Origin of the sequence: Pedobacter sp. JY14-1 (assembly GCF_029269825.1) — a bacterium.
GTDB lineage: Bacteria > Bacteroidota > Bacteroidia > Sphingobacteriales > Sphingobacteriaceae > Pedobacter.
Genome location: NZ_JARJHU010000005.1, coordinates 230,686 through 288,356 on the forward strand (window position 1 = coordinate 230,686; position 57,671 = coordinate 288,356).

Sequence of the window (57,671 nt, forward strand, 5' to 3'; positions counted from 1 at the left end):
TCAGGACTGGAAAGGTCGAGAAAATGAAATTTGATGCCATACCGTTCATAGACCTTAGTGAAGATCCGGTAAGAACCCCCATAAAGATCATTTCCGGTAATGACCTCATCACCCGGCTTCAGCAACCTGAGTACGGCATCGGTTGCGCCCATGCCACTCGAAAAACACAGTCCATATTTTGCATTTTCCAATGCTGCCAGACAGTCTTCCAGTGCCTGGCGCGTAGGGTTAGTACCCCTGGAATACTCATAACCCTTGTTGTCTCCCGGAGACTTCTGCCAGTAAGTAGAAGTCTGGTATATCGGGGTCATTACGGCTCCGGTAGTTGGATCTGGCTCCTGGCCGGCATGGATGGCTTTTGTAGCAAATTTCATAATTAAAGATCTTAATAAGCCCTTGCAAACAGCACGCGTTGCGTGGAAGGTTTACCCGAGTAGATACAAACCCCATCTTCCAGCGGATTGTTCAACGGGATACAACGGATCGTAGCCTTCGTCTCTTCCTTGATTTTTTGCTCTGTCTCAGGCGTTCCGTCCCAGTGCGCCGAGATAAAGCCTGCCTTTTCGTCAAGCAGGGTCTTAAACTCGTCATAAGAGTCAGCTTTGGTAATATTCGCTTCCCGGAAGGCAAGGGCCTTCTGAAAGATGCTGTTCTGAATGTCTTCCAGCAATTGCGGAATAAAGATCTCCAGCCCTTCCTGCGTAACCGTCTGCTTTTCGCGCGTATCACGGCGGGCGATCTCTACAGTGCCGTTCTCCATATCACGTGCGCCAATGGCAATGCGCACCGGCACTCCCTTAAGTTCATATTCGGCAAATTTAAAGCCCGGACGCTGGGTATCACGGTCGTCGTACTTCACGGAAATGCCCAGACGCTTCAGTTTTGCATAAAGGATATCGACAAAAGCCGTGATGTTCTGCAGTTCCGCTTCCGTTTTATGGATCGGTACGATCACGACCTGGATCGGCGCCAGCCTGGGCGGCAGTACCAGCCCTGCATCATCGCTGTGCGCCATGATCAGCGCGCCCATCAAACGGGTAGATACGCCCCAGGAAGTGGCCCATACATGGTCAAGCTTGCCTTCCCTGCTGGTAAACTTCACGTCAAATGCCTTGGCGAAATTCTGGCCGAGGAAGTGAGAAGTACCGGCTTGCAACGCCTTACCATCCTGCATCAGGGCCTCAATGCAATAGGTGTCCAGGGCACCTGCAAAACGCTCGTTAGGTGTCTTTACACCCTTTACTACGGGCACGCCCATCCAGTTCTCGGCAAAATCTGCATAAACATCCAGCATTTTACGCGTCTCCTCGATGGCTTCATCAGCAGTAGCATGTGCAGTATGTCCTTCCTGCCACAGAAACTCAGTAGTCCGAAGAAACAAGCGGGTACGCATTTCCCAGCGTACCACATTAGCCCATTGGTTAACCAGGATCGGCAGGTCGCGGTAAGATTGTATCCAGCCCTTATAAGTGTTCCAGATAATCGTTTCAGAGGTCGGCCTCACGATCAGTTCTTCTTCCAGCTTTGCAGTCTCATCTACGACAATATTGCCATTGCCATCATTTTTCAGACGATAATGTGTCACAACGGCACATTCTGTCGCAAAACCTTCTACGTGAGCAGCTTCCTTAGAGAAAAATGACTTTGGGATGAACAAGGGAAAATAGGCATTGCTATGTCCGGTATCCTTGAATTTTTGGTCGAGAATGGATTGCATTTTCTCCCAGATCGAGTATCCGTAGGGCTTTATGACCATACATCCCTTCACGGAGGAATGTTCAGCCAGGTCTGCCTTTATAACAATGTCGTTATACCACTGGGAGTAGTCTTCATTTTTGCTGGTAATGCCTTTGCTCATGTCTTATATGGAACGTTTTTTGTGTTAAACAGATGTTAAATAGCTTGTACTATAAGGGGCAAATTTATAAATTTATACCTACAAAAAAATCCGAGACACACAAACATCACATAGTTATGAAACCTAACCAATTATTCAAAGGAATGCTGGCCCTGGCTACGGTCTTTCTGGCATCCTGCGCTGCACCGAGGATGGCCGGGCAGGGCAATACTGATGATGACGTTTATAACTCTACCGCTAAGGCGAAGATATACACGCCTGCACCGGTAAGGTCATCTGAAAGTACACCGAGTGCGACATCTCGGTCGGGCGACTATACTGACGAGCAATACCAGGAAAGTGACTATTACGGAACAAGCGACCCGTATTACGACATGGACTATGCGTCCAGGATCAACAGGTTCTATTACGCAAGCCCCTGGAGGACTTATTACGACCCTTACTTCTACAGTGGCTGGTATCCTTACAGCAGCGGCTGGTCAGTAGGGATCGGTTTCGGGTCCTTTTATAACAATTACTGGAACTATCCTTATTCCGGATGGGGTTATCTGTACAATCCTTTCTGGGGATTCAATAACTGGGGCTGGAACAGCTGGGGTTGGAACAACTACTACGGTGGCTATTTCGGGGGCGGCTGGGGATATCCCGGTTATTATGGGGGCGGCTTTTATACCGGCAGAACAACCAACGTGCCTGATTACAGGCCGAGACCAGGGCTGGGCAGGGAAAACGGCATCGGCACCTACCGTGACGGACTGGGCAGACCCGCATCCGGACGTGGTGCGGTAAGGACAGACCAGAATGGTGTGGTCACCCGCCGGAGCAGAGCCGAGATGTATGACGCCAACGAGAATGCCGGTACGAATGGCCGCGTCAGCAACCGCAGGACCCAGGAAACCACACAGCCGGCCCAGAACAGCAGACCGACCAGGACCGAAAGCTACACGCCTCCTGCACGTCAGCCGGAGAGCAGGCCAAGCTATACTCCGCCACCTGCTTCCAGGGGCAGCAGTTCAGGAAGCGGTAGTTCAGGCGGCGGTGGCGGCACCAGGTCAGGAAGAGCCGGAAGAGGCTAATCAAGGTTTTACATTCAATCTGTAATCAATGAAGAAAATCATATTTTCCCTGGCAGCTATAGTAGCTGCCGCAGGGACCACATACGCACAGAGTTATACACCTGATGCTTTAAAGTTCTCGCAGAACAACTATGGCAGCACGGCAAGGTTTAAGGGCCTTGGCGGCGCACAGATCGGCGTCGGCGGGGACATGAGCTCCCTGGGCGGCAACCCTGCCGGTCTGGGACTTTTTACCAAATCGGAATTCAGCTTTACGCCGGAATTTAACGGGATGACCGGCAAGGCAAGCTACCTCGGCCAGAATACCAATTCTTCAAAGGACCAGCTGAACCTGAACAATATTGGCGTTGTGCTCTATAGCCCAACTTATCGCGCGCAGGGCCAGGACGCCCGTAGCGGGCTGATCAGCACGGTATTCGGTATCGGATATGTAAGGAACAGCGATTTGCATGCTAATTTCAGTTATACAGGCAAGAACGCAGACAACTCTATCGCTGATTTTTTCAGGGATGAGGCCAACAGGTTGAGGGTAGCACCAGACAAACTGCCTTCGGGAGAGCTCGGCACCATGGCTTATGAAGGCTTTATGATCGATTATGATGATTTCACCAATCCATCCAGTCCTTTTTACCGTTCCTCTACCCGGAATAACAACGATGTGCAGTCCGAACAGAACACACAGACCCAAAGTGAAATGAGAAGCGGCTCAACATCCGAACTGACCGTAGGTGGCGCACTGAACATTTCCAACCAGGTATACCTGGGCGCAAGTGTGGCTATTGTCAATTCACGTTACACAAATGACAGCAAGTTTTCTGAAGCGGGCTATAACTTTACAGAGGATTCGAGATACGACCTCGCCTTCAATAAGTCTCAGGAGACTAAGGGATCGGGCTTCAATGCACGCCTGGGCGTACTCTTCCGCCCGGTAGAAAATTTCAGGATCGGTGCTACCCTGCAGACCCCTACCTGGATGCTGGTAGAAGACAACACCACCTATAAACTGAATACACGCATTTATAGTGGTCCGAATGCAAACAGCTATGCTAACGACCCCGCGAACTACTACTTCTCTTACCGGCTGAAAACCCCGTTAAAGGGTTCATTAGGTGCAAGCTATGTCATTGGTGGCAGAGCGCTGATCGCTGCAGATGTGGACTATGTAGATTATTCATCCATTCGTTTCTCTACCGACCAGGGCAATAACCCTGAGGTGATCATGGCAGAAAACGCGACTGTGAAGGACTATTACAAATCTGCAGTAAACTACCGGCTGGGCGCCGAAATCAAACTGGACAATGCCTTCAGTCTGCGCGGTGGTTATGGATTGAACGGCAGCCCGGTAAAGGATGACAAAGGCAAGTTCGAGACTAAGTATTACAGTGGTGGCCTGGGCTACAGGGTAAACAACTATTTTGTTGACCTGACTTATCAACGTGCGGAAACGAACACCGAGCTTTCTCCTTATGTTATTGGAACAGCTGACCATCCTGAAGAACCTGTAGCGGATATCAAAACCGTACGCAACAATGTATTCCTGACATTCGGGATCAGATTTTAAAAGAACTATTCATTAAAGGATTTCTATTTCTTAATTCTGTAAAGGGCTGGCAAGATTTGTCAGCCCTTTTTAATGGTATTCGGCAGCCGATCGAAAGCAATATCCGCTCAGATGATCCCGTACAGAGATGCTCCTGCCCTGCCTAAGCGGTCAACCCGCTGTTCAACCTCAGGGACCCTGATCAGCTCGGGCGCATGATGCGGCTTTTTGCGGGCATCAATAATCACCGGTCCGGTGCAGCCCCAGTGTTTATCTTTGATGAATGCCCCGATGCCGTGAATATCTGCAGCCGGATTACTGCGGGTAAAGGTCACCCAAACCAGGTTATTGACGTTGTTAGCCGTAAAATCCGCATCATCACAAATGACGATCAGCGCGATTTCCTTCAGCAATTCAGGGTCTGCAGCTGCATTGAGCTGGCTGATCTCATTTGCCGCAGCAGCGGCATCATGGTAAGCAGGAGCCTGGATGACCATCACCCCCGGTATCGCAGTTTTGACCTTACCGAAAGCTTCAGGCAGTTTCAGGCCTGCCGGAACAACGGCTGACAATTGTCGTTTCGGCTCTCCCGCCGCCGCAAATACTACCTTGGAACCGCTGTTGAGACCATCGCCACTGTAATCCAGGGTGTCTATGGTCGTCCGGGTATGAAAATGCAGATCCCGTCTGAAATCCATACGGGTAAGCACATGCTGTAAAAACGCGGAAAGATCATGAGTATGGAGCTGCTCATTGTCTTCCTGTGCAGCTATAAAAAGGTATTTGGCCAGGCTGAGCTGGTTTTTCCCGAGTATATGGTTGGCTATGGTCAATATCTCCTGGGGCCTGCGCTCGCTGAGGTACGGTGTGTATCGTTCGCTGCCAATCGCAAAAAGCAGCGGATGCACACCCGCCGCATCTACTGCATTGACTTCCTTGAGGCCGTGAATTTCGCGGGGCAAGGCTGAACCTGCGATCTCATGGATCAGGGCCCCAAAGCTAGTATCTTCCTGCGGTGGTCTGCCGACCACAGTAAACGACCAGATCGCATCTTTCCTGTGGTATACGTTATGTACCTTCATTAATGGGAAGGGGTGCGTGAGGCTGTAATATCCAAGGTGGTCTCCGAAAGGCCCTTCTGGTTTGTTCTCCCCCGGACAAACTGTACCCGTAATGACAAAATCAGCATCGGCAGAAATGCAAAATCCTTCGTCATCGTAAAAATAACGGAACCTGCGGTTGCCCAGTGCGCCGGCAAAGGTCATTTCCGACAAGCCTTCCGGAAGCGGCATAACCGCTGCAAGGGGATGTGAAGGCGGACCACCCACGAATATGCTCACCTTTAAAGGCTGGCCCTTGGCATTGGCCCTGGACTGGTGCACGCCAATACCCCGGTGTATCTGGTAATGCAGACCGATCTCCTTGTCCTGCTGGTAGTCATTGCCTGCAAGCTGGATGCGGTACATGCCAAGATTCGCATGGAGGATACCGGGTCTGTCAACATCCTCAGTATAAACCTGGGGCATAGTGATGAAAGGTCCTCCATCCATAGGCCAGTTGACGATCTGCGGCAGGGCACTGATGGTGGTCTTTGAAAAAGCATTTTTAAAAGCACGTTGACGGAGCGGAAGTGCAGTTAGTGCAGTAAAGGCCGTCGCCGGAAGCTGAAAGGGCTTTTTCAACGCACTGGCCGGATCGGAACGCAAGCCTACCAGTTGCTCTACCCTGGGAAGGGTATCCCGGAACATAAACCTGGAACGTTCCAGTGTACCGAAAAGATTGGAAACTGCGGGAAACCGACTGCCCCGGATGTTCTCAAACAACAGGGCCGGACCCTGCTTTTCATACACCCGGAGGTGAATGGCGGCCATTTCGAGATAAGGGTCAACTTCTTCTCTGATACGGACAAGATGTCCGTGTTTTTCAAGGTCATTGACGCAGGCGGCTAAACTTTGATATCCCATAAGGCCAAAGATATCAATTAAATCAAAGCAACCGGGCCAGTATCTGGCCCGGCAGTGCTATTTCTTCCCGGCGAAGGAACGCAGCATCCACGTCGTCTTTTCCTTAAACTGCATAAAGCGGTTTACCATATCGTTGGTACCATCATCTCCCGCCTGCTCAGTAGCCTCCAGCAGTTCGCGTTCCATCTGGATCAGCTGGGCCATATCGGCCAGGATCGCATCTACCATATCCAGGTCCTTCATACCTATGGTATCAATTTCCTTTATAGATGACTCCTTAATGTAGTCTGCAAAACGGCTGTGCGGCGGTTTCCCCAGCGTAAGCACACGTTCCGCAATTTCATCAATGGTCAGTTGGGCATTGGTATAGAGCTCTTCAAACTTGATATGCAGGGTAAAGAAGTTCTGTCCCTTCACATTCCAGTGACAGCCTCTTAATTTCTGATAGTGCACATGATAATTGGCCAGGTAGTCGTTGAGCAGATCTACTACGGGTCTCACCTCTTTTTCATTTAAACTGATTTCTTTTGCGTCCATAACGTTATTTTATTTATTTTGCCACTGTTGGTGGATTTAGATGTGACAACAAATATAACCTAAAAATGGTTTCAGTAAATCCCCCTACAGTACAATAGCGAGGATTAAAAGACGTTATAATTACAATTCTGAAAAGGGGCTTGAACAGTACTAATTTTATTAAGGAGATTGATGTATAAATACTATATAATTGTCATCGCAGCTGTTTTAACAGGAAACACTGCAATGGCTGTTACAAGGGATTCTATCGGCGTAGAAAATAATAAGGGCAAGAAACTGATCCTGCACAAGGTCGTACCTAAAGATACTTACTATTCCATTGGCAGGAGGTATAACGTAAACCCGAAAGATATCCTGAACTTCAATGACAGCAAGTACCTGTCTATCGGTATCGTTATCAAGGTACCTACCAATGTTTCCTTCACAGCTGACCAACCGGAGAAACCCGTAGCGCAGACTCCTGCAGGTACGACAAGTACAGGCAATAATGCTGCAATCACCGAAGGAGGACTGATCGAACATACGGTCCAGAAAAAGGAAAACCTGAACATGCTGGCCGAAAGGTACGGGACTACCGTAAACGAGATCAAAAAGGCAAACAACATGCGGTCTATCAATCTGCAGATCGGACAGGTATTGAAAATACCCGCTACCAAACGGCCCGATGAGGAGCCACAACCTGAACCGGTAGCCGCACAGATCGTACAAAAACCTGCAGATACTCCCGCAGCAAAGCCAGTAAAAACCGGGAGTGACAACAACCAGAATGCACTGAACAAGAATATCGACCTGAACAAGCCTTCGGGTAACAATGCTGGTGCTGAGGAGCTCCTTGTACATACCGTCGCCTCCAATGAGACGATTTACTCGATTGCGACAAAATACCACATGACCATCGACCAGCTTAAGGCAAAGAACAATCTGGACAACAGCGGCCTCAGTGTCGGTCAGAAGCTACTCATCAGGGGGCAGTACCCTGCAAAACCGGCATTTACGCCTCCTGCAAATACTTCGGATGCAAACCCCGATTCCATCAATTCGATCACAAACCCGGCCCTGCGTTATCCCGCCAGCCGTTACGGACTGAACCAGATCGAGGAAAAGGGCGCCGCTGTATGGATATCAGACCCGGACCTGGACCCTTCCAAAATGCTGGTACTGCACCGCACGGCACCCATTGGCGCGATCATCAAGATCACGAACCCCATGACCAACAGGACCACATTCGCAAAGGTAGTAGGCAAGTTTACGGAGAACGAGTCAACGAAGGATGTGCTCATCGTCATGACCAAGGCCGTTGCCGATGCGCTGGGTGCGCTCGACAAGCGTTTTTACTGCAACCTGACTTATGGTGGCCCGGACAATGACGAAGAACAATAAGCCTTTCATTATCGGTATTGCCGGTGGCAGCGGCTCCGGAAAGACCTTTTTCCTGAATTCCTTCCTTCATCACTTCAAACACGATGAGGTTACGCTGGTCTCTCAGGACGATTATTATTTCCCTGTGGGCGACATGACTCAGGAAGAAAACAAGCTTTATAATTTTGACCTGCCGGCTACTATCGACAACGAACAGTTCCTGCTCGACATCAGGAAGCTGGTAAAGGGCGAAGTAGTCTATAAAAAGGAATACAGCTTCAACAATCCCCTTGCAGTCGGGAAGATACTGGAAGTCAGGCCGGCACCCATCATTATTGTAGAGGGACTGTTCATCCTGCATTTCAAAGACATCGCAGAAGTACTGGACTACCGTATCTTTGTAGAGGCAGACGAATCTGTCGCCCTGCAAAGGCGGATCAGAAGAGACGGGCTGGAGCGCGGCTATCCTGAAGAAGATGTACTGTACAAATGGCACAACCATGTTGTGCCTGCCTACAAGGAGTTTTTACTTCCCTACAGGGAACAGGCCAACAAGATTGTGGTCAATAACCTGGACATCCCCGACGAAATCCTGAAAATCACCGAAGAGATCTCCTACGAGCTTAAGCCCAGGTATTGTTCAGAATAATTTCAGTCCAGCTGCATTTCAGGCACGTTCTCATCAGCATACAGCTTGCCCAGCGTTGACTGATGGATCAGTTCCACACTCACTCCCGGAGCACGTTCGATCAGTTTGAAGCCTCCTTCAGGCAGCACATCCAGCACAGCCATTTCAGTAACGATCTTTTTGATGCACCTGACACCCGTAAGTGGCAAAGTACAGGCTGGCAGTAACTTGCTCTCCCCTGCTTTGTTGACATGCTGCATGGCCACAATGATATTTTTGGCCGAAGCCACCAGGTCCATCGCCCCGCCCATGCCCTTAACCATTTTTCCCGGTATCTTCCAGTTGGCGATATCGCCGTTCTCCGAAACCTCCATGGCACCCAGGATGGTCAGGTCTATCTTCTGGCTTCGGATCATCCCGAAACTCATGGCAGAATCGAATATAGATGAACCAGGCAACGTCGTAATGGTCTGCTTACCCGCATTGATAAGGTCGGCGTCCTCTTCTCCCTCAAAAGGGAAAGGACCCATGCCCAGCAAGCCGTTTTCCGACTGCAATACGACTTCTATATGATCCGGTATATAATTGGCCACTAGGGTCGGGATGCCAATGCCCAGATTGACATAATATCCGTTCCTGATTTCTTTTGCGATACGTTTCGCAATTCCGTTCTTATCGAGCATGGCTTAGTTCTTTGGTCTGACAGTTCTTTGTTCGATTCGCTTTTCATAACCTGAGCCCTGGAAAATGCGGTGCACATACACCCCGGGCGTATGCACCTGGTCCGGATCCAGCGCCCCCGCAGGCACCAGCTCTTCTACTTCGGCAATAGTGATCCGGCCGGCCATCGCCATCACCGGATTGAAGTTACGGCTGGTCGAGCGATAGATCAGGTTCCCAGCAGTATCACCCTTCCAGGCTTTTACGATGGCAAAATCGGCATCAAAGGCATATTCCATAAGGTAGTCCTTGCCATTGAAGTTCCTGACCTCCTTGCCTTCGGCTACTTCCGTACCCACCCCGGCCGGTGTAAAGATAGCGGGCATACCATAACCTGCAGCCAGACAGCGTGTCGCCAGCGTACCCTGGGGGATCAGCTCCACTTCCAGTTCTCCGCTGAGCAGCTGCCGCTCAAATTCGGCATTCTCGCCCACATAGGAGGCGATCATTTTCTTTACCTGGTGACGGTGCAGCATCAGGCCGATGCCGAAATCATCTACACCGGCATTGTTGGAAATACAGGTCAGGTCCTTTACGCCCTTGCTCACAAGGGCAGAAATACAGTTTTCCGGGATACCACAGAGCCCAAAACCGCCAAGCATGACTGTACTGCCGTCGGCAATGTCCCTGATCGCCTCAGCGGCTCCGGAAACGACTTTATTGATCATAATAAGTAAGTTTTCTACTAAATTAACGGAAAACCTGCCTCAGACCCAAATGTTCGCCCAGGTTTTTCAGCCCATTGCGGAAAGATGACAGCCGGATCAGCCCGCTTAATTAAAGTAAACGTAAGTAATACCGTCCCCGCCCCTGTCTGCATGCTCATCTTCCATCCGGTTGACCTGCGTGTATTTGCGAAGATACTCGCGGATCAGCTTCCGCAGGATACCATCTCCCTTGCCATGAATAAGCTTGATATAGGGAAAACCAAGCATCAGCGACTTGTCCAGGTATTTTTCCAGCTCATGAAGCGCATCTTCGCCACGCATGCCACGCAGATCAAGTTCAGCACTGAAACTACTGATGGCCTCTGTAATGCTTCCGGTGAAGGAGCCACTTTGCACCGCCGCTTTCTTTGCCTGCTTGTTGCTGATCTTATAGACCCGGTTTTTCTTCACCACCGAACGCAGGTCGCCCAGGGCGATCACCAGGTTGTCCCGGTTGATCTCTAGCACCTGTCCTGTAGTGTCACTGTTGTTGAGCTGTACCCAGTCTCCTACTTCAATAGGTGTATTCAATGGCTTAACCGGTTCCGGCTTTACCTCTTCCCGTACCTGGTTGGCAGAAAGCTGCTGCTGCAGATGCTGACGGAGCTGCCGGGTAACGGTCTTATCTGCTTTCTGCTCTTTGATCTCGGCAATCGTATTCTCTATCAGTTTATTGGCATTCTTAATGATGTTCTGGGCCTCCAGTTTGGCCTCCCGGATAAGCGTCTTTTTATTCTCCTCCAGGAAAGCCTTCAGCTTTTCGTTTTCAGCGACGAGGTTCTTCACCTTATTCTGCTGGTTGGCCAGGCTCACCTTCGCGTCATGTACCTGCTTCTTTTCCCGCTCCAGATCCACCAGCATGGTATCCATACGGTTCTGGCCGGAACCCGTCTTGGCCTTGGCCAGTTCAAGCACCTCCTTTTGCAGCCCGATGTTCTGGGCGATCTCAAAAGCATAGGAACTGCCCGGCTTACCAATTTCCAGCACGTACAGCGGCTTCATCTTTGTATTGTCAAACAGCATAGAGGCGTTCTCCAATCCAGGCGTATTCCCGGCAAACAGCTTCAGGTTGGAATAATGCGTTGTGATTACCCCCCTGGTCTTCTTGTTGTTCAGTACTTCCAGCACCGCTTCTGCCATCGGGCCACCAAACTGCGGATCGGTACCCGTACCGAACTCGTCGATGAGGACAAGCGATTTCGGAGTAGCATGCGCAACAAAATACTTCATTTTAGTCAGGTGTGCGCTGTAGGTGCTCAGATCACTTTCAATAGACTGGTCATCACCGATATCGGCGAAGACCTGGTCGAAAATGCCCACCTCACTGGATTCATTTGCCGGGATGAGCAGACCAGACTGTACCATGATCTGTAACAAGCCCACCGTCTTCATGCAGACAGATTTGCCACCGGCGTTCGGTCCGGAGACCAGCAAGATCCGCAGGCCTTCATCGAGCCGGGCATTGAGCGGCACCACCGTCTTGCCCTCACCCTTAAAAGACAGATGTAGCAGCGGGTGCCGGGCATTGACCAGTTTCACACGCGCTTCCCGGATCAATACGGGCATATCTGCCTCAATATCCAGCGCAAACAGGGCCTTGGCCCGTACGAAGTCGAGTTTGGTGAGGAAACCGTGATAAGACAAGAGCAGTTGTGTATAAGGTCTCAGGTCATTGGTCAGCGCGATCAGGATCCGGATGATCTCTCTGCGTTTGTCAAACTCCAGGTCACGCAGTTTGTTGTTCAGGGTAAAAACTTCCTCAGGTTCTATGTAAACAGTCTGTCCGCTGGCCGACTCATCATGTACAAAGCCACGGAGTTTCCTTTTGTTCTCCGCCAGGATAGGGATACACATCCGGCCATCGCGGATGGTAAGACTGCCATCTGCCACCCAGTTGCTGGCCATAGCCTGTTTATAGATAGCGTCCATGCGTTTACGGACATCGTGTTCCGTACCCGCAATGTCACCAATGATCTGCTGGAGCAGCGGCGAAGCATTGGGTTTGATCTTTCCTTTGGCGTCAAGCACGGTCTCTATCTTCCTCAGGATGCCTTTTTCAGCAGGAAGGTGCTCGAACAGGGCCTCCAGGTTGGGATACACTTCCTTGCGCTCGTCAAAAAACCGCAGCACAGAAAATACGGTCTGTAGCGAGGTGTACATCTGGTAGAACTCATCCTCAGACAGATAGGTCCCCTCTACCCTCACCTTTTCCACCAGGCTCCGGATATCAAAAAACGTACTGATCTGTAAAGGCTCCTGGTTCTGCAGGATGCTCTTGAATTCCTGCGTCTGCCTGAGGAACTTGTTGATTTGGTCATACCTGCTCATCATCTGCATCTTGCGGACCATATCCTGGCCCATCGTGCTCAGACAGTGTGCATGGATCAGTTGTTTTATCTCATTGAAACCCAACCGCTCTAAACAATTCTCGGGATATAACATCGTGGTTATCTTTTAACGCTTTCCGGACTGGCCGTTTTCTGTCTTTGTTGCTTACGCTTCAAAGCTTCCTTTTTTTTCAGGGAAAGCTGCTTTTTCACCGAATCTGCCTTCTTCAGGGAATCCAGCTTTAAAGACTTCTTTTTGCTGATCACTTTCAGGGAATCGGCATGCCTGATGGAATCTCTCCGCGCCTTGGCGCGCAGCATTTTGGCGCGTTTTACACCTTCCAGGGAATCGGCCCGGATATACTGCTTCTTTTCCTTTTTAAGTCTTTCGACTACATCCTTATAGATCTGCTCCATAATCCGTGGATGATTGTTATAATAGGTCAGGCTCTGGTTATAGAGGGCTGAATCTATACCGTATTTCTGGTAAATACCCTTGTAATAACCTGCGGCAATCATCCTTGCCGTATCAGTATGGGTCACCGAATTGATATAGCCATCGAAGATATGGATATCGTGCAGCACCAGTGCCATTTTATCGGGCTGGATCAGTTCTTTGGGAATACCTGGTTTACAGCCCGATGCGATCAGGAGCAAGACTGTCAAACCTTTAAAATATTTCATCAGGGTCAAAACGTCATTATTTCTTGGCCAAAGTTCGCCAAGGTTATTAATTTTACCAAAAATACGGATAAATGAGTATAGCCGATAACTTATCGAAATATAAAACTGAACTGGAGGCAAGCGGTGTCCAGCTGGTAGCAGTGTCCAAGTTCCAGCAGGCGGATGCAGTACTTGAGGCCTACAATGCCGGTCAGCGTGTGTTCGGAGAAAACATTGTGCAGGAACTGGTAGAAAAACAGGCGCAGCTGCCCGGAGACATCCGGTGGCACCTGATCGGACATTTGCAGACCAATAAGGTAAAATACATCGCGCCTTTCATCAGCATGATCGAATCTGTCGACAGCCTGAAGCTGCTGACCGAGATCAATAAGCAGGCTGCCAAAAACAACCGGGTGATCGATTGCCTGCTGCAGATCTATATTGCGGATGAAGACAGCAAATTCGGCCTTGGCTTCGACGAGGCTGTAGAACTGCTGAGGTCTGAGGAGTTCCAGGCTATGAAGCATGTGCGCATCAGGGGCCTGATGGGCATTGCCACCAACAATGCCTCTGAGCGGCAGACCAGCGAAGAGTTTAAGGAGCTGAAGGTACTTTTTGACGGGATCAAAGTAAGCTATTTCAGGAAGGACGAGTACTTCAACGAGATTTCCATGGGGATGTCTGCGGATTACAAGCTGGCAGTTACGGCCGGAAGCACCATGGTACGGATCGGCAGCAGTATTTTTGGTAAAAGAACCACTAAAGCCAGCACTGCCCAATGAGCATTGAACTAAGGACTGCCAGGCGTGAGGACTGTCCCAGGTTGCTGGAACTGGTCCGCGAACTGGCTTTGTACGAGCGCGCACCTGAAGAAGTAACTGTAACCCAGGAAGAATTTGAAGCCGCGGGATTTGGCGAAAAACCAGTGTGGAAGGCCTTTGTTGCCGAAGAAAACCAAACGATTGTAGGCTTTGCGCTGTTCTATACCCGGTACAGTACCTGGAAAGGTTGCAGGCTTTACCTCGAAGACTTCCTGGTGACCGAAAGCCATCGTGGCAGGGGCATCGGAAAGCTCCTGTTTGAAAGGGTAATTAGGGAAGCCAGCGAAGGCAGATACAACGGCATGAACTGGCAGGTACTGGACTGGAATGCACCCGGCATCAATTTTTACAATAAATATGGCGCAGGGCTGGATCCCGAATGGCTGAATGCCTCTTTTTCAAAAGAACAGCTGGAGCAACTGCATCAGCAAATTTTACAGGAGACCTGAACATTATTCACCTAATACACATACCTATGAGAAAAATCAGCGTATTCATTCTGGCAGCAATCGGCCTTGCGTCCTGCCAGAGTGAGAACAGGGCCACCGGCGGAGCAGACAGCACGGCCCTGGTCACAGCCGCAGATACCCTGCCCTATACCTATGATTCAGTAAAGGTGTACAGTAAGGCACCGGTATCGCCCAGCCCGAACGTAACAGACACTTCAAAAGCAGTGATCTCATTTCCGCGTTTCAAAGACGAAGCGGTCAACCAGTTCGTGCTACTGAAGACCATGGCCACTTCCGGCCCGGATAAACACTATAAGGATTATCAGGAATATGCCAATGGCTTCATCAGCGGTTTTGAATCCTTTAAGGCCCAGGAAAAGGAATACGGACAGACCTGGTTCCTCGACATCAGCAATAAAGTAGTGGCCCAACGCCCCGGATATCTATCCTTACTGAATACTTTTGTGAGCTATGAAGGCGGCGCCCATCCGAATACCGTATTTTCCTACCTGAACTATGACCCGGCCAGACAGCGGGAAATCCTGCTGGATTCACTGCTGGTCCCCGGAGGGAAAAAGCAGCTGACTGCAATTGCAGAAAAGATCTTCAGGGCGCAGGAGAAGCTGGCACCAAAGGCAAGCCTGGCGGACGGCTACTTCTTCAAGGACAATGTCTTTGCACTGAATGATAATTTTACCATAACGGACAAAGGCCTGATGTTCCTTTACAATCCGTATGAGATCAAGGCCTATGTTTTTGGCAAGACAGAACTGACCATTCCTTTTGCTGAACTGAAAGACATTGCCAGACCCAATTCACTATTAACAAACTATTAATGCTGGTATATAAATTTGGAGGGGCATCCGTAAAGGATGCAGAAGGTGTAAAGAACCTTGCAGGTATCGTTTTAAGGCACAAAGACAATGGCTTGCTGGTCGTAGTTTCAGCCATGGGAAAGATAACCAACAAACTGGAGGAACTGTACAGGGCCTATCTGGAAGGCCGGGACGATGTACAGACAGTGTTTGATGAGGTAAAGGCTTTCCACTACCAGATACTGGAACAGTTGTTCAGTGCCGGGCACCCCGTTTTTGACGACATCGCCAATACCTTTGTAGAAATTGACTGGATACTGGAAGAAGAGCCCGACGAAGATGCCCCGGATTATATTTATGACCAGATCGTATCTGTCGGCGAGATCCTGTCCACCAAGATCGTCGCCGCTTATTTAAAGGAAGCGGGCTGCAATGTGGAATGGACAGATGCGCGCAACTATATCCACACGGACAACACCTACCGGGAAGGCAAGGTAAACTGGGAGAAAACCGAAAACGACATCCGCAAAAAGCTCCTGCCGCTGCTCGAGCGGAGTATCGCCGTCACCCAGGGCTTTATCGGCAGCACCAGCGAGAACTTTACGACGACGCTGGGGAGGGACGGTTCCGATTATTCGGCGGCGATCTTCGCCTCCTGCCTGGACGCCAAGTCCGTGACCATCTGGAAAGACGTACCTGGGGTGCTGAACGCCGACCCCAAATGGTTCGACGAAACGCAGCGCATTCCGCAACTTTCATATCATGACGCGATAGAACTGGCGTATTACGGCGCTACGATCATCCATCCCAAGACCATAAAACCGATTCAGAATAAGAACATCCCGCTGCTGGTACGCTCCTTTTTGCATCCCGATGCGGAAGGAACGGACATTACCAGTGCGAATAATCACCTGCCGGTACCTTCCTTTATCTTTAAGATCAACCAGGCGCTGATCTCGATCTTTCCGAAGGACTTCTCGTTCATCATCGAGGAAAACCTAAGCGATATCTTCAGCCTGTTCCACAAGCACAAGATCAAAATCACGACGATGCTGAACTCGGCGATCAGTTTTTCGGTGAGCTTCGACCATGATGCCGCCAAACTGCAGGCGCTGATCGCCGATCTTTCGGTACATTATAAAGTAAAGTACAATACCGGACTGGAACTGGTCACGATCCGCTACTACAACCAGGAGACGATTGACCGTGTAACTGCCGGCAAGAACATATTACTGGAGGTGAAGAGCAGGTATACCTGCCAGATCGTGATGCGGGACAAAACGGTACCGGCATGAACCGGCACCTGCTGGACGGACCCGTTCAGGAATACATCCGCAGCAGAACAGCAGCAGATGTTCACCTGGCAGCTATGTCCAAAAGCCCCTTCCCGGAAATCAGCAGCAGGGAACTTGCGGAACAGATGGCATCCAGACAGAAAGCAAAAAAAAAGCTGCCTTTGTGGTACAATACTCCCGGCATTTATTTTCCACCCTCAATTTCTATAGAACAGAGCTCTTCCGAAGTGACCGCAGCCTATAAAGCCGAACTGGCCAGGGGCAACAGCCTGATCGATCTTACCGGTGGTTTCGGTGTAGACAGCTATTATTTTTCGTTAAAGGTCGCCTCGGTGACACACTGTGAACTCAACCCGGAACTTTCTGAGATCGCGGCACACAATGCAGTTGTACTCGGACGCGACAACGTCCGGTTTGTTGCAGGCGATGGCCTGACCTATTTAGCGTCTGTACCAGGAGACTTTGCTACTTTGTATCTTGATCCTGCAAGGCGGGGCGAAACAGGTAAGGTATTCCGGCTGTCAGATTGTACGCCTGACGTTACCACCCATCTGGACCTGCTGTTGAAAAGATCCTCCCGCCTGATCATCAAGACTTCGCCCCTGCTGGATATTGCCGCAGGACTCAAGGAACTCCGCAAGGTATCGGAGATCCATATAGTGAGCGTCAGGAATGAATGCAGGGAATTGCTGTGGGTGATCGACAAAGACACCGGGGCTGACAATACGCCTGAGCTCATTGCAGTGACGCTGAATGCGCAGCGGAAAGTTTTCCGTGTGGTTGCAAACTCCGCTCCTGCTGTTTCTGCTTCCGGAAACCCATATGCTACGGAAATCGGTCCTTTCCTGTATGAACCCGATGCCGGGCTGCTCAAAAGCGGTGCATTCGATGAGATCGGGACGCGATACAGTCTGAGAAAGCTGCATCCGCAAACACAGCTCTATACCGGTGATACCGCAAACACTGCATTTCCGGGCAGGATATTCAAGGTGGTTCGACTGCTCAGCTCCGGTGAATTAAAAGAATCAAAAAGGGAAGAACAGCGGAAAGGGAACGTTCTGGTCAGAAATTATCCTGACCGGGCAGAACTGCTCGTCAAAAAATACCGCATCAGCCCGGACCAGGAACGTTTCTTCATCTTTACGAAAAGCACTGCCGAAGGCCTGCTGATCATTGAAGCAGAGATTTTACAACATTACTGACCTGATTCAGTTACGGCCGTTTTCTGATCTCCGACGCTTTCAGGTAAACCTTCGCACCTTTCTTGTTGACGTAGTATTTTCTGTTCTTGCCATCAATGTAAACATTGCTGCCGTCGGGCGCCATCATGCCTTTGTAAGTCTGGTCTGCTACCTTCGCACCCCCTTTCACGGCGACTTCAGCAGCCTTGTCCCCTACCTTTTCCGCAGTCTTTTCAATAGTTTTTCCTACAGATTTTTTCTTTTCCTGCCCAAAGCCGCTAATGGAAATGAATGTTCCCAATACGACGGCCAGTCCTGTTTTTACATACCTGGTTTTCATACCGATGATTTTATGATATCCGTTTAATCCCATAACAATCCGGAAAAGGATTTGTTGATCACCGCTATAAGTCTCAGCTAAAGAGGCTCGGCACTGAATCATGAAATGTGAATAAATGTTAAATTTTACTGCCGGATTTGATAAATGGTTAGCTTTAACTACCTAAAACCAAAACCGATGAACAATAACCTTTACCAAAAGATCAACAACTTAACAGGATTTGCGCTTTTCGCAATATCCGGACTGGTTTTCTGGCTTACCATGGAGCCTACGCTGAGTTTCTGGGATTGCGGCGAATTCATAGCCGCTTCGTATAAGCTTCAGGTCGGACACCAGCCCGGCGCACCTCTTTTCCTGATGATCGGTAAACTGTTTTCCCTGCTTGCCGGCGGAAACACGGCGAAGGTGGCTTATTTTATGAACCTCAGTTCCGCACTGTTCAGCGCGGCAACCGTGATGTTCCTGTACTGGAGTATTACCCTGCTCGCTGCCCGGCTGTTTCCAAAGGAGAAGTCACCTGTTGATGCGCTTTCTGTCATAGGTGCCGGAGTCATCGGCGCACTGGCCTTTACATTTTCAGATACTTTCTGGTTTTCCGCAGTTGAAGCCGAAGTGTATTCACTATCGATCTTATCCACGGCAATTGTATTCTGGGCGGTATTGAAATGGGAACAGAACGGCAACGACCGCTGGCTGGTGCTCATCTCCTTTATCGTAGGACTTTCCATCGGCGTCCACCTGCTGAGCCTGCTGGCCATTCCAGCAGTAGTCCTGGTTTATTATTTCCGCAAAAACCCGCAGGCCAGCTGGCCGGGCATCTTAAAGGCGATTGCCTTTTCAGGGCTGATCTGGGTGGTCGTACAGGTCGGCATCATCCAGTATTCCGTAATGGCCGCTGCCAGGCTGGACATCTTCTTTGTCAACACCCTTGGTCTGGGTTTTGGTTCCGGGGCCTTGTTTTTCCTGTTCCTGCTGGCGGTTTTGCTTACGCTGGGCATCCGCTACAGCATCAGGCATCACAAATATCAGCTCAATCTCGGCCTGATCTGCTTTACCTTCGTATTCTTTGGCTTCTGTTCGTATTTCATGATCATCATCAGGGCCAATGCCGGTACAGAGCTCAATTTATCCACTCCGGACAATGCCTATTCGCTGAACAATTACCTGGGCCGGATCAATTACGGACAGGTCCCCCTGCTGTATGGACAGACCTTTGACGCACAGGATATCGACGGGAAGGAAACCTCAACACTATACCGGAGGGGAAAGGATAAATATGAGGTAGCCGGAAAGGATTTTGAGCTGAAATACGATAAGAATATGCTCTTTCCGCGTACCTACAGCAACAAACCGCACCATATTCAATTCTATAAACAATGGATGCACCTGGCTGACGGCGAAACACCTACCTTCCTCAAAAATCTGGAATTTTTCTTTTCCTATCAATCAGGCTTTATGTACTGGCGGTATTTTATGTGGAATTTTGCAGGCAGGCAGAACGATGTCCAGGGCCAGGGTTCGCGTGACGCGGGCAACTGGATCACAGGCATAAAGCCACTGGACGGCCTGAGACTGGACCGTCAGGATAAGCTTCCTCCCTCCATCACCGAAAACGAAGGTTATAACCGCTTCTTCGGACTACCGCTGATATTGGGTATTGCGGGCCTGCTGTTCCTGTACCGCCGTAACCGCCATCAAATGATCGTGATCAGTACCCTGTTCTTCTTTACGGGGATGGCCATTATCGTGTACCTGAACCAGGACCCGCTGCAGGTGCGCGAACGTGACTATGCCTATGTCGGCTCATTTTACGCCTTTGCTATATTTATCGGCTTCGGGCTGCTTGCACTGAAGGAACTGCTTGCACGGTTCGCCGCAGAACGGCTTAGCCTGGCCATCGCAGGCCTTACCTGTATGCTTGCAGCCCCCGTACTGATGGGCTGGCAAGGCTGGGACGACCACGACCGTTCGGGAAAAACGACTGCTTTGGAATGGGCTTCCAACTACCTCAATTCCTGTGCACCCAATGCGATCCTGTTTACCAATGCCGACAACGATACCTTCCCGCTCTGGTATGCGCAGCAGGTAGAGGGCATCCGTACCGATGTCCGGGTCGTCAACATGCAATACCTGAGTGACGACGGCTATATCAACCAGATGAAGCAACAGGCCGGGAAATCGGCGCCCCTGCCCATCAGTCTGCCCGAAAGCAAGTATGTAAAGGGTGTGAGGGACTATGTCCGTTATTTTGACTACGGCATTATGGACAGTGTCGAACTGAAAGACCTGCTCGCCGTAATGACTTCGGACAACAAGGAAGACAAGATGCCCCTCAGCGACGGCAATTATTACAACTTCATGCCTTCCAGGAACCTGAAACTGACGGTAAATGCCGGAGAGGTGATCAGGACAGGTACTTTAGCTGCTAAAGACCACAGCAGGATCACCCCGGAAATGAAATGGACCTTCAGGGAGAACATCGCCAGAAAGGCAGACATGATCCTGTTCGATATCCTGGTGAACAACCATTGGAAAAGACCGGTATATTTTGGCTCATCGGTTTCTGATGACACCTATGCGGGCCTGGAAAGATACCTCTACCTGGAAGGTTATGCGCACAGGCTGCTGCCACTGGAAAGGGATACCGCGGACAAACGTGACAAGGAAAGGGTAACCAATTCTGAGGTGATGTACAGCAATATCATGCAGAAGTTTAAGCTGAAAGGCTTCAAAACCGCAAAATATCTTGACCCGGAAAGCAGGCGGATTGCCAGGACCACCTGGCAGTTTAACAATACCCTGGCCGCCAACCTGATCGATGAGGGGAAACCTGAAAAGGCGGCTACCATACTGATCAGGAACGTACATGAACTGCCGCTCAAAAATTACTCAATTGAAGATACCCTGAGTAAAATGCCGACCATTGAAGGGCTTTACCAGACCGGGCATGATGAAATGGCGGGCGCGCTGCTAAAAGCCAACCTGGATTATGTGACTAAGGAGATCAGTTATATCGCCTCACTGCCTGCCAGCCGCTACGACGATTACGGCTATGACCTGAGACAGGGCTTCGTGGTACTGCATAATATGAAAAGGATTACGGAAACCTACAGGCAGCCAGAACTAAGCAAAGCAGTGAATGACCGGATCGAAAGCCTCCAGAGCAATTTCATGTAATTGCTCTGGGGCAACCCTTTTCCGTAAAGTATTTATCCGTTTCAAAATGATTTGCAGGATAGCTGAAGAGTAGCTATGTTTGCAAAACATACCAACTAGTATTTTATGTCCAAGGCGGCCGCAACAAGAGAAACGATCCTGAAGAAAGCTTTTGATCTGGTTTACCGTCAAAGTTACCAGGCAACCAGTATTGACGACATCATTTCGCAACTGCAGGTAACCAAGGGTGCCTTTTTTTATCATTTCAGGAACAAGGACATGATGGGACTTGCCATGATCAGAGAAGTGATGGCCCCCAATATGGAACCCTATATGATCCATGTACTGGGCAGCACCCCGGATGCACTTGAAGATATATATCAGATGGTTAAAGGCCTGTTGCTGCTGAACCCGACGCTGGACAGCCGCTATGGCTGCCCTGCAGTGAACCTGATCGAAGAAATGGCACCGGTAAACGAAGAATTCAGAAAGGCGCTGATGCAACTGATGCTGAAATGGCAGGATGCATTGGAAAAGCATTTACGCGAAGCACAAATAATCGGTCAGGTAGGCAAGGAACACGATGCAAAGCAAATTGCGATGTACATTACCGCAGGCTACAGCGGTATCCGCAACATCGGAAAAATCTTCGGGAACCAGGCTTATGTCAATTATTTACAACAATTCAAGATCTACCTTGAAAGCCTCAGATAATTTTTTTGACCAAAAACATACCAATTAGTATTTTATGTATTCAACATTGCTCATTCTTCATTCCCTGTTCAGATGGCTGGTAGCTGCATCACTTACCGGAAGCATTTTGTTTTCGTGGCGGGGGATTAAGCACCACCTGCCGTTCAGTACCGGAATGGACCAGTTGCGGCACTGGACAGCGACCATTGCGCACCTGCAGCTGATGATCGGCCTCACACTTTATTTCAAAAGTCCGCTGACCCGGCTGTCCATACCGGCCTCCGGAAACATGAGACAAGAACTGATGTTCTTCAAATATGCACATATCCTGATGATGATCATCTCGATCATTTTGCTGACCATAGGTTCCGCAAAAGCCAAAAGGGCCGAGGGCGCTGCGTTGAAGTACAAGACTGTACTGATCTGGTATAGCATCGCATTGCTGATCATCCTGGCGGCAATTCCCTGGCCGTTTTCACCCCTTGCCGCGCGTCCCTATATGCGGTTTTAAATGATTACCTGTTTAATTATCAAACACTTTATTCTCATAAAATATGAAAGACTTATTTACCTCTTCCCTGGGACGGCTAAGAATAGCCGGATTCTTAGAAGGCGCCTCACTCCTGCTCCTGCTCTTTGTAGCAGTACCATTCAAATACCTGGCCGGTCAACCGCAACCGGTGCAGATGCTCGGCCCGATACACGGCGCACTGTTCACCTGGTTTGTCATCAATACGCTTTATGTAGCAGTGGAACAAGGCTGGCGTTTTAAAACTACCACTTGGAAAGTCCTCCTGGCTTGCATGATACCATTCGGTACTTTCTACATAGATTGGTACCTGCTTCGTCATACCAGCGCAAAAAAAGAATAGATCACAACAATCTCTACGGTGTTGTATTTTTTTATTATATTTATAATCAACAGATTAACCCCTATGAAAAAACTCTTTACACCGTTAGTCCTGGTGCTTGCCACAATTTCTGCAAACGCCCAGTCTTCCGAAAAGAAAAATGCTTACCCTGATACGGCTGCCGTTAAGAAACCAGGCACAGTAACCGGGTCTGTTCATATCGTAAGGCCGAAACAGGATACCGGAGATGCATTTGTACTCAAAGTCCCTTCAGATTCGCTCCGGAATAGACAGGTGCCGATGCCAAATGCCTATCACAGATCAACTATCGAAAATGCGCCGATGCCAATCTATCAGATCGGAAAAGTTAGGAGCATCAATATCCAGAATGTTAAAAAGCCGAAAAAGTCGGATTGAGAAATATAAGCGTATTGACAACAGGGGAATTAAAAAAATATAACTTTGTATATGAAAATCATTGATCCGGAACGCGAACGCAACCAGAACTTCCTGAAGTTTGTAAGAATGGTTGCACTGATACAACTCGTGGGAAGCATTGTATACCTCGCAATTTTTGGTTAACAGTATTTAAGGAAGAATCTTTTACCAGTTACCTGCCTTCTCCCAAAGACTTCAGCAATTCTGCAGCTTTCAAATGATGCAGATCGGCAGCGCGTTTCAACAGAGAAACACCCTTGGCCTTATCCTTAGCGGTGCCAAGCCCATCGATGTACATCATGCCAGCCTTGTACAAACCTTCCGCATAGGAGTGCTCCCCGGCTTGCTCATAATACTTCAATGCCATCGGGTAATTTCTGGCTACCGGGCCGCTGCCATCAAAATAAAGATTGGCAAGGTAAAGACTACAGTAGTGGTTACCGACCGCAATCCCCTTATCGAGCCAAGCCAGACCTTTAGCTACATCTTTAGTCGTACCGGTTGCCCTCAGGTAAGCCTCACTTAACATGATAAACTCATCATAAAAGATATCCAGCAAGGCTTCCTCCATATCTGCATCTTCTGCCTGTCCCAGATAAGCATCTAAGCTATCGGGATTAGCCAGCAGCTCATTCATTGCTTTTTCAGCCATCAGCAACCCTGCCCTCTCATCCTTAGGAAACCCGTACCAGCCAAATAGGTAAATGTTACCCAGATCTATGGCGCAGAATTGATCCTGATGCTTGTCCATTCCCTTTTTCAACCAGGCAATGCCCTGTTTCACCGATGCCTGATTCAATGAATCCCTGAGGTAGGCATGCGCCACTTCATTGGCAGCATAGCCACTGGGGTTCACATTATACCTGCTTATCGTCAAACCTACATCGGAGGTATCCGCCTGTGCAAGCAGTCCAAAACGTACAGAGTCCCCCCTGGTTAAATAATTCTGCTTTATCTTATTAAACGTACGCTTTTTCTTCCCATCAGAATAAGTTTGGTTCACTGCAGATACTACGCCACGGGATACGCTGCCGTCATTGAACTCGTATGCAGTTACCTTTGCTTCGCCCCGGTCATCAAATAAACCAACCTCGTTAAAATAAGTAGGCAGAACGATCTGCCCTGAGCGATGAATAGCGCCGTAATCCTTTCCGTTAAAGGAAAACCAGGTATACTGGGCGTTGCCAAAAAATGTCCAGATATCCGTAAATTTTGGATAAAGAAAATACCGTCCCGTTCCGTCAATCATCCCCCACTTACCCTGAAACTTCACTTTGGCAAGTCCGGCAGTAGTTCGCATGGAATAGCCACCCGCCGTTTTCAAAATACTGGTTCCATCATCAAAGGGCTCACAGGCATCGTAGATCATGTCGATCACCTTCTTACCTGCCGGGTCGATGAAACCAAACCGCTGCCCATCCTCACTGGCAATGATGAGTGCTCCCCCATCAGATAAACTGGCGTATGTGCAAGGAATCACCGGCAAACCCTGTTCATCAACGGTTCCCCATTTGCCATTCATTTTTACAAACCTCCCGTTGGCTTCCTCGTATTGAAACGGAAGCACCATTTTGCCTTTGGAATTGACATAACCCCATTTCCCGTCCTTCTTCACGGCGCAGATGTCCCTGTACCATTGTTTGGCTACCTGCTCAAACTGTGCTTTGATTCGCACAGGGTATTTCGATTTTCCACCGTAAGAGAAGTCGAGTTTGATCTCCTGAAACCCGTATAGCCCGTTCTTGTCCTGGTAAGATTGATACGTTCTGCCCACTTGGGCAACGACTGAGGCGCTCCAAATACTGAAGAGGCAGCACAGCAGAACAACAAATGATCTTTTTTTCATCGCTAAAATTGCAGTTAGGCTATTGTTTCAATTTGATCACCTCCATGTGGAAATGCGGGTCGGTAAGCTTGTAATGATATTCACCCGTCGGATAGGCCAGTGCGTAGTAGGCACCGTCGAAATAGCGGCAAGTCGAAATCGTCAGGCTCTTCTGAACCGTCTGTGCTTCGGAGATACCCGACAAAAGTTTAATCCCAGAGCCGTTGACTTCCCAAAGCTTAATAGCTGTGTGCGCGGAAGATGAGGCCAATGCGGTGCCGGAACTCATCAGGTAAAAAGTACCATCTGCCCGGAGACGCCATTCGTTGAGCATATTCTTGTTGACGAAAACCCGGATTGAGTTCCTGAGATCCACATCCTGATCCAGCGACTGCTGCCAGAGCTTAGAAAGCTGTCCCTGCTTCCAGCGGAAACAGTAAAGATTTTTACGGTCATCGCTGCCCATTGCTCCCGAAGCATAGTCAGCAGCGACAAAAGTGAGTTCAGCGCTTGCAGAATTATAATCATAAGTAATCAGTTCCATGAAATTCGCATCGTAACCACCGGCAGGCAGCCCTGATATCTCGCCGCGATCGGTGATGTCGTAGTTCGGCGGGTTGGCACCGTAGGTCCTGTCCTCCCGGCAGCGGATCACCATAAACCCGGACTTTCCATCCTTCGCGGTCATCGAGAATTCATAATAACTGCCGTCGGAACCCTTTATTGGAATGTTGAACAGTCTGCGGTGCCCATCAATGATGCCAGGACGGTACGTAGAACTGAAGTCGCCTTTTGGATTAGGCGGGTTCTTATAGTGCCACAGGAAGGATTCGTGTCCTGTCCATATGGACGCGGCGAGAAATTCGCCGTCCGGAAGATACTTAAAGATCGGATAATTGGTCGCCTGGGCTCCCGCATAAGTATCGCCTTCCGCGTCGCGCAGCTCGATATAGTTGTTGGTGTAATCCATACCCGTAAAGACCGGATCGTAACTCCCGGGAAGGAATTGGCCGTAATAGGTAAAGGGACTGTTGACCCCGGCATTTTTTGAAGTTCCAAAGCTGATAGATACCGGCTCGGGGTTGGTCTGTCCCGGCGCAACAAGCACATTGTAAAAATGATCCGCCTCCGACCGTGTAAGGGGCTCAAAACCATGCTGTGTGTACAAAACGGCAAACTTGTCTCCGACCTTCTCCAGGTCAAAAGCATTCATGGCATTGTAGGGTGAAGAACCGGTTCCCAGCCCGGTAAAAGGGATAACAGCCACGCGCTTCCAGCCGGTCGCCGGATCGGTCAGCAGGTTCTCCGCCGAATCGATGCCGGGTTCCTTTGCTGGTCCGCCCTTCTTACAGCTGGCCAGACTAAAAATCACTAGTGAGGTCACCAGAGTGATAAGCTTGTTTTTCATAGGTACAGGTTAATTTAGTTATCTGTTTGTTGAGCAACGAAGCTAGCGGAAAGCGGGAGCACTTGACCAGAGAAATAGTCCTTGACTTGTCTCAACGCCGGGATCCGGATGTCTCAAAAGTAAGTAAGGCCCTTTTTATCAGCTTTTTATAGATTTATATCTCCGAACACAGAAGCATTGGAATTTTTTGACAAGTATTCGGAGGGCGTCATCGAAGTACACTTTTTAAATGCCCTATAAAATGAAGCGCGGCTGTTGAAGCCCGCCTCATAGGCAATCGCCTCAATCTTCATTTGCTGAATTTTTGTGACCAAAAGCGTTTTGGATTTTTCGACCCTTTTCTCATTGATCAGGTCAAAGAAGTTCTGCTTCATCTCCTTGTTGATGGCCGCGGAAATTTTGTCTACCGGGCAGCGCATTCCCCTGGCCAGCATACTGATGCTCAGGTCCGGATTGGTGAACGCTTGCGTCTCGTCGAGATAAGCCCCGATCCGCAGGGCAAGCTGGTGTAATTCCGGCTCAGGCAACTGTACCGCGATGCTGGTATCAGCCTGCATTTCTTCGCTGGCCGGCAGGGTATCCTCCAGAAATTGCTGGTAGCTTTGCGTAGTGAAAATGCTGTGTTCGCGAAAGGTATAGACCAGTATGTAGATATAAATCAGGGTGATGAGGCAAGGCAGATAAAGGTATTCTACCAAATGTTGCGGCAAAACCAGGTACAGAACCGTAGTGGCCAGGGTGAGTAGATAAATCAGCCCCACAAATCGCGTGATGAAAGTCAGCCTGCTCTTTTCAAGGCTCGACAGCGTGGTCACCAGACGCTTTCGATAACGGATGATCTTACCGGTGGCAGCGAACAGGCTGATCCAGATCAACAACATCGTCAGCACATTAATCACGGTCATCTGCCAGGGCAGCGGATCAAGAAGCAGCGAAAGCGCGAAGGCCGGGCGTTCTGCTACCGGAAGGCTGAGGTATTGCAGTGGAAAACAAAGTCCAAAGCCTGCAATGAGGAAAGCACCGATCCACACCGGATGTCTAAGATTCAGCCGCGAGCCCGCAAACAGGCAGGTATAGCTGAAAACCAGCGGCCCGAAAAAACAGGAAGTGCACCAGGATAGAAAAAAGAGATAAGGAAACCGGGAAAAAAAGCCGCCGGTAATGCTGGCGTTGCCGAGAAAGGATATCGCGGTGTCCAGGAGCAGTAGCGCGAGGACACGGTTGGGCAAGGTATTGTTCCTTCTGAAGAAAAATGCGAAAAACAATACCATCAGGTTGAGCGCCAGACCTAGATTCAAAGCAAACATGTATCTACTTGATTACCCCCCGGATTAATTTTATGCTAAAATATAAAAAACCAGGTAAAGCAGCGACGAGATCCAGTGATGTTGAATTTCATTATGCCTCTGCTGTCTTGCTAGCGTCTCAGTATTTATACACCTGTGTCAGCGCCTCATCCTTACCTTCCAGGTAGTTTTTGATGGAATATGTTACCGGAACGTCGGGCTTAAGCGGCCCCTTCTTTCCCTTCCAGGTTTCCCAGTATCTTGTAGAATAAGCAATCACTATCTTTGATTTAGGCAGACTAAAACCTCTTACCTCACCATAATGGTTAATATTTCCGCTGGTTGGTTCGCCAATGAAAATAGCATTGGAATTTTTCTTCAGTTCTACGGCATTCATTACTGCAGATGAAAAGGTCCGTTTACCGATCAATACGAAAAATTTCCCTTTTTGATTCAGATAGCTATGCTTTATCCTTTCCATAAATGGATTCAGAACCCCCGAGTTACCGCCATTGTTGTCGCGCAGATCGAGTACGATTTTGTCTGGCCGACGTGAATCTATCACTTCAAACAATTCATCGTTAAATTGAGCAAAAGGTTTGTCCTTATCTTCCCTGCATTCATTGTAATTGAAATAAAGTGTTTTTTTACCGGAATCATAATCAAACCAATAATTCCCCTTTTCCTTTTCAGCAAGAAGATCGCTATGAATGTAAGCCAGCTTCATTTTACCGATACCTGTCTGTGGAACGGAGGCCAATTTTGTCCGGACTTGACGGCCATCTTGATCGATCAGCGTAAACTCCGCTTCGAGATCGGAGTCACTGATGCGCAACCCTTTTAAAAAAGCAGGATTGTTGATTAAACGAAGGAAATGATCCTCAAAATAAGAAGGATTTTCAGACTGAATGGCTTCTTTAAACGCTGTAACGATACCGGAGGTGCTTGTACTATTGATGGCTGCCAGTCTGCACCGTAAAAGAGCTGAGTTTTCAGGATCTATACCGGTTACGAAAAGCCCCTCTTTGAAGCGTTCAAACCGAATGGGAAGAACCCTGGTATAGGTCGGCTCAATGAAAGTATGCTCATCACGGATATTTACCGTGAGCTTGAAGAGTTCCGCGGCGAACGTCTCGTAATCCAGGCCATTTGCTTTGGCCGCAATAGCATCAATTTTCGCGTCGAAATCTTGCTGGCTGATCTTTGCAAACAGGTTGGCGTGTTTGACAGGTAAGTTTTTCCTGAGGAACTCCAGATCTTCTAAAAAGTCTTTTCCTGATAGCGCTTGCGAAAAACAGAAGCTGCATGCGAATGCAAACAGAACGGAAAGTATTGTCTTTTTCATACCCGATTGATGGCTAATTTGGTAAAAGACAACCGAAACTCACGAGCGTTGCATCCCCTATGGCATATTCTTCTTTTCCACCTTCCAGTCCGGATCCTGAGCCAGTAACGGGCTCTTCCCGGTAAACATCTTAGCGGCCGATTTATCATGTTTCAGCTGCCACTGATACCATGCGAGCGCTACCCTGGCAAAGGCCCCGCCGTGATGCTGGCGATAGGTACCGCCATGGCCAACGTCCATATTGGCTACGAATACCGGAACATGATTGATCCGCGCAAAATCATCCATCCCATTCTTGTAAGCGATGTCCTTTTCTCCGCCGAGCACATACATGGTTGGCGTATGAATTTTCAGCAGTTGATCTTTAGTCAGTTGCGGCATTCCTGGCATTCCACCACCGTTGCCGAGGATGCCGCTGTTATAAATAACTACCGTAGTTATCCTCGGATCTCCTGCAGCCTCCAGGGTCTGCAAGCCCCCGCAGGACATGCCGCTTACGGCAATCTTATCCGTGGCTAGTTTATGATATAGCGGGCTGCCCGGATTTTTATCCTGCGCAAGCGCCCAGTCTATAGCGTCGATCAGCTGTCTGGATTGTGTCCTCCCGCTGGGTTTTACCCCTTCAACCGGCATCGGACCGATCGCGACGATGAGATAACCATAGGAAGCAATTTCAGAGAGGAAGTTTACATGCTCCCAGGGTGAGTTGGCGCATGCGCCATTACCCCAGGCGATGATCGGCAACTTGTTTTTGCCTTTAAACTGATCGAGGTTGCGGGGCCGGAAAACAGTATGAGTCTTCAGGGAACTCTCCTGGATCATCACAGCCGGGTATGGGCCGGTACCACCATCCTCAACGGTCCTGTAAACCGAAGAATCAGCATTGAAGGCAGTCTGTGAATGAGCACCCACTGCGATAAATAGCGCACAGGTGAAAGCAAGAAGATAACGTAAACTAGTTTGCATATTCCAATTTACATTTCTCAGCTGAAGGTATCAAACGAAAACAAAATGAAGTGATCGTATAAAAAAATTATGTAATCTGGAAGTTACCTATTAGATTGCGTAACCCAAGAGTTACACATCATGAAACATCAGATCGAACACAAGTGGTTCTTCCACCATTCCCCGGCGATCGTCTGGAGTTACCTGACCGACCCCGAATTGCTGTCTCAGTGGTTAATGCCAAACGATTTCAAGCTGGAGATCGGTCACCGGTTTGTTTTTGGCGCCAAGCCGATCCGCCGCTTCAGTTTCGATGGAAGAATTTACTGTGAAGTATTGGATTTCGAACCTCTTAAAATGCTGAAGTATTCCTGGCGGGGAGGTCAGGGAGAGAAAGTTTCATTGGATTCGGTCGTGACCTGGACTTTGGAGCCAAAAGATGGCGGTACCGAACTGACCTTGCTGCATACCGGCTTCAGGGGACTGAAAAACTACCTGCCTTACCTCATCATGAACAAAGGGTGGCTGAAAATCGCAAAACGATGGTCCAACAAAATGCAGCAAAGCCATGACGCAGCGTGATTTCGACGCTTTCCAGGTGATTGCTGATCCCAGCAGACGCGCCATCCTCCATCTGCTGACCGAAGAAAGCCTTACAATTAATGCTATTGCCGGAAAATTCGAGATCAGCAGGCCGGCCATATCCAAACACATCAAGATATTGGAGACAGCCGGCTTTCTCATGGTAGAAGACCGTGGCCGGGAGCGATTTTGTTTACTAAACCCGAAGGGCTTCCAGGAGCTCCGCGAATGGCTCAATTACTATGATAACTTTTGGAAGCAAAAACTTTCAGCGTTGGAGGCGCTGTTGAATGAAGACGAGCGAAAAAAAAGCGGAGAGTGATCATTCCGACCAATCCCCGCTATCTAAATTAACGCTCTCGGTATATTATACGCTTATGCGATTGGTTTATTGTATGGAAGACTGAAATAAACTTTCGCGGTAGCGCTTCGCCGATCTGTAATCATCAAATTCTGCATCGATCTTCAGGACGAAATCCCAGATGTCCTGGAAGTATCTAAGGGCAGGTGCACCAAATTCAATTGTCTGCTGTGGGTTGCTCATAAGCGATATGATGCCATTTGGCCTGGTATATCCGATTGCACTCCAAAGGTTGAAGTCGATGTGCAGCGACCAGTTGTTCAGGCTGATGCTGTCCAGTTCCGCATTGTTTTCATCGAGGATCAGGTAATTCCGGTACAAGCGCTTTAAAAAGCCCTCATAGTAGTTCAGGCCTAAAAAAGCCAGTGCATACCTCACTTCATCTTTTTCCATGACAGAAATGTTCCCTACCCGCACCTGGTCCTGAAAGTCGATGGCCACAAAGACATCCTCGCACGGGCCAGTATAGCCCTTGCGATTCATATCGTCGATTGCACTTGTTCGTTTTATATCGATCCTCGCAAATCTTGCTTTAATGACTGTCATCGTAGGAATGTTGTCTGTATGCATCTTTAGCGCCTATCAATATTCCTTATCCCTGATCACCATAAAACTCTCCTTGCTCCTGACCTCCATTTTTACCTTGTACTCGGAAAACTGTTCGTTCAGGCAACGCTGCATGATGATGTAAAAATTATCTGTTTGATAGAAAGGCACAACCAGCTTGAAGCAATGTATTGCCTGCAGCTTTTTCGGCTCGCGCACATCAATCAGGATATGAGCTGAATCGATGGCACATTCCGGCACCCCTGCTTCAAGGGCAAGTTTAAACAGCTGAATGATGTTGTAATTACGTACAGTAATAGATCTGCCCTTGACAAACTCGTGTTCGTCGATGCGATATCCGGGCTTGTAGCCGGACTTGAAGCCGCTAATGGAGTATACATAGTCCTGGTGAGCCGATGCAGGATGCGGCTTTGCATCCTTAAAGGGGATTTTGGGTTGTTTAGCGGTTTCCTGGCCATAGCAGAAGTTGAGACCTAGCACCGCAATGAGCATGAGAGTTGTTTTCATGATGTTTTTATGATTGATTAGTTAGTATGACGAATGGTAATGAGCGTCGAATGATGGTGTGATTACATAGTTCCATATTGCTTGTTTATCTCTATCTGGCGATATGTTGTCAGGGCAATAGTATAATGGAACCTATGGATGTAGCGGAAGCAAAAGCTAAAAAGCAAAAGCGTGGAACCCACTCCATCCGTCCGTCGAGGTACTGGTATACCCACAGAGACAAATAAGCGGGCCCACGCTTTTACGCGTGAGCACTCTCACCTATTCTTTGTCTCTGTTTAAAATTACCAGTTTTCGACGGACAAAGTTCTTCAGTGCTAAATGCTCCAAATATTTTGAAGATTTAGCAAAATTATAATATTAGTGCTATTGCATATCTTTTTATTTGCGGAAAAAGTCTGAAAGTTTGAGCATAACCCACAACATAGTTGAGGAATTTTTTAAAAAATATAAAGAAATCATTTACTGGTTTGAAGTGATGAAAAGCAGCCAGATAATTGCATCGCGTTATCATGGTCTTGCAAAGGGCTGCACTCCATGCTGATACCTAGCTGGTACCTAGCTGATACGACGTTTAATTGCTGTTGTTGTGAGCAGCTTAAAGCGTCAAGCCAACAGAAAAGGGCCTGTAAAGGTCTATCCGGACGCAATCGAGGGTTACTTTTCATTTGTATTTGTATTAAATGATAGTGGATGTATTTATAGGTTTTCAGGCGGAATTGAAAAAGATTTGCGACATTAACGCCATGAAAAATCTAAATCGCCTCGCTATCGCGCTCCTAGCATTGGTTTGCACTGTACTGTATGCATGCAAAAAAGACGAAGTCGAAAAAAACTCAGCAAAACTTAAATCTATCACCCAGACAAGTAGTGAATTTGGGACCTCCAGAACAGATCTCTCGTACAATGCGGCTGGCCAATTGAGCGAAAGCAAATTTCACAAAGATGGCACATTGGAATACTACACGACTTATCAATATTCAGGAAATGACCTAAAAACCACAAAATCTTTCATAAAAGAAGATACGGGCGTCGATAAATTACAGGCGGAAGGTACATTTACATATCAGGCAGGTAGATTGAGTAAAGTTGTTATATTGTACAATCCTTCTAACCCTACACCTTCCACCGTCACTTTAACCTTTGATTACGTAAACGGAGAAATCCCAAAATTGACATCAGAAACCTTCCCTGATTTTTCGACACAATTTCCCGAAATTCCAAACCCATCAGTTTCAGACCTTAAGACCGGATATTCCTTTGATGACCAGATCAATCCGCTAAAAGATCTGCCAATAATCATGGTCTTGGAATTGGCCAAATTTGGCGACGGCATTGTTACCTCGCATACGTTCGACCCTGTACGTTTTTTTCATGCGCACAACCCTACCAGGGAAGATTTAGGTCCCCGTTTTCCGGTAATAACGCACAGCTATACCTACAATAAGAAAGGGCTACCCGTAAAAGTTGTCTCGACATCCTCTAGTAAACCAGGTACGACGCAAACGGTATATGAGTATTGGTGATCCTATTCGGGTTATAGATGATGGCCTGAACTCAGGAAGTATACCCGAACTAATAGTACTTTTTTTAGTTGAAAATAATCAGTCAGTTTTCAATATTTGATGGTCTAAATTATCAAAGCTCATGTTCAAAAGACCCTTCTCATTCAGAGGCCGTATCCGCAGGACGGAATATTGGGTAAGTGTAATGCTTTATTGGTTTCTTTTTTTTATTTATTGCCGAGATCATCAACAATAACCCCGGCAATAATATTGCTTTGGTCGCCCTGGCACTGCTCATTGCACTTCTTTGGTTCATCATTGCCCAAAGCAGTAAAAGATGTCACGATTTGGGAAGAACGGCATTCTGGATGTTTATTCCTTTTTACTTTATCAGAATGGTCTTTACAGAAGGTGGTGTAAGGAAAAATAAATATGGCGATAATCCTAAGGGGCCGAATGATCGCAGGTTATAGTTTAAACTATCCCGGGAAAAACATATGTTTTCCAAAGTACCAATAAAGGTACGGTAAAAACTTATTATTACATGCAACCAAAAAAGTATGTCGATCCATTAATGGATACGTCGTTCAAACGGCTGTTTGGCACCGAGCCAAACAAAGAACTCATGATTAACCTGCTCAACGCAATCTTTGACGGCCGAAAAACCCTGATAGATCTTGAATACAGCAAGAGCGAGCATCGCGGAAATAACGATGAAGACGGTATCGCCATATTTGATTTGCTCTGCACGAGCGAGAAAGGTGAGAAAATAATCGTAGAAGTGCAGCATGGTTACCCCGTAAATTTCGAGGAAAGAATCATCAACAACACTTTGCGGCTGATCAACGAACAGGGCCGCAAAGGGAGGATTGCTGACTGGAAATACAAAATTTCAGAGGTTTACATAATCACTGTTATCGGCAGGAAAGAACCGGCAAGCACGAAAAACAAAATCGGCGTTGAAGGCCGCTACCTCCACGATGTATGTTTGTGTCACCGCGAAACCGGCGAAATAATTTATCACGACCTTGGATGTATCTACATCGATTTGACTTCTTTTGATAAGAAAGATGAGGAATGTAATGTTCCACTGGACAGGTGGTTATATGAACTTAAGCACATGCCCGAACGCGAAAACTGCCCGCCTCATCTTAAAGGAACAATTTATGAGACTTTTTATCATCTTGGCGAATATGCCGAACTAACCAGGGAGGAAAGAAATATGTACGACCAGGAATTGAAAAGAAGAGGTGACAATGCGGCTGCTGAATTAACGGGTCTTCAATAGAAGAAATAGAAGGCCTTTGATCACCCTGGTGAAGACGATTAAAGCTGAACTAGGTTTTACCTGGTTCAGCTATTTACACTTGCCAGGTACTCATTTCAAGTCCTGTCTAATTTCTTTGAAATCGCTTAGTTTGAAGCCGTCCGTGAACTCGTCAGCATAAATGAACTTTAACAAGTTAGCGTAACGCGGGAAAAATTTAATCTTGCCATTTTTATCCTCAAACAAATCGTTCGTTCGTACTTGCGCCTGCGGTATTTGTACAAGGCTGAAATATATTGCATCAATTATACTCCGTTGTCTTAAAGTCTCATCGTTCCCGCTATTCCCAAAAGAGAGCACAACTTTAGTTTTAATCAGTTTTTGAAGCATACAGCTTTTCCCTAAAGCCGTTTCGATTTTGCGACGAATGGGCTCCTTCTGGCCGTTTACTTGTTTAAAACTCAGGATTATTCCATGCTCGGACTCAATTCGGGAGCTGGAGTCGAGGCTTATTTTTAAATTTGGAGATAACTCATTAAGGGCGGAAATTGCATGTTCAGTTGTTATTCGGTCCTGATCATTTACTGCACCTGACAGCTGTATACTTATTTCCTTTGGGTGCTTAAGCAGATAGCCCTTTGTAAAACATCCTTCTACGTCATCAAGAGAAATTCCCTGGTATTTATCCACTAAGCCCTTAATTTTTTGCTTTGTGTTGACCACATAGAGTTCGTCAGCGAAATTGGCTTCGAAGGCCTTCCGAGTATAATTTGCAGGAATGGCCTGTTCATACAACAAGGATAGGATATCTATGTCCAGTGTTGTCAAGGATTTAGAGGAATTGTAATTTTCAAAGAAAAGGCTGCTTGGATAGGTATAACTGTCACCGACAATTCCAAGTGACTGCACAATTTCCTCAAGTACCACCTTATACCGGGTAGAGTGATCCTGATCATTCTCAGCGTAAAAGATTCCAATAACGGCCTCATTGGTTACGCCATCATAATTTGTCGATCTAGCAAGTCCAAAATGACAGGCTGTATCAATTTCGGCTATGGAGACGCTATCGAGATCCAAAAAAGTACAGACTTCTCTAAGGTGGCCAAAGAAAATTCTTATTGAAGCGGAATCGGGATGACCCTTTAGCGACAGCCGGATAGGAAGATTCAGATCATTTATTTTAGCAATCGCTTTTTTTACATAATCTATTTCTTGAGCAGATGGGCTGCCCGTAATGGCTATTGATGGATCTGTGTTCCATTTTGATATATTGTTACGTTTTTCGGAGCTGAAATCCTCATGGAAAACCGTTTCATAAAAGTAATTGAGTGTTAGAGGGCTGTACTTGGCTTTTAAATGTTTTAAATCTTCGGCACTAATAACTGCATCATGATTACGAGAACAGCTTGCAGCTATAATTAAAAAAGTGATCCCAAGAATCCAATAGAGCAGCTGAGTTTTCATACTTAATAACATAAGTGATTGTAATTTATCACCTATAGTCTGATTTATCAATGATAAGTGTAAACTTCTGCGACCCACTCTGTCCAAAGATTTAAAAATCACCTCATCTCGAGATTGCAAACGATGAGGTGATTGATGCTCAGCCAAAGAACTTTTCGTTACACCGCCCGTTTCAGCCGCTGGTATCTCTTTATCAAAAAGTAAACACCAAGACCTGCCAGGATAAACATCCACAGATTGGCAATGACCAGTATAGCTTCGACGAACAGAATCCAGCCTGAGTGCAGGTTGAGGAGCAGTCTGTTCAGGAAGGGCGCTCGGTAATCTGCCAGGTTATCATTCTGGACCATGAGGCGCTGCAACGTATTATCCTGATAAAATGCGAGAGTGATCGTGCTGAATTTTACTTTGTCGTCGATGATCATGTTTTCGATCTTCTTGTCGATGAAGTCGTCTTTGATCAGCAAGGAACTTTCGACATTGTTACTCTTTTTATTGGCATGCTTGTTCAGCATTTCTACGGCTTCTTTCCTATTCTGGTTTTTGAGCTGATTGGCCAGATAAGTGATTTTCTGATTGTCGATTCGGAGTGATTGCTGATCGACAAATACCGCGAGTCCGGCAATCTTGTTGGTAAATTCATCAAGCTTTTCCGAAGGGATTTTTGCCGTAAGCGTGCCTTCAGTTTGGTATGCGGTGAGTTCGACGAGCGAGTCTTGCGAGTACCTGACCTTTTCGGAGTTCTGGATCTGACTCTGAATGGAAAATTCAGAAAGACTGCCCCCTTCAGCTTTAATCAACCCACTGAGTCGCTCTTTGGTTTTCTGCACATCCTTGACGCGGAAGCGCATATCGGCAGTTTTGACGATCTTATCGGTTAAAGTAGTGTCAGGGCTTTCGGCAATGGCCGAGGTGGTATCAGCGGTTTCAGGACGTTTTTCATTAGCGCAGCCTATGGCAGCTATTGCAATTATGCAACAGAATAAAATCTTTTTCATCTGGTTTGGAGTTTAAATTTGATCGTTCTGGATGAACCTTCTGCAGATTAAAATAAAGCTGTCCCGGGTGCTCAGCAATTAGTTTAAGGATATCGGATTCATAAGATTATATTGGTTTTTGATTATTAATACATGAATTAAGATTAGGTAACCCGTGATGATTATCTTCGGCTTTTATTCTAATGCAAAAAATGCAGCAAACAAATACAACCGAATCAGGTTGTACAATCTGTTCTGTGAAACTTACAATCTGTCTTTGTCAAAAATTATGGCCCCTCCTCCTCTACCCGCTAACGAAGCAGAAAGACTAGCCCAGCTTCATTCCTACCAGATACTGGACACGCCAGCTGAGAAGGATTTTGACGATCTTGTAGACCTTGCTGCAGCGATCTGCGGAATGCCTGTTTCACTGATCAGCTTTGTGGCAGACAACCGGCAGTGGTTTAAGGCGAAAACAGGGACATCCGAAACCGGGACCGGAAAAGACATCTCATTCTGTGCGCATACGGTAGCTTCAGGTCAGGACCTGATTGTCCCGGATGCACGTATAGATGAACGGTTCCTGGCCAATCCGCTGGTTACCGGCGATCCGCACATTGTATTTTATGCCGGTATACCGCTCACCAATGCCGAAGGCTTTACTTTGGGCAGCATTTGCGTGATCGATAATAAAGTCAGGGAATTGAGTACGGAGCAGCACAATGCCCTGCGGATCATTGCACGGCAGGTCATGGATAAGCTGGAGCTGCGCCGGAAAATCATGGCGCTGGAAACGGCAAACCGGCAGATCGAGGTGCTGAGCCATGAGGTGGTACTGAACGAACAGAAAGCTTCCTATATGATCAAGGCCGCCCCGGTAGCCATCGGATTGCTCAGCGGAAAAGCGCTGATCATCGAATCGGCTAATGATCAGCTGCTGGAGTTTTGGGGCAAGTCTGAGGAGGTGATCGGAAAGCCCCTTTCGAAGGCTTTACCAGAACTTGAGGGCCAGCCATTCCTGGATATCCTGGACGAAGTCTTCGCGACTGGAGAAGCTCATCGCGGCACGGAGATTCCGGCCACGCTGCATCGGACTTTTGGTCCTGAAACCTGTTATTTCAATTTTGTTTATCAACCCATCAAAGATGGTACCGGCGAGATCAGAGGCATTATGGTGGTGGCCAATGAGGTTACCGAGCAGGTGATGATGCGCAAGCGGAGCGAAATGAACGAACACCGCATCAGCCAGCTGGTGATGACTGCACCGGTGGGCATGACCATCTTAAGGGGACGGGAGCTGGTAGTTGAGATTGCCAACGACCCAATGCTGAAAATCTGGACACGAAGCAGGGAGGAAATTGTGGGTAAAAGGTTGATGGACATTTTTCCCGAACTTGTAGACCAGCCTTTTCCCGAACTGTTGTTGAATATTTTTGATGATGGCAAAGGGATAGCGGTCAATGAGATTCGGGCATTGATCTCAGACCCGCACGGAAAGATGAACGAAATTTATATCGATATCTCCTATGAACCGCTGGTTGAGCCGGACGGCAGTGTTGGCGCGATCATGGCTACGGTAATCGACATCACCAGTTCGGTGAACAGCCGGAAACGGTTGGAAGAAAATGAAAATCAATTGCTCGGCATCAATCAGGAGCTGATGCTCAGTGAGAACAGGCTGCGCATGGCGACCGACATGACTTCGCTAGGTACCTTTGACCTGGATCTGCTGACGGGCAAGCTGGTTTGTAATCCGCGATGTGCGGAAATCTTTGGTTTCGGTGAACTTGATGAGCAGACGTTCGATCATTTCAACGAACGGATTGATCCGGAGGATTTTGCAAGTATTGTGTCTCCCGCGATGCAGGCTGCCTATAAATCAGGTGACTTTAAATACGACGCAAGGCTGAGGATACCCGGAGAACCGATCAAATGGATCCGCGTGATCGGCAAGATCCTGAAAGAGGCTGATGGTAAACCTGTCAGGATCATCTCCACTGCGGCGGATGTGACAGAGCAACTGGCCAATGACCAGCGGAAACACGATTTTATTGCCATTGTAAGCCATGAGCTGAAAACACCGATCACTTCTGCGAAGGCTTATGTCCAGTTTTCTGCAAGACAATTGCTGAAAAAGAAGCCCGAACCCGTACTCGACCTTCTGGACAAGACGCTTGACCAGCTGAAGAAGATGGAAGACATGATCCGGGGTTTCCTGGACGTATCGAGACTGGAATCGGGCAAGCTGCACCTGGAGATGGAGAAATTCAACCTGGCGGATCTTGTACGCGGAATCATCCTGGAACAGGATCCTGGTACCAGAAGGCATGCGCTCAATCTGGATTGCAAAGGTACGGCGATAGTATATGCCGACTGGAAAAAAATCGCCCAGGTTGTTGAAAACCTGCTGAGTAATGCCGTCAAATATGCTCCGATGAGCAAAGTGATCGACATCGGGTGCCGGGTTGAAGACACCGAGGTCGTTTTCTCCGTAACGGATTACGGGCCGGGAATTAAACCCGAAGACCAGGAGAAACTCTTTGAACGCTTCTACAGGGTGACCAATGAAGTCAGCAAGAATATTGTAGGGTTCGGTATCGGTTTGTACCTGTGTTCGGAAATCATCCAGCGCCATCACGGCAAAATATCGGTCTACAGCGATTACGGACACGGCGCCACATTCAGCTTTAGCTTGCCGCTGGCAAATGAAAGTCAGGCTGGCTGATCTGAAAGGAGCGCGACCTGGCTTTCCAGGTAGAGTCTAGCGAGCAATGCCGCTTTGACTTCGCTCCATTCTTCGGGAAGAAATGAATAGCGGGCGCTGTCCCTGATGGTTTGGTCTGCGCCGATCCGGTCGGCACGGATGATGCCGTCTAGCCTGCCCCCTATCCGCTGGATGGCTGCCCTTGACCTGAGGTTGCGGACGTCTGTTTGCAGGGATACCCGCAATACTTCCCAGTTTTCGAACGCATGTTCGAGCATCAGATATTTCGCCTCGGTATTGATCATGGTCCGCTGGGCCGAAGCTGTCAGCCAGCTGTAGCCAATTTCGCAGACGTCGGGATTCGCAATGCCTGCACGTTCATGATGCCGGGGCCACGACCAGTGCTCTATTTTGGAGAACCTGGTGGAGCCGACGATATACTCGTCTTCCAGCCGGATGATGGCAAAGGGCATGCCTGTCCCTGCATGCCAGGCGTGCAAGGCGGTATTGATGTAGTCGAGCATCTGATCGGTCCCCTGTGGGACATAGGTCCATTTGAAAAGCTCCGGATCATCTTCTGCTGCCTGGACCAGCCCTGGCAGGTGTAAATGACTTAACGGCTCCAGCCGGACGTATTTTCCAATCAGTGTAATGTGCTTGTTCGCGATCATTAAAATAGGTGTGTTAGCTGTGCAAAGTAGCGGTCCAATGTGATGGCGTGGTTTAGGGGCGGTTATCAGTTGGTTAAGTTTTAAGCCTGTTAAGAACGGGTTAAAAATAGCGAAGCCAGGCAAAGGGTTTCCTGCGGTTCAGGTAGGTGGTATCCTGATCGTTGCGATAGGCTTCCCTTTCGAAGACGATGTTTCTGTAGGCTTTGTCGTGGTTGAGGTAGATGATCAGGTTGACGAGGTAATTCAGGAGGTAGATGATATAAAATGGCAGGATGAGCAGTTCCAGTTGCTGGCGAAAGTGAATGAGCTCGTGACGAATGATCGCCTGATGGGTGCTGGCCTGCCGGTTTTTAAACAGTATAAAAGGATAGAGCGCCATTGCAGTTGCCGGGAGTTTTTTGACGATCAGTATCCGGTATTTCATTTCATCAGCAATAATGACGCTTTTTACTGAATAACAGAAATCAGCCACGCTCCGAGTTTCCAGAGCAAATAGCCAATGATGGCCAGCAGACCAAGGATAATCACGAGCGCCCATATCACAACTCCTCTCCCGCTTCCCTGATGCTTGTTTTCCAAATAATGTTCCTGCATGAGCCGGACATTGCGGTCGTTGGCCTTGAAGAAAAAGTCAAAGATCTGCCCGATGACCGGAATTGCGCCAATTGTGGCGTCTAACAGGATATTGATGCCCATCAAGGCTACCAGTTTACCGCTCGCCCCCTTGCGCGCCATAGCCAGCATCAGTAAACCGGAAATGATGAAGCCTGCCATATCACCTGCAATGGGTACGAGGTTGAGTATGGGATCGAGGCCAAACCGGAAACGTGTACCCGGAAAGCGAAACTGGCTGTCCATCAGGCGTGAAATACCTGATATCCACCTGAGTTCAGGAATGTCGTTTGGGCGGGTGCCCTTGTTCGGGTAGTTATCAAGCTCTGGGTTCATTTTAGGTTAACGCGAAGCAGTATCTTGTTGTTTGATAAATCTAAAGGTTTGTCTTCCGCATGCTTCCTGCAGGCCTGATGCATACTTTCTGCACTGAACAGGTACTTTTTCGTGGAGAAAAGATGTAGGAAGTATGTGGAAAGGTGGGTGTGAGTGAGTTGATCGATTTTATTTATAACGTATAATCGATGACTCGTCCTGAATAAACTTAGCAACATTACGAACAATTATTTAGCATGTAATCCTTAAACCAGGATATTTTAAGTTCTATTCAGGGCGATGTCAAGTAAACTCAGGATTAGTGTAAAGGTTACCAGGACTAGACACTAGACAGCCTGTACCTGAATTGGGATTTGTTCGGTACTGAACAAGGATTTGTTCGCAAAACGGGTACCTGTTTGCGAACAAATCCCAACCCAATCTCAATTCAGCCCCAACTCAGGCGAGGGTTAAAGTGCCTCCGACATACGCTGGATTCGCTGGCGTAAAAGCTCGTGGATTCTAATATGCCTGCTGAAATTGAGGATTATGGAGGAAGGTCGGCGATCTTCCAGGAGTCAATTGCCTATTATGACAGCAAGAACTGAAAAGAGCGATCCGGAAGATTGCAAGGTCTAAGCAGACCGTGTCGAAAAAGTACCAGAAGCATTGACTTTGATGAAGTTTTCACTGCTATTGGTGTCATTCGACGTCAAATAGACATAACGTCTTACCATTCTTTTTTGCATTGCTTTCAGATACCTTTTCTACTGTACCTCCGCAGTTCCTCAAAGAAGGGCAGTTTCTGTTTTTATGATACCGCTTGGCGCTTGATCCGTTGCAGATATAAACAGGTTTGAATGAAATAAATAACATACATAACAATACTAGAACCGATACTAATTCAGATATCGTAATTCCTATTTTCCTCCAAGATAACTCTTGTCCGCTAGTACTGATATTTCCGGGTTCGGTTGTTCCCTTTTGTCCTATGTCATTAGTCAAATCCCCATTATCCTTTTGACCACCGACGCTACCTCCATCCACCCTACCTGCGTTGGTCGCATAGTCAAGAAAGTTGTATGGTCGATTCTCAAAATCGATTAACCAAGCTAACATTTCGATATTTCTATCTTCTGTAGACCCCGTTCTGTTTTTCAAATACGTGACGAGCGGTCTAAACTTGTCAGTTGGATGCTTTTGGATTTTACGCGAATAATCTTCACACTTAACACCCGAATTGAAGAACCTTTTAATAAACTCTTCATCTTTTTCTAAAAATCTTTCCTTATATACCAAAACACATTCATCCTTCAACTTCCCTGGCGTAGGAGCGGTCAAATTGGTTGAAAGCAATCCCTTTTTCTTTTTAGCCTGATAAGCTAAAAACACATCTTTTTTATACTCGTAGAGCATCCCCTAAAAATTAGACACATAAAAATAGCTGGAATTTTCGGAATTCTTTACGGTTTTCCGGAATTCCACCGGAATTAGCGGAATCTTCGGAACCGTCTGCATTTCAAGCCTTTTGACCACCCTACATTTGCTTCAGAAATCGATTCGAACGGTTTCTGTCGAGCAAAGAGCGCGGCGGTTGTTACCCGGCCTGGGAAGCGGTTACCTGCTTCCGCGATCAATGCTTAACACTTCCCAAAAAATGTAAGAGGCCTCTTACAAAAGTTTGCAGCATAGCCTCAGGGATGGTCCCTGGAGTACCTGCAGGATTTTTTAACCTTTTAATTTTTTGAAAAATGTTACAGCTTTTTTTCGCGCTGTTTATGGCATTCGCATGCCCTGCGCACAACAACAATACAAATAATGGCGGTGGAACAGTAACCACTCAAGACGGACCTGGTGGCGACGACGAGCCGATTCCACCAAAACCTCCTAGACCTTAACAGGCACCAAAACAAGAAAAGGCAGGGATATTCCTGCCTTTCTTGTTTCAAGATTTTTATCTTTAGTTAAAAAATCTGGAATGACGCGTATTACTTTTATTATCTTTATTGGATTGATTACCTTATTTACAACTTGTAAAAAGCGTGAAGGTTATGAGGTGGTGGAGTCTGCAGATTATAAAAAAGCCGAGTTATTTTATGGCAAGCATAATGACTCGGCATTTTATTATTTTAACAAGGTAGTTACTACATCGAAAAAGTCTTTGGAAGTCGCCATGGCTTATAATCAGATGGCAGTGATCCAGTCCGACGCAGGAGATTACTTTGGTAGTCAGGAAAGCTTAGCATTGTCTTTAAAGCATTTGGACCCAACAAATACAGATGATCATTATTGTCTTGCATCCGACTACAATGAGCTTGGCCGTACCAGCATCAAACTGGATGACTACAAATCGGCAGTCGAATACTTTGACAAGGCATTGAAATATACAACTGACAGCAGCTTCCAGCTATCCATTCTAAACAATCAGGGCTTATCGTATCAAAGAGACGGCGCTTACGAACAGGCACTTAATATTTTCATATCAGCCATAAAAAACGCATCCCGAAGAAAGACATATGCCAGAATACTTACCAATATCGCGACTACCAAATGGAAGTTAGATTCTACTTATAATGCAGTTCCAGAACTGCTCCGTGCATTGGATATTCGCATAAAGGAAAATGACCGTTGGGGCCTTAATTCAAGTTATTCCCATTTAGCTGATTACTATATTTCTTCCAAACCTGACTCTGCGTTAATTTACGCTAAGGCGATGCTGACTCTAGCTACTGAACTAAAAAGCCCGGACGACCGGCTTGAAGCCTTGGAAAAGTTGATTCGGTTGAGCCGGCAATCAACAGATACTAAAAGATACTTTATAAATTTCAAAAAACTAAGTGACAGTGTTGAGACAGCAAGAAATGCGGCCAAAAACCAGTTCGCATTGATCCGCTATGAAGTAGAAAAGCATAAGGCTGATAATCTGAGGCTTCAGCGTGACAATAAGGAAAAGCAATATCAGGTTGGAGGTTTGGTACTGGCCATTATTGTAATTGTAATCATTAGCTTGCTACTGCGCAGAAAAATCAAGCTGGAATCACAGAATAAATTACAGCAAACCAGGCTAACTTTTTCAAGAAAAGTGCACGATGTAGTGGCTAATGGACTTTATCGGGTAATGAATGAGGTTGAGCATAGTAAAGAGTTAGACAAGGAATATTTGCTTGACCGGCTGGAAGAGATGTATGAGCAGTCGAGGGATATTTCTTATGAGAAGGAAACATCAGATGAGCACGATTTTCCTGGAAGGATTTCAAAAATAGTTATGGACTTTTCAACTGAAAAGATCAGAGTGGTTTTAGTGGGTAATGATGAAAATTTGTGGACTGATGTAAGTCCTGAAGCCAAATTTGAAATACGCCATGTTCTCGAAGAACTGATGATCAATATGAAAAAACATAGTGGCGCGAATAATGTCGTGATTAAATTTTATAAGGCAAACAATTATCTGAATGTAGAGTATACAGATGATGGTATTGGCATTTATGATGATAAGCCTGTTTTCAATAATGGTCTAAGCAGTACGGGAAACCGTATTGACCGGCTAAATGGTAAAATTACTTTTGGCTCTGTCAATGGGAAGGGGTTAAGAATTAAAATCACTTTCCCGCTCACCTAATTTCCAATCATATGTTTGAAAAAGTACTCATTGCCGAAGACCACGAAAGCGTCAACCGCTCAGTCAGATCCACGTTGGAAGATCTAAAGATCGAAAACAAGGAGTATGTCTATTACTGTGACGATGCGCTGAACTATGTCCAAAAGGCTGTAAAAAGTAGCCGGCCTTATGAATTGCTGATCACCGACTTGTATTTTGATGAGGATCATCACATACAAGTGATAAAGAGTGGCATTGAACTTATCGATGCGGCATTAACTGTCCAACCTGATCTTAAGGTCATTGTATTTTCTGCAGAGAACAGGATAAGTTTTATTAAAACATTGTTTGAAAAGCATCGTATTCATGGTTATATATGTAAGGGCCGGAATGATGCAAAGGAGTTGAAAGCGGCAATAGCTGCCATATTTGTAGGGAAGACTTACATTTCAGCTCAGCAACGCCAGAATTTAAGAGCTTCAAATCACTATAATTTTGATGTGGTGGACCTGGCTATTGTTTCTTTGCTAACCAGCGGGGTAATGCAAAAGGAAATTCCTAGTCACTTACAACAACGTAACCTTAAGCCTTCTAGTTTAAGCAGTGTTGAGAAAAAGCTCAATGCAATGAGAGATGCGCTAAATTTTTCCAACAATGAGCAACTTATTGCTTATTGTAAAGACTATAATATCATCTGAATCAGAATTTTAAAATAAATTCTTCGTTTACGGTTTCCCGTAAAAATTACCTTGGTTGTGCATGTAAATTTGGTCATAACAAAAAAATAATCGTTATGAAAAAGTACTACGTAAATGACAACGCACAAAGCAATGGAGATCATGAAGTGCATGATCAAACTTGCTCATTTCTACCACTACCATCCAACAGGACGTATTTAGGCGAATTTTCTTCATGTGAAGGTGCTGTAAGACAAGCCAGAAACCACTATAAGCAAGTAAACGGTTGCTATTACTGTTGTAGACCTTGTCACACGAGTTAACAAAACAAGAATTATAAAGCTGGAACTAAAAAAAATACGATGGCTGAAAGAATAAAAGTATCCTGTATTAACAAGAGCAATCGTACAAGTCCGTATGAACGGATACAATTTATAGGCGGCATTCATAATAATTCCAGATGGAAGCTCTCAGTCGCGGATGCAATCTCTGGTATAGAGCAATCTAAATATGAGTTCTATACTCAAGTTAACGGTCATGTTAGACAAATTAAGGTCACCACGCGCTTAGGCGTTAAGTATCTCAAAACCGAAGCCGACAGTGATACTCCGGACAACTTGCTCAGTTTACCAGAATGCCGTGAATTAAGGCCTGGTTGCACCAGGCCTTAAATATTGCAATGGCTTTAGGTTATTAAAAATTAGCTTAAAAAACAAGATGTTGAACTAATTCAAAAAAATTTGAATAAAATATTACTGTTCTGGGTGAGTTAGCCGTTATATAATTATCATCCCAAAACTTTGACTAAACCATTTATAGACATCAGTCTATGTTAAATTTTTGACAGATGATAAAATTACTCGGAGGACTTTTATGTTTCCTGCTCTTCAGTGCTTGTAACGCATTCTCGACTGAACCAGCCAACCCTCATTGCGCGACCTGTGTAGGCGCAGCTAATTGTAACGCTTGTAAAAACTGTAAATATTGCAGACACTGTAGTTCAGGTGGCGGAACCTGTGGAGTTTGTTCGACTTCATCAGGCTCGCCTTTGTCGATAAATAATCTTGTGACTCGAAGCAGTACTTCAACTACCAGTACCAAATCCGGCAATCAGTGCAAGGGTATCACTAAGAAGGGAAAGAGATGCAAGCGGATCGTAAATGGTGGGGCTTATTGCTGGCAGCATAGAAAGTGATGATCAACGATATGAAAAGCAAACAATATCACAGGCTAACATTAAACAAGAGGCACCGCCGGTATTCGTCTTCCAAAAAAGAGTCTGTTTCCTCCCGATCCATCGAGAAAAGTGATGCCGAAGTCTTTCATGGATCTTACGGAGCGCTCCTATTTGACCCTAGATGGAAATCTAGAAGGCACCAGATATTGATTAGAGATAACTATACGTGCGTGATATGCAAGTCTCCATCAGCCTTGCAAGTACATCATAGACAATATCATTACTCGAAGGCCGCAAATAAGTTTAAAGTCCCGTGGGAATATTCAGATAACCTTCTGATCACGTTATGTGAAAAATGCCATCAAAGAGGGCACAGACAATTCGACGTACCAACTATTTATATATAATCTGAAATGTAACAATGGGAATTTTAAATTTTTTTTCAAGTAGTAAACAACCTGAGCAAACAACGGCTGACAACTACACTCAAACAGATAATGTAGAATATCCTTCTCCAAAGATCGATGAAGATATTTTTATCGAACGCGATAAATCGCTGTCTCACCCAGGGAAACAAGAAACAGCGGAAACAACTATCCAGACTAACAACCTCGATTACTTATACAGCTTCTTGGATCGGGATATGGAATCTAAGGGCTATGATGATGCTTTGATGAATCCAGATTCCTACCACCTAGAGCAAAATCTGGATGCAATAAGAAAAGAACTGATGCGCACCGTTAAAAGAGTGAAAACCTTCTATGAAGATTTTATTCGAGAGATTGACTTCCATATTGAAAGCAGAACTCGCAGTGGAATGATAGACACTGTCGAGGAACTTAAAATGAAAAAGAACACCGCTGAAAGTCACATAGATAAAGTACTTGAAATTGAAGCAGACGCCCTTAACAAGACAGGTGACAGCGAAGGAATAATAATAAGTTACACGCGAGGCTTCAGAAATGGTTTAGCGGCAATTTCCCACCACACTATTATCAGCAAAAAACTATGACGATGAAAAACTGGTGGCTTAAAGTGGGATGCTTTCTTACAGGCTACAACTATGAAATCGTAATTCGTTCTAGTGAGGTTGCTGCGATCAGAGTAAAGCAAACTATTTCAGCGCTTGTTATCGTTTGTATAATTTGGGCGTTTGTAGGATATGTATTTACTCAGAGGTATCTGGAGGGAACCGCCATGGCGTCAACACTAGGATCTTTACTGGCATGTACAATTGTTATTCAAATTGAAAGACAAATCATTCTTTCGATCGACCCGGGAAAACTTTTATTTGCTATGAGGATTTTAATTGCCGTTCTAATGGCAATCATTGGTTCTGTAATTGTCGATCAGATTATATTTAAAGCAGATATAGAAAAACGTAAAATCAGTTTATTAGATCAGGAAATCAATAAAGTGTTCCCACTGAAATCCCAGGAGCTCAGACTGCAGATAAATTCTCTTGACTCAACTATTTCCGCTAAGGAAATGCAGCGATCGCAATTGGACATGGAGATTAGTAGATCCCCTACAATTAATAATTATTCTAACAAATCAGAGCCTGTTATAGTACCAATAGAAACAAAAGACTCATTAGGAAACATTGTTAAGAAGACAAAGATTGTGAATACACGTTCGACGTCGGTAACCTCTGTACCTAACCCGAAAATCGATCAGGTGAAGCCACTTGACGCACTTATTGCGAGCTTGAGAGAAAGCAAAGCTCAAAAAGATAATAATTTATTGATGCTAAGGTCATCACTTGAGGAGGATTTCAAGTCAAAAGTTGGGTTTCTTGATGAGCTAAAAATTATGTTCAACATTTTGTTTGAATCGCCAATAGCACTAGGTGTCTGGATTATATGGTTTTTAATTCTCTTTGGCCTTGAGCTTTTTATTTTAGCGAGCAAAATGGGAGAAAAGGTGAACATTTATGATGAGACATTGATGCATCAGGAAAAACTCCAAAGAAGAAAACTTGAACTTATGTCAAATACCTAGCATAATGCTATGGTTTCGGAAAGGATACAGTTTTTCAGCGGGACATCATCTTTACTGTGTATAACGAGATGACAGATTATGTGACGATGTCTTCCCATGGCGACGCGCTTGATTCCCTTGCCAGAAATCTGGTAGATTCCATTGAGCCATTTGAAATTGACGATTATGATGTGAAACTGCCAATCTTTTTAAGGGCAATCAACTATTATGACAGCAAGGAATTGAAACGAGAGATCAGGAAAATTGTGAGATCGAAAAGGGTTGGTTAAAAAAGTAACTAAGTAGCTTTAAAAGTTATAACAATTCTTCAAAATGATTTATATGATAGAAAAGTGAAAACCAAGCAAAGGAATGTAGATATTCAAATGAAAATAGTTGATTGAACAAATTATGTCAAATCATCTATATTGTATATTTGATAAAGATGAAAAACTGGAAATCCCTTCAAGAAGCCCTCATTAAATTCCGTAATGAAAGAGATTGGGAACAATTTCACAATCCTAAGGATTTGGCTTTGGCATTATCAATTGAAGCGTCGGAATTGAACGAGCTTTTCCTATGGAAAAATGCCGAAGAAGCCAATCCGGAGAAAGTCAAAGAAGAGCTTGCTGATGTTTTAGCGTACGCTATTCTTCTTGCGGAAAAATATGATCTGGACATCAACGAAATTGTGTTGGAAAAGATTGCTAAGAATGCTCAAAAATACCCGGTGGACAAAGCTAAGGGGACAGCAAAGAAGTATACCGACTTATGATCAGTGAAAATGACTTTGTAATTAGTTCTTACTCTTTTAACTCCAAGCTTTTTGATGAGCTATATAATCATCATTATGCAAGAAATAATTGGCCGGTCGTCTACATATTGAGTGATGGTACCACCAAAGAAGCGTATGTAGGGGAAACCTCCGACACTTTCGCACGATTGGCGACACATTTGAAGAACAATACAAAAAATAAGTTAACATCCGTTCGGCTGGTGACAAGTGACCGGTTTAACAAATCGGCCACACTGGATATTGAGTCCAATTTGATCAAATACATCTCGGGTGATGGACAGTACAGACTGCTAAACCTGAATCTGGGTTTAGCCAACCATCAGTTTTACGAAAAGCTGAAGTATTGGAGCATCTTCCGGTCGTTATGGGATAAGTTGAGGGCAGAAGGGTTAACTAAGCATTCTATTGAACACATTGATAACTCGGACTTATTTAAATACTCTCCCTATAAATCTCTTGCCGCTGAACAAAAGCAGGGGCTAAAGTTGATCATCCGTAGTCTTCTGGACCCAAACGCAAAACGGGTAATTGTGGAAGGCGGTGCAGGCACGGGTAAAAGCATCCTTGCAATATTTCTTTTTAAATTACTGAAAACGGACATCTCAGGCTTTAATTTTAAAGATTTTGGTGAAGAGGAAGCTGAATTGATCGATCTGGTCACAAAGCTAAAGGAGAAATATCCCAACCCAAAAATGGCTTTGGTGATTCCGATGTCTTCCTTTCGCAAGACTATTCAGAAAGTATTTAAAAACATCAAAGGTCTGAAATCAACGATGGTGATAGGCCCATCTGAAATGACATCCGAACAGTTTGACATTATCATAGTCGATGAATCACACCGTTTACGGAGGCGAAAAAATTTGGGGTCCTACTACGAGGTATTTGATAAGACGTGTGCTAAACTTGACCTAGATAAACATACTGCGAGTGAATTGCACTGGGTGATCCTGCAATCTCACCGAAGCGTGCTTTTTTACGATCAGAACCAATCGATTAAACCTTCGGATACCAGGAAGGAAGATTTTGACAAGTTGAAGTTAGCCACGGGAACCTCTATAGAAAAGTTGAAATCACAGTTCAGGGTGAAGGGCGGTCATGATTATATAACTTATGTGCGCGATTTACTTTCCTGTAGTATGCCACAAGAAAGAAAGCAATACAGGAGCAATGATTATGAGTTCCTGATGTTCGACGATTTGGATGAAATGATCACACAGATCAAGGCTAGAAATGAAAGTTATGGTTTAGCACGTCTGGTTGCGGGCTTTGCCTGGGTATGGAAGACGAAAAGCCCTAAAAACAGACATTTGATCGACATCCAAATTGGTGACACAGCTTTAAAATGGAACAGCGTCGCTATCGATTGGCCGAACTCGCCCAACGCAATCAACGAGGTGGGATGCATCCATACGACCCAAGGCTACGATTTGAACTATACCGGAGTAATTTTTGGGCCTGAAATATCTTATGACGAGGCGGAGGATGAAATTGTAGTTGTTAAGGAAAACTACCATGACAAAAATGGTAAAAATGCGATTTCCGATCCTGCAGAACTGAAATCATATATCTTGAACATTTACGACACGATACTGAAACGAGGAATACGGGGAACTTACGTCTATGTATGTGATCCTAAGCTTCGTGCGTACTTTGCAAAGCACATTCCAGCTGCGCGGCCTGTGATTGCTGATACTGTCAATCAGTTGATACCATTTGTAAATAGTGTTCCTCTTTATGATTTGCATGCCGCAGCTGGCTCTTTCAGTGAGCTGCAACATGTTGATGACTACGATTTGATTGAAGTCCCTGAAAATGTCAGGGTTGCTGATGATATGTTTGCATGCCGGGTGGTTGGAGAATCTATGAACAGGGTTATTCCAAACGGCTCGATATGTCTGTTCAGGAAATACAGTGCCGGATCACGAAATGGCAAGATTGTCCTGGCAGAAAGCACTGCTTTCAATGATTCGGACTTCGGCTCGGGATATACCGTGAAAGAGTACAGTAGTGTTAAAAGAGCCGATGAAAATGGTTGGGAACATGAATCGATTACTTTGAAACCGTTGTCAAATGATCCATCGTATAAAAGTATTACGCTTTCTGAAGATGAATTGGTGAATTTTAAGGTAGTGGGGATTTTTGAAAGGGTGTTAAGTTTATAACTTTTATTTTAGTGACGATGCTCAACAGTGCCCGGCTGATTATCAAACCAATCATGCACTATAAAATAAGAACATTTAATTCCATAATGTTTCGTTTTTTATATTATGGTATATCCTCTTGGTATTGCAAAGCCGTAGAGTTTGAAATTCTAACTATCTTGTCAGCCAACCAATTAGGTTCAAGTACTTTTACATCTGCACCGTAGCTTAAAATTATACCAATGAACTCATAGTTGATAATCAATTGGTATTCAAGAGTCAATCCTTTTTCAGGGCAGCTTTCCACAATTATCTGCGATTTGTGCAACGGCTGTGTTTTAGGATAATAACCCTCGGAGGGAGAAAACAACAAACGTACTGTCTCAATCTTTCCGCTTCCTAAATTAATACCGACACAGTGCCCTAAATATTCCTTGTTATCAAATGTAGTATCCAGAATATATTTATTCGGGGCAAATTGTAAAGTTTTAATTCTATCAAGGCCATAGGTCCTGACTTCGTTCTTTGTCTCATTGAAACCAATGACATACCATCTGTTTCTATATTCCTTTAGGAAGTATGGGTGAAAAATCTGACTTGGAGAGGGTTCATAACCAAATTTCTGATATATAATACTCAAGGACCTCTTACTTTGTATGGCTTCAATAAGGGTATCTGTGTGCTCCAATCCTAGCGCTACTGGCGTTTTCTCAAAAATGATGAAATCTAGAATACTCTCATAATTACTTCTTTTAGCTCTGTTTACAACACGAATAATCTTTTCAATAGTCGTATTGAACTCTTTCATTATAGGAATATATTGATACTGTGCTAAAGTTGTGGCAGCGAGCTCTAATGCCTTTATATCTGATTGATTTAATGGCAGGTGATCAATTGAGTAATCCGGGTCCGTATAATGATATCCCTTATTTATTCGGCAGTACTTGATAGGAGCCTTATAATTCAATTGTTGACAATGTCGCATAAGGGCAATGTCACCATCTAAGGTTCGATTTGATACATCAATATCTATGTTGGAGATTTTTCTGAGAAGGTCAGTTTTCGACCAAAATTTTTTAGGAGAGGTCAGGCAATCATTTATCACTCGGAATCGAGCCAATTGATTTTTGGTTTGAGACATTAATTCGCTTTTTATTAACAAGTTATGAAGAAAAATTTACTTCGCAAATTGGTTGCGTGCTGAATCTTTTTTTTTGAAAAAAATAATCATTATGCAAAATTTAAATTTACAAACTGCTGTATCATCTGTATTTATGGATGACATTGATGCTTTAGACCTTAGAATGGTTAAGCTAAAGCTGCAAGACACTGAAGAGGGTCAGGGATGGACTATTGAACAATGTTTGGACGCAGAATATCAGTACAAAAGATTTCTGGCTCTGAAAAGATTATTTCCAGACAAAGACATAGTCCCAAATGGTGCAATAGACAAATTTTGGCATCAGCATATCTTAGATACCTCGCAATATGCTAAAGACTGCGATAATATTTTCGGATATTTCCTACACCACTATCCATACTTTGGGATGAATGGTGTAGACGATGCTCAAAATCTTAAAGATTCATTCGAAGAAACAAAAGAGCTTTATTACGAGCATTTTGGGGAAGAATATGTCGGCATGGCAAAAAGATGCACGGCTCCAAAATGCAGAACTCAATGTAAACCTATGAAGTGTAAATAGCTCTCAAATTACCATAGGGAATTATTAATAGAACCTTATTAGCAGTGAGGTATATCTAACACCTAATGATTAATACTCATTAGGTGTTTTTATGATAAATGGAGGTGATTTTCTAGCTGCAAATACTTAACATGCCCTTCTTAGTAGTTGTTCGCTATATTAAAATAAACCAAGGCCCTGCTCTACACACCACAATATGCTTACTACCTTGTTCTATCCTTCTATGGACTTAAGCCCAATCATCACTTGCTTAACATATCCAAACTGAAGCGAAAAAGCACGTACTAATATTGGCGATATAGCCACTAATTCTGCATTAATGACCCATATATGGAAATGAAAGATGGAACCTGTCCAGATCAGCTTCTCATTTTAACACTGAGCACCCTTCAAACTGAACCTCTCAACAAAACACTTTGAGCTTTACAACAAAACGCTAACTTAGTTCTGCGGGTACCTTTGTCTTAACAAAAACAATAAAGACAATGAAAAAAACATGGTTTATCACCGGCAGTTCACGCGGTTTAGGACGCAGTCTCACAACTGCAGTATTGGCCAGCGGTGACAATGTCGTTGCGACGGCACGAAATACGGATGACTTAAATGAATTGAAGATCAAATATCCTGATCAGATTTTACCGCTGAAACTGGATGTAAATGCAATCGAAGAAATAACAGCGGCGGTAGATAGCGCTATCGCGCATTTTGGCAGGATCGATGTGTTGGTAAACAATGCCGGTTTCGGCATTACCGGGGCGACGGAAGCGTATACCGAGGAACAGGTCAACAGCCAGCTGGCGACCAACCTGTATGCACCTATCGCACTTACACGGGCTGTGCTGCCATATATGCGCAAACAACGTTCGGGACGCATCTTGCAGATCAGCTCCATCGGTGGGCGTCGGGCCAGTGTCGGGGTGAGCATTTACCAGGCGGCCAAATTTGGTTTAAGTGGTTTCACCGAAGCGCTGAACAATGAGGTCAATCCGTTGGGTATCTTTGTAACCTCAGTGGAGCCGGGTGGGTTCCGGACAGATTGGGGTAGCTCTTCTATGACCTTTGCCCCTAAGGTGGAAGGCTACGAAGAAACAACAGATAAACGCGCCGAGTTTTTTGCTTCCGGCAAATTCCAACCAGTAGGCGACCCCGATAAGGCGGCGCAGGTGATCATTGACGTTGCGAGCCATCCGAAACCACCGGTGCACCTGGTCCTGGGTAGTGATGCGGTAAAAATGATCAGGCAGGCTGATGCGGAGCGTACCGCTGAAATGGAGGCTTGGCTGCATGTAAGTGAATCGACGGATAGTGATGATGCGGCAGATTTTTCCGCGACCGAACAGGGGCAGTTTTTTATGAAGAAAAAATAAAGCAATGATGAGTATCAAGGGATCAGATGACCAGCCGAGGATCTTACAATCCTGCTATGTGAACGTCAGCCGTAGCGGAGAACATTTTGTACCTAACCATACGTTGAGTTATGTGGTTTGCGGCCGGAATGATATTTACCTGAATGGTAAGACCCATAGCTTTGGCGAGGGCGAATTCAGGTTCACGGCGAAAAACCAGCTGGCGAAGTTTACCAAGTATCCTTCTGCTAATGGCCCCTTTAAATCCATTAGCATAGTCATCGATCAGAATACACTCCGCAGTATCAGCGAAGAATATCATTTATCCCAGCAAAAGGCTTATACGGGTGAAAGCCTGTTGAGCCTAAAGCCGGTGCCTTTGCTCCAGCAGTTTATCACTTCCTTGAATCCGTATCTAAATGGTTCTGGGGACCTGAATACGATGATCACCCGGCTGAAAGTGAAGGAAGCGGCCATGATCCTGATGGAAACCAATCCGGAGCTAAACGACTTGTTATTTGACTTTGATCCGCCGGGAAAAATTGATCTCAAAGCTTTTATGACGCAGCATTATAAGTTCAATGTTGATCTGAATCGTTTTGCTTACCTTACCGGGCGCAGTCTGGCTACGTTCAAACGTGATTTTGAGCATGCCTTTCAGACCTCGCCCAGCAAATGGCTGCAGGAACAGCGTTTGAAGCAAGCCTATTTTTTGCTTAAGGAGAAGGGACGCAAAGTAACCGATGTCTACCTGGATGCAGGCTTCAAGGACCTATCTCACTTCTCATTCGCCTTTAAGAAGGCTTACGGCGTGACGCCATCGAGTATAAGTAGTTAAGGTACAAGCCGCACGACTTTTTGCTATCTACACGCGAGCTTGTTAGCTTTGCAACGATGACAAACCCCACCATAACCTTTAAGGACCGGCTACGCGCCTTACGCAACCTCCCGGCATTTTTTAAACTGGTTTGGGCATCGGGTCCAGTGATGATGGCCATCAACATCGGGCTCCGCCTTTTAAAAGCGACCGTTCCCTTTCTTTTGCTGTTTATCGGTAAGCTGATCGTTGACCGGGTAGTTGCTTTGACCCAAACGCATAATTCAGTTGCCGAAGCCTATCTATGGGAACTGGTGGCGGCTGAGTTTGCGTTGGCAATTCTGTCGGATGGGCTCGGCCGGGCGATCACGCTGATGGACGGTTTACTCGGCGACCGTTTTGCTAATCATACCTCGGTGCGGATCATGGAACATGCCGGTGAGCTGGACCTTGACCAGTTTGAAGATGCTACATTCTACGACAAACTGGAACGCGCGCGACAGCAAACTGCCGGCCGCACGATCCTGCTGTCACAGGTCATGAGTCAGGTACAGGACCTGATCACAATGGGACTACTTGCCGCAGGGCTGGTCGTTTTCAATCCCTGGCTGATCGTTCTGTTGATTATCGCGATACTGCCTGCATTTTTGGGTGAGTCGTACTTTAACGATCAGACCTATGCGCTAAGCCGCAGGCAAACGCCGCAGCGCCGTGAGCTGGATTACCTGCGGTATATCGGGGCCAGTGACGAAACGGCAAAAGAGATCAAGATGTTCAGCCTGTCGGGCTTTGTTATTGACCGCTTTAAGGCATTATCAGACAAGTTTTATACTGACAGCAGACGGATCGCTGTAAAGCGTTCGCTTTGGGGGACATTTTTCGCGTTATTAGGGAGTCTGGGTTATTACGGCGCATACGTATTTATTATTCAGCAGACCATCCGGGGCTCGCTTACCATTGGCGAACTGACCTTCCTGGCCGGATCATTCCGGCAATTGCGCACTATGCTCGAAACCGTCCTGACGCGTTTTACCAGTGTTTCCCAAGGCGCTATTTACCTGAGTGATTTTTTTGATTTTTTCAAGATCAGGCCCAGAATCCATAACACCCCTCAGCCCCTGCCCTTTCCTGCTCCGATACAGCAAGGCTTTACTTTTGAAAATGTTGGCTTCAAATACCTGAACAGCGAACGCTGGGCGATACGCCACCTTAATTTCACGTTGCGACCTACAGAGAAACTGGCTTTGGTGGGTGAAAACGGTGCGGGTAAAAGCACGCTGGTTAAATTGCTGGCGCGCTTGTATGATCCGAGTGAGGGACGGATTATTTTGGATGGGCACGATCTGCGGGAGTATGACCTGAACGACCTCCGTAAGCACATCGGCGTGATCTTCCAGGATTTCCTGCGTTATCAAATGACCTTCTCTCAGAATATTGCGGCAGGGAACATTGAAGAACAGGCAAACAAGGAACTCATCTATCGTTCTGCTGCCCAAAGCATGGCGGACGAACTGGCGAATAAGTTGCCAGGAGGTTATGAGCAGATGCTGGGCAAGCGGTTTGCTGAAGGTGTTGAACTATCGGGCGGCGAATGGCAAAAGGTCGCCATCGCGCGAGCATACATGCGTGATGCGCAACTGATCATCCTGGATGAACCTACGTCTGCATTGGACGCTC

At 46.2% G+C, this 57,671-nt stretch carries 54 protein-coding genes (2 of these 54 only partly in view); 31 read left to right on the forward strand and 23 right to left on the reverse strand.

Translation table 11 applies throughout. From position 1 onward, the window contains the following. Positions 1-374, reverse strand: the start of a protein-coding gene (locus P2W84_RS11430; RefSeq protein WP_276090269.1) for a cystathionine gamma-synthase. It extends 766 nt beyond the left edge of the window; only the first 374 of its 1,140 coding nucleotides appear in the window; it begins with the start codon at positions 372-374; the stop codon falls past the left edge of the window. Positions 375-385: 11 nt separating this feature from the next. Then, a complete protein-coding gene (gene proS, locus P2W84_RS11435) occupies positions 386-1,858 on the reverse strand; it encodes a proline--tRNA ligase (RefSeq protein WP_276090270.1) in 1,473 nt (490 codons plus the stop codon). A gap of 116 nt (positions 1,859-1,974) precedes the next feature. On the opposite strand from proS, the gene P2W84_RS11440 reads away from it, so the two are divergent. Together P2W84_RS11440 and P2W84_RS11445 are read left to right on the forward strand one after the other, a co-directional pair. Then, complete coding sequence (locus tag P2W84_RS11440; protein WP_276090271.1) at positions 1,975-2,934, forward strand: hypothetical protein; 960 nt, start codon at positions 1,975-1,977, stop codon at positions 2,932-2,934. A 28-nt stretch (positions 2,935-2,962) separates the two neighbouring features. Continuing rightward, positions 2,963-4,495 carry an outer membrane protein transport protein gene (locus tag P2W84_RS11445; RefSeq protein WP_276090272.1) on the forward strand — a complete coding sequence of 511 codons (1,533 nt, stop codon included), beginning with the start codon at positions 2,963-2,965 and terminating at the stop codon, positions 4,493-4,495. Positions 4,496-4,602: 107 nt separating this feature from the next. On the opposite strand, the gene P2W84_RS11450 is transcribed toward P2W84_RS11445, so the two are convergent. Then, on the reverse strand, positions 4,603-6,438 hold the full coding sequence (locus P2W84_RS11450; RefSeq protein ID WP_276090273.1) for a UbiD family decarboxylase: 1,836 nt from the start codon (positions 6,436-6,438) through the stop codon (positions 4,603-4,605). 57 nt (positions 6,439-6,495) lie between these two features. Beyond that, the gene (locus tag P2W84_RS11455) at positions 6,496-6,975 is read right to left on the reverse strand and encodes a DNA starvation/stationary phase protection protein (RefSeq protein ID WP_276090274.1); all 480 of its coding nucleotides are present in this window, start codon (positions 6,973-6,975) and stop codon (positions 6,496-6,498) included. A gap of 225 nt (positions 6,976-7,200) precedes the next feature. On the opposite strand from P2W84_RS11455, the gene P2W84_RS11460 reads away from it, so the two are divergent. Together P2W84_RS11460 and P2W84_RS11465 are read left to right on the forward strand one after the other, a co-directional pair. Then, entirely contained in the window at positions 7,201-8,355 is a 1,155-nt protein-coding gene (locus tag P2W84_RS11460; protein WP_276090275.1) for a LysM peptidoglycan-binding domain-containing protein, read from the forward strand. Further along, positions 8,339-8,983 (forward strand): uridine kinase, encoded by a 645-nt coding sequence (locus tag P2W84_RS11465; protein ID WP_276090276.1) that lies wholly within the window; start codon positions 8,339-8,341, stop codon positions 8,981-8,983. Before P2W84_RS11460 ends, P2W84_RS11465 begins: the two co-directional genes overlap by 17 nt. A gap of 2 nt (positions 8,984-8,985) precedes the next feature. Here P2W84_RS11465 and P2W84_RS11470 read toward each other — a convergent pair whose 3' ends face one another. From P2W84_RS11470 to P2W84_RS11485, 4 genes are all read right to left on the reverse strand, one after another. Next, a complete protein-coding gene (locus P2W84_RS11470) occupies positions 8,986-9,645 on the reverse strand; it encodes a 3-oxoacid CoA-transferase subunit B (protein ID WP_276090277.1) in 660 nt (219 codons plus the stop codon). Between the two features lie 3 nt (positions 9,646-9,648). After that, positions 9,649-10,350, reverse strand: a complete 702-nt coding sequence (locus P2W84_RS11475) for a CoA transferase subunit A (protein WP_276090278.1) — start codon at positions 10,348-10,350, stop codon at positions 9,649-9,651. Positions 10,351-10,455: 105 nt separating this feature from the next. Continuing rightward, positions 10,456-12,831, reverse strand: coding sequence for an endonuclease MutS2 (locus P2W84_RS11480; protein ID WP_276090279.1), 2,376 nt, complete (start codon positions 12,829-12,831; stop codon positions 10,456-10,458). Between the two features lie 5 nt (positions 12,832-12,836). Continuing rightward, a complete protein-coding gene (locus P2W84_RS11485) occupies positions 12,837-13,400 on the reverse strand; it encodes a DUF4296 domain-containing protein (RefSeq protein WP_276090280.1) in 564 nt (187 codons plus the stop codon). Positions 13,401-13,471: 71 nt separating this feature from the next. Between P2W84_RS11485 and P2W84_RS11490 the strand changes: the two genes are divergently transcribed. Genes P2W84_RS11490 through P2W84_RS11510 form a run of 5 tightly spaced genes read left to right on the forward strand, consistent with a single transcriptional unit; the run spans position 13,472 to position 17,961 of the window. Then, complete coding sequence (locus P2W84_RS11490) at positions 13,472-14,161, forward strand: YggS family pyridoxal phosphate-dependent enzyme (RefSeq protein WP_276090281.1); 690 nt, start codon at positions 13,472-13,474, stop codon at positions 14,159-14,161. Next, positions 14,158-14,649, forward strand: coding sequence for a GNAT family N-acetyltransferase (locus tag P2W84_RS11495; RefSeq protein ID WP_276090282.1), 492 nt, complete (start codon positions 14,158-14,160; stop codon positions 14,647-14,649). Before P2W84_RS11490 ends, P2W84_RS11495 begins: the two co-directional genes overlap by 4 nt. A 26-nt stretch (positions 14,650-14,675) precedes the next feature. After that, positions 14,676-15,485 (forward strand): DUF3298 and DUF4163 domain-containing protein, encoded by an 810-nt coding sequence (locus P2W84_RS11500; RefSeq protein ID WP_276090283.1) that lies wholly within the window; start codon positions 14,676-14,678, stop codon positions 15,483-15,485. Next, the gene (locus P2W84_RS11505; protein WP_276090284.1) at positions 15,485-16,759 is read left to right on the forward strand and encodes an aspartate kinase; all 1,275 of its coding nucleotides are present in this window, start codon (positions 15,485-15,487) and stop codon (positions 16,757-16,759) included. The genes P2W84_RS11500 and P2W84_RS11505 overlap by 1 nt, the downstream gene beginning before the upstream one ends. Then, positions 16,756-17,961, forward strand: coding sequence for a hypothetical protein (locus tag P2W84_RS11510; RefSeq protein WP_276090285.1), 1,206 nt, complete (start codon positions 16,756-16,758; stop codon positions 17,959-17,961). The genes P2W84_RS11505 and P2W84_RS11510 overlap by 4 nt, the downstream gene beginning before the upstream one ends. 10 nt (positions 17,962-17,971) lie before the next feature. On the opposite strand, the gene P2W84_RS11515 is transcribed toward P2W84_RS11510, so the two are convergent. Beyond that, positions 17,972-18,280 (reverse strand): hypothetical protein, encoded by a 309-nt coding sequence (locus P2W84_RS11515; RefSeq protein ID WP_276090286.1) that lies wholly within the window; start codon positions 18,278-18,280, stop codon positions 17,972-17,974. A gap of 177 nt (positions 18,281-18,457) precedes the next feature. Between P2W84_RS11515 and P2W84_RS11520 the strand changes: the two genes are divergently transcribed. The 5 genes from P2W84_RS11520 to P2W84_RS11540 all read left to right on the forward strand — a co-directional run bounded on the left by P2W84_RS11520 (position 18,458) and on the right by P2W84_RS11540 (position 23,397). Continuing rightward, positions 18,458-21,457: a DUF2723 domain-containing protein gene (locus P2W84_RS11520; RefSeq protein WP_276090287.1), complete on the forward strand. Its 3,000-nt coding sequence runs from the start codon at positions 18,458-18,460 to the stop codon at positions 21,455-21,457. 105 nt (positions 21,458-21,562) lie between these two features. Further along, positions 21,563-22,150, forward strand: a complete 588-nt coding sequence (locus tag P2W84_RS11525; protein ID WP_276090288.1) for a TetR/AcrR family transcriptional regulator — start codon at positions 21,563-21,565, stop codon at positions 22,148-22,150. Positions 22,151-22,184: 34 nt separating this feature from the next. Further along, complete coding sequence (locus P2W84_RS11530) at positions 22,185-22,640, forward strand: hypothetical protein (RefSeq protein WP_276090289.1); 456 nt, start codon at positions 22,185-22,187, stop codon at positions 22,638-22,640. A 43-nt stretch (positions 22,641-22,683) separates the two neighbouring features. Beyond that, positions 22,684-23,001: a DUF3817 domain-containing protein gene (locus tag P2W84_RS11535; protein WP_276090290.1), complete on the forward strand. Its 318-nt coding sequence runs from the start codon at positions 22,684-22,686 to the stop codon at positions 22,999-23,001. Positions 23,002-23,064: 63 nt separating this feature from the next. Then, positions 23,065-23,397, forward strand: a complete 333-nt coding sequence (locus tag P2W84_RS11540; protein WP_276090291.1) for a hypothetical protein — start codon at positions 23,065-23,067, stop codon at positions 23,395-23,397. A 193-nt stretch (positions 23,398-23,590) separates the two neighbouring features. Here P2W84_RS11540 and P2W84_RS11545 read toward each other — a convergent pair whose 3' ends face one another. The 5 genes from P2W84_RS11545 to P2W84_RS11565 all read right to left on the reverse strand — a co-directional run bounded on the left by P2W84_RS11545 (position 23,591) and on the right by P2W84_RS11565 (position 30,248). Continuing rightward, a complete protein-coding gene (locus P2W84_RS11545) occupies positions 23,591-25,264 on the reverse strand; it encodes an SEL1-like repeat protein (protein WP_276090292.1) in 1,674 nt (557 codons plus the stop codon). Between the two features lie 19 nt (positions 25,265-25,283). Beyond that, positions 25,284-26,651 (reverse strand): hypothetical protein, encoded by a 1,368-nt coding sequence (locus tag P2W84_RS11550; RefSeq protein ID WP_276090293.1) that lies wholly within the window; start codon positions 26,649-26,651, stop codon positions 25,284-25,286. 146 nt (positions 26,652-26,797) lie between these two features. Then, positions 26,798-27,958, reverse strand: a complete 1,161-nt coding sequence (locus P2W84_RS11555) for an AraC family transcriptional regulator (RefSeq protein WP_276090294.1) — start codon at positions 27,956-27,958, stop codon at positions 26,798-26,800. 118 nt (positions 27,959-28,076) lie between these two features. After that, positions 28,077-29,282, reverse strand: a complete 1,206-nt coding sequence (locus P2W84_RS11560; RefSeq protein WP_276090295.1) for a S41 family peptidase — start codon at positions 29,280-29,282, stop codon at positions 28,077-28,079. A 57-nt stretch (positions 29,283-29,339) separates the two neighbouring features. After that, the gene (locus tag P2W84_RS11565) at positions 29,340-30,248 is read right to left on the reverse strand and encodes an alpha/beta hydrolase (RefSeq protein ID WP_276090296.1); all 909 of its coding nucleotides are present in this window, start codon (positions 30,246-30,248) and stop codon (positions 29,340-29,342) included. 120 nt (positions 30,249-30,368) lie between these two features. On the opposite strand from P2W84_RS11565, the gene P2W84_RS11570 reads away from it, so the two are divergent. Both P2W84_RS11570 and P2W84_RS11575 read left to right on the forward strand, forming a co-directional pair. Further along, positions 30,369-30,809, forward strand: coding sequence for an SRPBCC domain-containing protein (locus tag P2W84_RS11570; RefSeq protein WP_276090297.1), 441 nt, complete (start codon positions 30,369-30,371; stop codon positions 30,807-30,809). Then, positions 30,796-31,131, forward strand: a complete 336-nt coding sequence (locus P2W84_RS11575; protein ID WP_276090298.1) for a metalloregulator ArsR/SmtB family transcription factor — start codon at positions 30,796-30,798, stop codon at positions 31,129-31,131. The genes P2W84_RS11570 and P2W84_RS11575 overlap by 14 nt, the downstream gene beginning before the upstream one ends. Before the next feature lie 66 nt (positions 31,132-31,197). Here P2W84_RS11575 and P2W84_RS11580 read toward each other — a convergent pair whose 3' ends face one another. Next, entirely contained in the window at positions 31,198-31,716 is a 519-nt protein-coding gene (locus P2W84_RS11580; protein WP_276090299.1) for a hypothetical protein, read from the reverse strand. 36 nt (positions 31,717-31,752) lie between these two features. Next, on the reverse strand, positions 31,753-32,244 hold the full coding sequence (locus P2W84_RS11585) for a hypothetical protein (protein ID WP_276090300.1): 492 nt from the start codon (positions 32,242-32,244) through the stop codon (positions 31,753-31,755). 683 nt (positions 32,245-32,927) lie between these two features. Between P2W84_RS11585 and P2W84_RS11590 the strand changes: the two genes are divergently transcribed. Continuing rightward, on the forward strand, positions 32,928-33,770 hold the full coding sequence (locus P2W84_RS11590; RefSeq protein ID WP_276090301.1) for a hypothetical protein: 843 nt from the start codon (positions 32,928-32,930) through the stop codon (positions 33,768-33,770). Positions 33,771-34,293: 523 nt separating this feature from the next. Beyond that, positions 34,294-35,037 carry a PD-(D/E)XK nuclease family transposase gene (locus P2W84_RS11595; RefSeq protein WP_276090302.1) on the forward strand — a complete coding sequence of 248 codons (744 nt, stop codon included), beginning with the start codon at positions 34,294-34,296 and terminating at the stop codon, positions 35,035-35,037. A gap of 90 nt (positions 35,038-35,127) precedes the next feature. Here P2W84_RS11595 and P2W84_RS11600 read toward each other — a convergent pair whose 3' ends face one another. Both P2W84_RS11600 and P2W84_RS11605 read right to left on the reverse strand, forming a co-directional pair. Beyond that, positions 35,128-36,714, reverse strand: a complete 1,587-nt coding sequence (locus P2W84_RS11600) for a DUF2927 domain-containing protein (RefSeq protein WP_276090303.1) — start codon at positions 36,712-36,714, stop codon at positions 35,128-35,130. After that, a complete protein-coding gene (locus P2W84_RS11605) occupies positions 36,639-37,478 on the reverse strand; it encodes a DUF4349 domain-containing protein (RefSeq protein ID WP_276090304.1) in 840 nt (279 codons plus the stop codon). Before P2W84_RS11605 ends, P2W84_RS11600 begins: the two co-directional genes overlap by 76 nt. Before the next feature lie 268 nt (positions 37,479-37,746). Here P2W84_RS11605 and P2W84_RS11610 point away from each other — a divergent pair, with 268 nt between their 5' ends. Beyond that, the gene (locus P2W84_RS11610; protein ID WP_276090305.1) at positions 37,747-40,182 is read left to right on the forward strand and encodes an ATP-binding protein; all 2,436 of its coding nucleotides are present in this window, start codon (positions 37,747-37,749) and stop codon (positions 40,180-40,182) included. On the opposite strand, the gene P2W84_RS11615 is transcribed toward P2W84_RS11610, so the two are convergent. The 4 genes from P2W84_RS11615 to P2W84_RS11630 all read right to left on the reverse strand — a co-directional run bounded on the left by P2W84_RS11615 (position 40,170) and on the right by P2W84_RS11630 (position 43,175). Then, positions 40,170-40,832 (reverse strand): GNAT family protein, encoded by a 663-nt coding sequence (locus P2W84_RS11615; protein WP_276090306.1) that lies wholly within the window; start codon positions 40,830-40,832, stop codon positions 40,170-40,172. The two genes, P2W84_RS11610 and P2W84_RS11615, sit on opposite strands and share 13 nt — an antisense overlap. 100 nt (positions 40,833-40,932) lie before the next feature. Then, entirely contained in the window at positions 40,933-41,256 is a 324-nt protein-coding gene (locus tag P2W84_RS11620; protein ID WP_276090307.1) for a hypothetical protein, read from the reverse strand. Positions 41,257-41,279: 23 nt separating this feature from the next. Beyond that, positions 41,280-41,780 carry a DUF4112 domain-containing protein gene (locus P2W84_RS11625; protein WP_276090308.1) on the reverse strand — a complete coding sequence of 167 codons (501 nt, stop codon included), beginning with the start codon at positions 41,778-41,780 and terminating at the stop codon, positions 41,280-41,282. A 681-nt stretch (positions 41,781-42,461) separates the two neighbouring features. Further along, positions 42,462-43,175, reverse strand: a complete 714-nt coding sequence (locus tag P2W84_RS11630) for a hypothetical protein (protein ID WP_276090309.1) — start codon at positions 43,173-43,175, stop codon at positions 42,462-42,464. Positions 43,176-43,737: 562 nt separating this feature from the next. On the opposite strand from P2W84_RS11630, the gene P2W84_RS11635 reads away from it, so the two are divergent. The 8 genes from P2W84_RS11635 to P2W84_RS11670 all read left to right on the forward strand — a co-directional run bounded on the left by P2W84_RS11635 (position 43,738) and on the right by P2W84_RS11670 (position 52,149). Further along, a complete protein-coding gene (locus tag P2W84_RS11635; protein ID WP_276090310.1) occupies positions 43,738-45,378 on the forward strand; it encodes a tetratricopeptide repeat-containing sensor histidine kinase in 1,641 nt (546 codons plus the stop codon). 11 nt (positions 45,379-45,389) lie between these two features. Beyond that, entirely contained in the window at positions 45,390-46,055 is a 666-nt protein-coding gene (locus tag P2W84_RS11640) for a response regulator (RefSeq protein WP_276090311.1), read from the forward strand. A 341-nt stretch (positions 46,056-46,396) separates the two neighbouring features. Beyond that, a complete protein-coding gene (locus P2W84_RS11645; protein ID WP_276090312.1) occupies positions 46,397-46,705 on the forward strand; it encodes a DUF3892 domain-containing protein in 309 nt (102 codons plus the stop codon). A gap of 927 nt (positions 46,706-47,632) precedes the next feature. Then, positions 47,633-48,223: a hypothetical protein gene (locus P2W84_RS11650; RefSeq protein ID WP_276090313.1), complete on the forward strand. Its 591-nt coding sequence runs from the start codon at positions 47,633-47,635 to the stop codon at positions 48,221-48,223. Between the two features lie 2 nt (positions 48,224-48,225). Beyond that, on the forward strand, positions 48,226-49,212 hold the full coding sequence (locus P2W84_RS11655) for a DUF4407 domain-containing protein (protein WP_276090314.1): 987 nt from the start codon (positions 48,226-48,228) through the stop codon (positions 49,210-49,212). Positions 49,213-49,268: 56 nt separating this feature from the next. Continuing rightward, positions 49,269-49,481, forward strand: coding sequence for a hypothetical protein (locus P2W84_RS11660; RefSeq protein ID WP_276090315.1), 213 nt, complete (start codon positions 49,269-49,271; stop codon positions 49,479-49,481). Between the two features lie 155 nt (positions 49,482-49,636). Beyond that, a complete protein-coding gene (locus P2W84_RS11665; protein WP_276090316.1) occupies positions 49,637-49,966 on the forward strand; it encodes a nucleotide pyrophosphohydrolase in 330 nt (109 codons plus the stop codon). Continuing rightward, positions 49,963-52,149: a DNA/RNA helicase domain-containing protein gene (locus tag P2W84_RS11670; protein WP_276090317.1), complete on the forward strand. Its 2,187-nt coding sequence runs from the start codon at positions 49,963-49,965 to the stop codon at positions 52,147-52,149. Before P2W84_RS11665 ends, P2W84_RS11670 begins: the two co-directional genes overlap by 4 nt. Before the next feature lie 103 nt (positions 52,150-52,252). Here the strand turns inward: P2W84_RS11670 and P2W84_RS11675 are convergent, their stop codons facing one another. Then, the gene (locus tag P2W84_RS11675; protein WP_276090318.1) at positions 52,253-53,269 is read right to left on the reverse strand and encodes a WYL domain-containing protein; all 1,017 of its coding nucleotides are present in this window, start codon (positions 53,267-53,269) and stop codon (positions 52,253-52,255) included. Positions 53,270-53,360: 91 nt separating this feature from the next. On the opposite strand from P2W84_RS11675, the gene P2W84_RS11680 reads away from it, so the two are divergent. The 4 genes from P2W84_RS11680 to P2W84_RS11695 all read left to right on the forward strand — a co-directional run. Continuing rightward, positions 53,361-53,831: a hypothetical protein gene (locus P2W84_RS11680; RefSeq protein ID WP_276090319.1), complete on the forward strand. Its 471-nt coding sequence runs from the start codon at positions 53,361-53,363 to the stop codon at positions 53,829-53,831. A gap of 485 nt (positions 53,832-54,316) precedes the next feature. Next, positions 54,317-55,198 carry an SDR family NAD(P)-dependent oxidoreductase gene (locus P2W84_RS11685; protein ID WP_276090320.1) on the forward strand — a complete coding sequence of 294 codons (882 nt, stop codon included), beginning with the start codon at positions 54,317-54,319 and terminating at the stop codon, positions 55,196-55,198. Positions 55,199-55,202: 4 nt separating this feature from the next. Next, positions 55,203-56,015, forward strand: coding sequence for an AraC family transcriptional regulator (locus P2W84_RS11690; RefSeq protein WP_276090321.1), 813 nt, complete (start codon positions 55,203-55,205; stop codon positions 56,013-56,015). Between the two features lie 56 nt (positions 56,016-56,071). Next, positions 56,072-57,671: the 5' portion of an ABC transporter ATP-binding protein gene (locus tag P2W84_RS11695; RefSeq protein ID WP_276090322.1), read on the forward strand. 215 nt of this gene lie beyond the right edge of the window; only the first 1,600 of its 1,815 coding nucleotides appear in the window; it begins with the start codon at positions 56,072-56,074; its stop codon lies beyond the right edge, outside the window.

What these genes read in the sequence shown, in the direction of transcription:
- proS (WP_276090270.1), bottom strand. Translation starts at nt 1,858, where the DNA reads ATGAGCAAAGGCATTACCAGCAAAAATGAAGACTACTCCCAGTGGTAT.
- P2W84_RS11440 (WP_276090271.1), top strand. Translation starts at nt 1,975, where the DNA reads ATGAAACCTAACCAATTATTCAAAGGAATGCTGGCCCTGGCTACGGTC.
- P2W84_RS11445 (WP_276090272.1), top strand. Translation starts at nt 2,963, where the DNA reads ATGAAGAAAATCATATTTTCCCTGGCAGCTATAGTAGCTGCCGCAGGG.
- P2W84_RS11450 (WP_276090273.1), bottom strand. Translation starts at nt 6,438, where the DNA reads ATGGGATATCAAAGTTTAGCCGCCTGCGTCAATGACCTTGAAAAACAC.
- P2W84_RS11455 (WP_276090274.1), bottom strand. Translation starts at nt 6,975, where the DNA reads ATGGACGCAAAAGAAATCAGTTTAAATGAAAAAGAGGTGAGACCCGTA.
- P2W84_RS11460 (WP_276090275.1), top strand. Translation starts at nt 7,201, where the DNA reads ATGGCTGTTACAAGGGATTCTATCGGCGTAGAAAATAATAAGGGCAAG.
- P2W84_RS11465 (WP_276090276.1), top strand. Translation starts at nt 8,339, where the DNA reads ATGACGAAGAACAATAAGCCTTTCATTATCGGTATTGCCGGTGGCAGC.
- P2W84_RS11470 (WP_276090277.1), bottom strand. Translation starts at nt 9,645, where the DNA reads ATGCTCGATAAGAACGGAATTGCGAAACGTATCGCAAAAGAAATCAGG.
- P2W84_RS11475 (WP_276090278.1), bottom strand. Translation starts at nt 10,350, where the DNA reads ATGATCAATAAAGTCGTTTCCGGAGCCGCTGAGGCGATCAGGGACATT.
- P2W84_RS11480 (WP_276090279.1), bottom strand. Translation starts at nt 12,831, where the DNA reads ATGTTATATCCCGAGAATTGTTTAGAGCGGTTGGGTTTCAATGAGATA.
- P2W84_RS11485 (WP_276090280.1), bottom strand. Translation starts at nt 13,400, where the DNA reads ATGAAATATTTTAAAGGTTTGACAGTCTTGCTCCTGATCGCATCGGGC.
- P2W84_RS11490 (WP_276090281.1), top strand. Translation starts at nt 13,472, where the DNA reads ATGAGTATAGCCGATAACTTATCGAAATATAAAACTGAACTGGAGGCA.
- P2W84_RS11495 (WP_276090282.1), top strand. Translation starts at nt 14,158, where the DNA reads ATGAGCATTGAACTAAGGACTGCCAGGCGTGAGGACTGTCCCAGGTTG.
- P2W84_RS11500 (WP_276090283.1), top strand. Translation starts at nt 14,676, where the DNA reads ATGAGAAAAATCAGCGTATTCATTCTGGCAGCAATCGGCCTTGCGTCC.
- P2W84_RS11505 (WP_276090284.1), top strand. Translation starts at nt 15,485, where the DNA reads ATGCTGGTATATAAATTTGGAGGGGCATCCGTAAAGGATGCAGAAGGT.
- P2W84_RS11510 (WP_276090285.1), top strand. Translation starts at nt 16,756, where the DNA reads ATGAACCGGCACCTGCTGGACGGACCCGTTCAGGAATACATCCGCAGC.
- P2W84_RS11515 (WP_276090286.1), bottom strand. Translation starts at nt 18,280, where the DNA reads ATGAAAACCAGGTATGTAAAAACAGGACTGGCCGTCGTATTGGGAACA.
- P2W84_RS11520 (WP_276090287.1), top strand. Translation starts at nt 18,458, where the DNA reads ATGAACAATAACCTTTACCAAAAGATCAACAACTTAACAGGATTTGCG.
- P2W84_RS11525 (WP_276090288.1), top strand. Translation starts at nt 21,563, where the DNA reads ATGTCCAAGGCGGCCGCAACAAGAGAAACGATCCTGAAGAAAGCTTTT.
- P2W84_RS11530 (WP_276090289.1), top strand. Translation starts at nt 22,185, where the DNA reads ATGTATTCAACATTGCTCATTCTTCATTCCCTGTTCAGATGGCTGGTA.
- P2W84_RS11535 (WP_276090290.1), top strand. Translation starts at nt 22,684, where the DNA reads ATGAAAGACTTATTTACCTCTTCCCTGGGACGGCTAAGAATAGCCGGA.
- P2W84_RS11540 (WP_276090291.1), top strand. Translation starts at nt 23,065, where the DNA reads ATGAAAAAACTCTTTACACCGTTAGTCCTGGTGCTTGCCACAATTTCT.
- P2W84_RS11545 (WP_276090292.1), bottom strand. Translation starts at nt 25,264, where the DNA reads ATGAAAAAAAGATCATTTGTTGTTCTGCTGTGCTGCCTCTTCAGTATT.
- P2W84_RS11550 (WP_276090293.1), bottom strand. Translation starts at nt 26,651, where the DNA reads ATGAAAAACAAGCTTATCACTCTGGTGACCTCACTAGTGATTTTTAGT.
- P2W84_RS11555 (WP_276090294.1), bottom strand. Translation starts at nt 27,958, where the DNA reads ATGTTTGCTTTGAATCTAGGTCTGGCGCTCAACCTGATGGTATTGTTT.
- P2W84_RS11560 (WP_276090295.1), bottom strand. Translation starts at nt 29,282, where the DNA reads ATGAAAAAGACAATACTTTCCGTTCTGTTTGCATTCGCATGCAGCTTC.
- P2W84_RS11565 (WP_276090296.1), bottom strand. Translation starts at nt 30,248, where the DNA reads ATGCAAACTAGTTTACGTTATCTTCTTGCTTTCACCTGTGCGCTATTT.
- P2W84_RS11570 (WP_276090297.1), top strand. Translation starts at nt 30,369, where the DNA reads ATGAAACATCAGATCGAACACAAGTGGTTCTTCCACCATTCCCCGGCG.
- P2W84_RS11575 (WP_276090298.1), top strand. Translation starts at nt 30,796, where the DNA reads ATGACGCAGCGTGATTTCGACGCTTTCCAGGTGATTGCTGATCCCAGC.
- P2W84_RS11580 (WP_276090299.1), bottom strand. Translation starts at nt 31,716, where the DNA reads ATGACAGTCATTAAAGCAAGATTTGCGAGGATCGATATAAAACGAACA.
- P2W84_RS11585 (WP_276090300.1), bottom strand. Translation starts at nt 32,244, where the DNA reads ATGAAAACAACTCTCATGCTCATTGCGGTGCTAGGTCTCAACTTCTGC.
- P2W84_RS11590 (WP_276090301.1), top strand. Translation starts at nt 32,928, where the DNA reads ATGATAGTGGATGTATTTATAGGTTTTCAGGCGGAATTGAAAAAGATT.
- P2W84_RS11595 (WP_276090302.1), top strand. Translation starts at nt 34,294, where the DNA reads ATGCAACCAAAAAAGTATGTCGATCCATTAATGGATACGTCGTTCAAA.
- P2W84_RS11605 (WP_276090304.1), bottom strand. Translation starts at nt 37,478, where the DNA reads ATGAAAAAGATTTTATTCTGTTGCATAATTGCAATAGCTGCCATAGGC.
- P2W84_RS11610 (WP_276090305.1), top strand. Translation starts at nt 37,747, where the DNA reads ATGGCCCCTCCTCCTCTACCCGCTAACGAAGCAGAAAGACTAGCCCAG.
- P2W84_RS11615 (WP_276090306.1), bottom strand. Translation starts at nt 40,832, where the DNA reads ATGATCGCGAACAAGCACATTACACTGATTGGAAAATACGTCCGGCTG.
- P2W84_RS11620 (WP_276090307.1), bottom strand. Translation starts at nt 41,256, where the DNA reads ATGAAATACCGGATACTGATCGTCAAAAAACTCCCGGCAACTGCAATG.
- P2W84_RS11625 (WP_276090308.1), bottom strand. Translation starts at nt 41,780, where the DNA reads ATGAACCCAGAGCTTGATAACTACCCGAACAAGGGCACCCGCCCAAAC.
- P2W84_RS11630 (WP_276090309.1), bottom strand. Translation starts at nt 43,175, where the DNA reads ATGCTCTACGAGTATAAAAAAGATGTGTTTTTAGCTTATCAGGCTAAA.
- P2W84_RS11635 (WP_276090310.1), top strand. Translation starts at nt 43,738, where the DNA reads ATGACGCGTATTACTTTTATTATCTTTATTGGATTGATTACCTTATTT.
- P2W84_RS11640 (WP_276090311.1), top strand. Translation starts at nt 45,390, where the DNA reads ATGTTTGAAAAAGTACTCATTGCCGAAGACCACGAAAGCGTCAACCGC.
- P2W84_RS11645 (WP_276090312.1), top strand. Translation starts at nt 46,397, where the DNA reads ATGGCTGAAAGAATAAAAGTATCCTGTATTAACAAGAGCAATCGTACA.
- P2W84_RS11650 (WP_276090313.1), top strand. Translation starts at nt 47,633, where the DNA reads ATGGGAATTTTAAATTTTTTTTCAAGTAGTAAACAACCTGAGCAAACA.
- P2W84_RS11655 (WP_276090314.1), top strand. Translation starts at nt 48,226, where the DNA reads ATGAAAAACTGGTGGCTTAAAGTGGGATGCTTTCTTACAGGCTACAAC.
- P2W84_RS11665 (WP_276090316.1), top strand. Translation starts at nt 49,637, where the DNA reads ATGAAAAACTGGAAATCCCTTCAAGAAGCCCTCATTAAATTCCGTAAT.
- P2W84_RS11670 (WP_276090317.1), top strand. Translation starts at nt 49,963, where the DNA reads ATGATCAGTGAAAATGACTTTGTAATTAGTTCTTACTCTTTTAACTCC.
- P2W84_RS11675 (WP_276090318.1), bottom strand. Translation starts at nt 53,269, where the DNA reads ATGTCTCAAACCAAAAATCAATTGGCTCGATTCCGAGTGATAAATGAT.
- P2W84_RS11680 (WP_276090319.1), top strand. Translation starts at nt 53,361, where the DNA reads ATGCAAAATTTAAATTTACAAACTGCTGTATCATCTGTATTTATGGAT.
- P2W84_RS11685 (WP_276090320.1), top strand. Translation starts at nt 54,317, where the DNA reads ATGAAAAAAACATGGTTTATCACCGGCAGTTCACGCGGTTTAGGACGC.
- P2W84_RS11690 (WP_276090321.1), top strand. Translation starts at nt 55,203, where the DNA reads ATGATGAGTATCAAGGGATCAGATGACCAGCCGAGGATCTTACAATCC.